Annotated in this window: 53 protein-coding genes and 1 riboswitch (1 of these 54 running past the window's edge); of the genes, 25 read left to right on the top strand and 28 right to left on the bottom strand. The window is 68.2% G+C overall.

The genetic code is table 11. The features are described 5' to 3' along the window. Window positions 1–191 precede the first annotated feature (191 nt). Window positions 192–1,628, bottom strand: a complete 1,437-nt coding sequence (glnA, locus tag ACY466_RS13810) for a type I glutamate--ammonia ligase (RefSeq protein WP_463245925.1) — start codon at window positions 1,626–1,628, stop codon at window positions 192–194. Between the two features lie 241 nt (window positions 1,629–1,869). On the opposite strand from glnA, the gene ACY466_RS13805 reads away from it, so the two are divergent. Next, window positions 1,870–2,340, top strand: coding sequence for an RDD family protein (locus ACY466_RS13805; RefSeq protein WP_463245924.1), 471 nt, complete (start codon window positions 1,870–1,872; stop codon window positions 2,338–2,340). A 33-nt stretch (window positions 2,341–2,373) separates the two neighbouring features. On the opposite strand, the gene ACY466_RS13800 is transcribed toward ACY466_RS13805, so the two are convergent. The 5 genes from ACY466_RS13800 to sucB form a co-directional block, all read right to left on the bottom strand. Then, window positions 2,374–3,141 carry a DUF4191 domain-containing protein gene (locus ACY466_RS13800; RefSeq protein ID WP_463245923.1) on the bottom strand — a complete coding sequence of 256 codons (768 nt, stop codon included), beginning with the start codon at window positions 3,139–3,141 and terminating at the stop codon, window positions 2,374–2,376. Between the two features lie 111 nt (window positions 3,142–3,252). Next, window positions 3,253–4,290 carry a lipoyl synthase gene (gene lipA / locus ACY466_RS13795; protein WP_463245922.1) on the bottom strand — a complete coding sequence of 346 codons (1,038 nt, stop codon included), beginning with the start codon at window positions 4,288–4,290 and terminating at the stop codon, window positions 3,253–3,255. 10 nt (window positions 4,291–4,300) lie between these two features. Further along, complete coding sequence (gene lipB, locus ACY466_RS13790; protein ID WP_463245921.1) at window positions 4,301–5,074, bottom strand: lipoyl(octanoyl) transferase LipB; 774 nt, start codon at window positions 5,072–5,074, stop codon at window positions 4,301–4,303. 49 nt (window positions 5,075–5,123) lie between these two features. Then, window positions 5,124–6,011: a TIGR01777 family oxidoreductase gene (locus ACY466_RS13785; RefSeq protein ID WP_463245920.1), complete on the bottom strand. Its 888-nt coding sequence runs from the start codon at window positions 6,009–6,011 to the stop codon at window positions 5,124–5,126. A 137-nt stretch (window positions 6,012–6,148) separates the two neighbouring features. Then, window positions 6,149–8,068, bottom strand: coding sequence for a 2-oxoglutarate dehydrogenase, E2 component, dihydrolipoamide succinyltransferase (gene sucB / locus ACY466_RS13780; protein WP_463245919.1), 1,920 nt, complete (start codon window positions 8,066–8,068; stop codon window positions 6,149–6,151). Between the two features lie 351 nt (window positions 8,069–8,419). Here sucB and ACY466_RS13775 point away from each other — a divergent pair, with 351 nt between their 5' ends. After that, window positions 8,420–8,758 (top strand): oxidoreductase, encoded by a 339-nt coding sequence (locus ACY466_RS13775; protein WP_463245918.1) that lies wholly within the window; start codon window positions 8,420–8,422, stop codon window positions 8,756–8,758. A gap of 30 nt (window positions 8,759–8,788) precedes the next feature. Here ACY466_RS13775 and ACY466_RS13770 read toward each other — a convergent pair whose 3' ends face one another. Further along, entirely contained in the window at window positions 8,789–10,297 is a 1,509-nt protein-coding gene (locus ACY466_RS13770; protein WP_463245917.1) for a leucyl aminopeptidase, read from the bottom strand. A 71-nt stretch (window positions 10,298–10,368) separates the two neighbouring features. Here ACY466_RS13770 and gcvT point away from each other — a divergent pair, with 71 nt between their 5' ends. Together gcvT and ACY466_RS13760 are read left to right on the top strand one after the other, a co-directional pair. Beyond that, window positions 10,369–11,484 carry a glycine cleavage system aminomethyltransferase GcvT gene (gene gcvT, locus ACY466_RS13765; RefSeq protein ID WP_463245916.1) on the top strand — a complete coding sequence of 372 codons (1,116 nt, stop codon included), beginning with the start codon at window positions 10,369–10,371 and terminating at the stop codon, window positions 11,482–11,484. Window positions 11,485–11,518: 34 nt separating this feature from the next. Then, entirely contained in the window at window positions 11,519–12,631 is a 1,113-nt protein-coding gene (locus ACY466_RS13760) for a branched-chain amino acid aminotransferase (protein WP_463245915.1), read from the top strand. A 15-nt stretch (window positions 12,632–12,646) separates the two neighbouring features. Here ACY466_RS13760 and ACY466_RS13755 read toward each other — a convergent pair whose 3' ends face one another. Genes ACY466_RS13755 through ACY466_RS13740 form a run of 4 tightly spaced genes read right to left on the bottom strand, consistent with a single transcriptional unit; the run spans window position 12,647 to window position 15,660 of the window. Beyond that, a complete protein-coding gene (locus tag ACY466_RS13755; RefSeq protein WP_463245914.1) occupies window positions 12,647–13,399 on the bottom strand; it encodes an adenosylcobinamide-GDP ribazoletransferase in 753 nt (250 codons plus the stop codon). Beyond that, complete coding sequence (cobT, locus tag ACY466_RS13750) at window positions 13,396–14,451, bottom strand: nicotinate-nucleotide--dimethylbenzimidazole phosphoribosyltransferase (protein WP_463245913.1); 1,056 nt, start codon at window positions 14,449–14,451, stop codon at window positions 13,396–13,398. Before cobT ends, ACY466_RS13755 begins: the two co-directional genes overlap by 4 nt. A 23-nt stretch (window positions 14,452–14,474) precedes the next feature. Further along, window positions 14,475–15,011, bottom strand: coding sequence for a bifunctional adenosylcobinamide kinase/adenosylcobinamide-phosphate guanylyltransferase (locus ACY466_RS13745; protein WP_463245912.1), 537 nt, complete (start codon window positions 15,009–15,011; stop codon window positions 14,475–14,477). Then, a complete protein-coding gene (locus tag ACY466_RS13740; RefSeq protein ID WP_463245911.1) occupies window positions 14,998–15,660 on the bottom strand; it encodes a DUF3043 domain-containing protein in 663 nt (220 codons plus the stop codon). Before ACY466_RS13740 ends, ACY466_RS13745 begins: the two co-directional genes overlap by 14 nt. 143 nt (window positions 15,661–15,803) lie before the next feature. On the opposite strand from ACY466_RS13740, the gene ACY466_RS13735 reads away from it, so the two are divergent. Then, window positions 15,804–16,181 (top strand): HesB/IscA family protein, encoded by a 378-nt coding sequence (locus tag ACY466_RS13735; protein WP_463245910.1) that lies wholly within the window; start codon window positions 15,804–15,806, stop codon window positions 16,179–16,181. A gap of 143 nt (window positions 16,182–16,324) precedes the next feature. Then, the gene (locus tag ACY466_RS13730; RefSeq protein ID WP_463245909.1) at window positions 16,325–17,299 is read left to right on the top strand and encodes a carbohydrate kinase family protein; all 975 of its coding nucleotides are present in this window, start codon (window positions 16,325–16,327) and stop codon (window positions 17,297–17,299) included. 99 nt (window positions 17,300–17,398) lie between these two features. Here the strand turns inward: ACY466_RS13730 and asnB are convergent, their stop codons facing one another. After that, complete coding sequence (gene asnB, locus ACY466_RS13725) at window positions 17,399–19,324, bottom strand: asparagine synthase (glutamine-hydrolyzing) (protein ID WP_463252294.1); 1,926 nt, start codon at window positions 19,322–19,324, stop codon at window positions 17,399–17,401. Between the two features lie 397 nt (window positions 19,325–19,721). On the opposite strand from asnB, the gene ctaC reads away from it, so the two are divergent. Beyond that, window positions 19,722–20,732 carry an aa3-type cytochrome oxidase subunit II gene (gene ctaC / locus ACY466_RS13720; RefSeq protein WP_463245908.1) on the top strand — a complete coding sequence of 337 codons (1,011 nt, stop codon included), beginning with the start codon at window positions 19,722–19,724 and terminating at the stop codon, window positions 20,730–20,732. 3 nt (window positions 20,733–20,735) lie between these two features. After that, on the top strand, window positions 20,736–21,152 hold the full coding sequence (locus ACY466_RS13715) for a cytochrome c oxidase subunit 4 (protein WP_463245907.1): 417 nt from the start codon (window positions 20,736–20,738) through the stop codon (window positions 21,150–21,152). A 1,065-nt stretch (window positions 21,153–22,217) separates the two neighbouring features. Here the strand turns inward: ACY466_RS13715 and qcrB are convergent. The 4 genes from qcrB to ctaE all read right to left on the bottom strand — a co-directional run bounded on the left by qcrB (window position 22,218) and on the right by ctaE (window position 26,858). Then, window positions 22,218–24,017, bottom strand: coding sequence for a cytochrome bc1 complex cytochrome b subunit (gene qcrB, locus ACY466_RS13710; RefSeq protein ID WP_463245906.1), 1,800 nt, complete (start codon window positions 24,015–24,017; stop codon window positions 22,218–22,220). Then, entirely contained in the window at window positions 24,014–25,252 is a 1,239-nt protein-coding gene (gene qcrA, locus ACY466_RS13705; RefSeq protein ID WP_463245905.1) for a cytochrome bc1 complex Rieske iron-sulfur subunit, read from the bottom strand. Before qcrA ends, qcrB begins: the two co-directional genes overlap by 4 nt. Beyond that, window positions 25,249–26,127, bottom strand: coding sequence for a cytochrome bc1 complex diheme cytochrome c subunit (gene qcrC, locus ACY466_RS13700; RefSeq protein WP_463245904.1), 879 nt, complete (start codon window positions 26,125–26,127; stop codon window positions 25,249–25,251). The genes qcrA and qcrC overlap by 4 nt, the downstream gene beginning before the upstream one ends. A 116-nt stretch (window positions 26,128–26,243) precedes the next feature. Further along, entirely contained in the window at window positions 26,244–26,858 is a 615-nt protein-coding gene (gene ctaE / locus ACY466_RS13695; RefSeq protein ID WP_463245903.1) for an aa3-type cytochrome oxidase subunit III, read from the bottom strand. Window positions 26,859–26,989: 131 nt separating this feature from the next. Here ctaE and ACY466_RS13690 point away from each other — a divergent pair, with 131 nt between their 5' ends. Both ACY466_RS13690 and trpD read left to right on the top strand, forming a co-directional pair. Next, the gene (locus ACY466_RS13690; protein WP_463245902.1) at window positions 26,990–27,472 is read left to right on the top strand and encodes a hypothetical protein; all 483 of its coding nucleotides are present in this window, start codon (window positions 26,990–26,992) and stop codon (window positions 27,470–27,472) included. 11 nt (window positions 27,473–27,483) lie between these two features. After that, window positions 27,484–28,539: an anthranilate phosphoribosyltransferase gene (gene trpD / locus ACY466_RS13685; protein ID WP_463245901.1), complete on the top strand. Its 1,056-nt coding sequence runs from the start codon at window positions 27,484–27,486 to the stop codon at window positions 28,537–28,539. Window positions 28,540–28,548: 9 nt separating this feature from the next. Here the strand turns inward: trpD and ACY466_RS13680 are convergent, their stop codons facing one another. Together ACY466_RS13680 and ACY466_RS13675 are read right to left on the bottom strand one after the other, a co-directional pair. Continuing rightward, a complete protein-coding gene (locus tag ACY466_RS13680) occupies window positions 28,549–28,824 on the bottom strand; it encodes an Lrp/AsnC family transcriptional regulator (RefSeq protein WP_463245900.1) in 276 nt (91 codons plus the stop codon). A 36-nt stretch (window positions 28,825–28,860) separates the two neighbouring features. After that, window positions 28,861–30,576, bottom strand: coding sequence for a DEDD exonuclease domain-containing protein (locus ACY466_RS13675; RefSeq protein ID WP_463245899.1), 1,716 nt, complete (start codon window positions 30,574–30,576; stop codon window positions 28,861–28,863). A gap of 210 nt (window positions 30,577–30,786) precedes the next feature. On the opposite strand from ACY466_RS13675, the gene ACY466_RS13670 reads away from it, so the two are divergent. From ACY466_RS13670 to ACY466_RS13650, 5 genes are all read left to right on the top strand, one after another. Continuing rightward, on the top strand, window positions 30,787–31,020 hold the full coding sequence (locus ACY466_RS13670; RefSeq protein ID WP_463245898.1) for a hypothetical protein: 234 nt from the start codon (window positions 30,787–30,789) through the stop codon (window positions 31,018–31,020). Window positions 31,021–31,133: 113 nt separating this feature from the next. Continuing rightward, window positions 31,134–31,304, top strand: a riboswitch (cyclic di-AMP (ydaO/yuaA leader). Between the two features lie 15 nt (window positions 31,305–31,319). Continuing rightward, the gene (locus tag ACY466_RS13665) at window positions 31,320–31,913 is read left to right on the top strand and encodes a C40 family peptidase (protein WP_463245897.1); all 594 of its coding nucleotides are present in this window, start codon (window positions 31,320–31,322) and stop codon (window positions 31,911–31,913) included. Between the two features lie 343 nt (window positions 31,914–32,256). After that, window positions 32,257–33,240 carry a C40 family peptidase gene (locus ACY466_RS13660; RefSeq protein ID WP_463252293.1) on the top strand — a complete coding sequence of 328 codons (984 nt, stop codon included), beginning with the start codon at window positions 32,257–32,259 and terminating at the stop codon, window positions 33,238–33,240. 44 nt (window positions 33,241–33,284) lie between these two features. Next, window positions 33,285–34,547, top strand: a complete 1,263-nt coding sequence (locus ACY466_RS13655; RefSeq protein ID WP_463245896.1) for a hypothetical protein — start codon at window positions 33,285–33,287, stop codon at window positions 34,545–34,547. A gap of 27 nt (window positions 34,548–34,574) precedes the next feature. Further along, window positions 34,575–35,699: a glycosyltransferase family 4 protein gene (locus tag ACY466_RS13650; RefSeq protein WP_463245895.1), complete on the top strand. Its 1,125-nt coding sequence runs from the start codon at window positions 34,575–34,577 to the stop codon at window positions 35,697–35,699. Here ACY466_RS13650 and ACY466_RS13645 read toward each other — a convergent pair. Further along, on the bottom strand, window positions 35,687–37,495 hold the full coding sequence (locus ACY466_RS13645; protein WP_463245894.1) for an AMP-dependent synthetase/ligase: 1,809 nt from the start codon (window positions 37,493–37,495) through the stop codon (window positions 35,687–35,689). The genes ACY466_RS13650 and ACY466_RS13645 overlap by 13 nt on opposite strands. A 135-nt stretch (window positions 37,496–37,630) precedes the next feature. On the opposite strand from ACY466_RS13645, the gene ACY466_RS13640 reads away from it, so the two are divergent. The 8 genes from ACY466_RS13640 to ACY466_RS13605 all read left to right on the top strand — a co-directional run bounded on the left by ACY466_RS13640 (window position 37,631) and on the right by ACY466_RS13605 (window position 44,298). Then, window positions 37,631–38,077 carry a polyketide cyclase / dehydrase and lipid transport gene (locus ACY466_RS13640; RefSeq protein WP_463245893.1) on the top strand — a complete coding sequence of 149 codons (447 nt, stop codon included), beginning with the start codon at window positions 37,631–37,633 and terminating at the stop codon, window positions 38,075–38,077. A gap of 68 nt (window positions 38,078–38,145) precedes the next feature. Continuing rightward, window positions 38,146–38,583: an SRPBCC family protein gene (locus tag ACY466_RS13635; RefSeq protein ID WP_463245892.1), complete on the top strand. Its 438-nt coding sequence runs from the start codon at window positions 38,146–38,148 to the stop codon at window positions 38,581–38,583. A gap of 20 nt (window positions 38,584–38,603) precedes the next feature. Then, the gene (locus ACY466_RS13630) at window positions 38,604–39,833 is read left to right on the top strand and encodes an ArsA family ATPase (RefSeq protein ID WP_463245891.1); all 1,230 of its coding nucleotides are present in this window, start codon (window positions 38,604–38,606) and stop codon (window positions 39,831–39,833) included. Then, entirely contained in the window at window positions 39,826–40,233 is a 408-nt protein-coding gene (locus ACY466_RS13625) for a hypothetical protein (protein ID WP_463245890.1), read from the top strand. The genes ACY466_RS13630 and ACY466_RS13625 overlap by 8 nt, the downstream gene beginning before the upstream one ends. A gap of 107 nt (window positions 40,234–40,340) precedes the next feature. After that, window positions 40,341–41,324, top strand: a complete 984-nt coding sequence (locus ACY466_RS13620; RefSeq protein ID WP_463245889.1) for an ROK family protein — start codon at window positions 40,341–40,343, stop codon at window positions 41,322–41,324. A 262-nt stretch (window positions 41,325–41,586) separates the two neighbouring features. After that, window positions 41,587–42,300 (top strand): lysophospholipid acyltransferase family protein, encoded by a 714-nt coding sequence (locus tag ACY466_RS13615; protein ID WP_463252292.1) that lies wholly within the window; start codon window positions 41,587–41,589, stop codon window positions 42,298–42,300. Window positions 42,301–42,339: 39 nt separating this feature from the next. Then, entirely contained in the window at window positions 42,340–42,834 is a 495-nt protein-coding gene (locus tag ACY466_RS13610; RefSeq protein WP_463245888.1) for a polyadenylate-specific 3'-exoribonuclease AS, read from the top strand. A gap of 78 nt (window positions 42,835–42,912) precedes the next feature. Continuing rightward, on the top strand, window positions 42,913–44,298 hold the full coding sequence (locus ACY466_RS13605; protein ID WP_463245887.1) for a class II 3-deoxy-7-phosphoheptulonate synthase: 1,386 nt from the start codon (window positions 42,913–42,915) through the stop codon (window positions 44,296–44,298). Between the two features lie 74 nt (window positions 44,299–44,372). On the opposite strand, the gene pknB is transcribed toward ACY466_RS13605, so the two are convergent. Continuing rightward, window positions 44,373–46,370: a Stk1 family PASTA domain-containing Ser/Thr kinase gene (pknB, locus tag ACY466_RS13600; protein ID WP_463245886.1), complete on the bottom strand. Its 1,998-nt coding sequence runs from the start codon at window positions 46,368–46,370 to the stop codon at window positions 44,373–44,375. Between the two features lie 156 nt (window positions 46,371–46,526). Between pknB and ACY466_RS13595 the strand changes: the two genes are divergently transcribed. After that, window positions 46,527–46,895: an Rv2175c family DNA-binding protein gene (locus tag ACY466_RS13595; RefSeq protein WP_463245885.1), complete on the top strand. Its 369-nt coding sequence runs from the start codon at window positions 46,527–46,529 to the stop codon at window positions 46,893–46,895. 9 nt (window positions 46,896–46,904) lie between these two features. On the opposite strand, the gene ACY466_RS13590 is transcribed toward ACY466_RS13595, so the two are convergent. The 4 genes from ACY466_RS13590 to ACY466_RS13575 form a co-directional block, all read right to left on the bottom strand. Further along, entirely contained in the window at window positions 46,905–47,867 is a 963-nt protein-coding gene (locus tag ACY466_RS13590) for a phytoene/squalene synthase family protein (protein WP_463245884.1), read from the bottom strand. Next, window positions 47,864–49,543, bottom strand: a complete 1,680-nt coding sequence (locus tag ACY466_RS13585) for an alpha-(1->6)-mannopyranosyltransferase A (protein ID WP_463245883.1) — start codon at window positions 49,541–49,543, stop codon at window positions 47,864–47,866. The genes ACY466_RS13590 and ACY466_RS13585 overlap by 4 nt, the downstream gene beginning before the upstream one ends. A 122-nt stretch (window positions 49,544–49,665) precedes the next feature. Then, a complete protein-coding gene (gene crtI, locus ACY466_RS13580) occupies window positions 49,666–51,237 on the bottom strand; it encodes a phytoene desaturase family protein (protein WP_463245882.1) in 1,572 nt (523 codons plus the stop codon). After that, entirely contained in the window at window positions 51,234–52,385 is a 1,152-nt protein-coding gene (locus ACY466_RS13575; protein ID WP_463245881.1) for a polyprenyl synthetase family protein, read from the bottom strand. Before ACY466_RS13575 ends, crtI begins: the two co-directional genes overlap by 4 nt. Window positions 52,386–52,608: 223 nt before the next feature. Here ACY466_RS13575 and ACY466_RS13570 point away from each other — a divergent pair, with 223 nt between their 5' ends. Then, window positions 52,609–53,640, top strand: a complete 1,032-nt coding sequence (locus ACY466_RS13570) for a methylenetetrahydrofolate reductase (protein ID WP_463245880.1) — start codon at window positions 52,609–52,611, stop codon at window positions 53,638–53,640. Here ACY466_RS13570 and ACY466_RS13565 read toward each other — a convergent pair. The 4 genes in view from ACY466_RS13565 to ACY466_RS13550 are tightly spaced (at most 31 nt apart) and all read right to left on the bottom strand, a layout consistent with a single transcriptional unit that may run on beyond the window. Further along, window positions 53,557–54,738, bottom strand: a complete 1,182-nt coding sequence (locus ACY466_RS13565) for a glycosyltransferase family 2 protein (RefSeq protein WP_463252291.1) — start codon at window positions 54,736–54,738, stop codon at window positions 53,557–53,559. The two genes, ACY466_RS13570 and ACY466_RS13565, sit on opposite strands and share 84 nt — an antisense overlap. After that, window positions 54,738–55,439, bottom strand: coding sequence for an LppM family (lipo)protein (locus tag ACY466_RS13560; RefSeq protein ID WP_463245879.1), 702 nt, complete (start codon window positions 55,437–55,439; stop codon window positions 54,738–54,740). Before ACY466_RS13560 ends, ACY466_RS13565 begins: the two co-directional genes overlap by 1 nt. Window positions 55,440–55,470: 31 nt before the next feature. Next, window positions 55,471–56,346: a carotenoid biosynthesis protein gene (locus ACY466_RS13555; protein ID WP_463245878.1), complete on the bottom strand. Its 876-nt coding sequence runs from the start codon at window positions 56,344–56,346 to the stop codon at window positions 55,471–55,473. After that, window positions 56,343–57,457: the 3' portion of a phytoene desaturase family protein gene (locus ACY466_RS13550; protein WP_463245877.1), read on the bottom strand. 487 nt of this gene lie beyond the right edge of the window; the window shows 1,115 of its 1,602 coding nt (coding positions 488–1,602); its start codon lies beyond the right edge, outside the window; its stop codon occupies window positions 56,343–56,345. The genes ACY466_RS13555 and ACY466_RS13550 overlap by 4 nt, the downstream gene beginning before the upstream one ends.

Here is a 57,457-nt window from a genome sequence, read left to right as displayed (position 1 = left end):
GATTGTTCGTTCGTTCGCGTCACACATACCTGCGTCGGGGTGTCCCGATGAGCAGTGGATCGAGTCAACCTCTCGCTCACGTGATTTCGCCGCTGAGCACGCGATACGACGCTCGACGGGGACAGACCGTCGGAACGCACCGACGCCCGGCCGAATGATTCGGCCGGGCGTCGGTGGTGAGAAGAAAAAACTCAGCAGTCGTAGTACAGCTGGAACTCGTACGGGTGCGGCCGGAGGTTGACCGGTGCGATCTCGTTCTCCCGCTTGAGCGAGATCCAGGTCTCGATCAGGTCGGTCGTGAACACGCCACCGGCGGTGAGGTACTCGTGATCGGCCTCGAGGCGGTCGATCACGGCGGGCAGCGACGTGGGTGCCTGCGGGATGTTCTTGGCCTCCTCGGGCGGGAGCTCGTAGAGGTCCTTGTCGACGGGCGCCAACGGCTCGATCTTGTTCTTGATGCCGTCCAGGCCGGCCATCATCTGCGCGGCGAACGACAGGTACGGGTTGCCGGACGCGTCGGGCGCACGGAACTCGAGGCGCTTGGCCTTCGGGTTGTTGCCCGTGGTGGGGATGCGGACAGCGGCCGAGCGGTTACGGCCCGAGTACACCAGGTTGATGGGGGCTTCGTAGCCCGGCACCAGGCGGTGGTACGAGTTGATCGTCGGGTTCGTGAACGCCAGCAGCGACGGCGCGTGGTGCAGGATGCCGCCGATGTAGTGACGGGCGAGATCGGACAGACCCGCGTAGCCCTTCTCGTCGTAGAAGAGCGGCTTGCCGTCCTTCCAGAGCGACTGGTGGACGTGCATACCGGATCCGTTGTCACCGAACAGCGGCTTCGGCATGAACGTCGCGGACTTGCCGTGCTGCCAGCAGGTGTTCTTCACGATGTACTTGAACAGCTGCAGGTCGTCGGCCGCGCGCAGCATGGTGTTGAACTTGTAGTTGATCTCCTGCTGCCCGCCGGTGCCCACCTCGTGGTGACCGCGCTCGAGCTCGAAGCCCGCGTTCTGCAGGTTGGTGGAGATGGCGTCGCGGATGTCGACGTAGTGGTCGTACGGCGCGACGGGGAAGTAGCCACCCTTGGGGCGGACCTTGTAGCCGAGGTTGGGGGAGCCGTCGACCTCGGTCTCGGCGCCGGTGTTCCAGGCGCCCGAGCTCGAGTCGAGCTCGTAGAAGGCACCGTTCATCTGCGAGTCGTAGCGCACCGAGTCGAAGATGTAGAACTCGGCCTCGGGGCCGAAGAACGCGGTGTCGGCGATACCCGTGCTGGCGAGGTACTCCTCGGCCTTGCGGGCGACGTTGCGGGGGTCGCGGCTGTAGGACTCGCGGGTGTACGGATCGTGGACGAAGAAGTCCATGTTCAGCGTCTTCGCGCGACGGAACGGGTCGATCTGCGCCGTGCCGTAGTCGGGCAGCAGCATCATGTCCGACTCGTGAATGGACTGGAATCCGCGGACGGACGAACCGTCGAACGCGAGACCGTCTTCGAGGGTGTCCTTGGTGAACGCCTTCGCAGCGATCGAGAAGTGCTGCTGGATGCCGGGGAGGTCGGTGAATCGAATGTCGACGTACTCGATGTCCGCCTCGTCGATGTACTTGATGACCTCATCGGCCGTGGTGAAATCCACGCTGATAGCTCCTTCGTGTCGATGGCTGGACCCGCGTCGTCGATGGTCGGAAGCGACGATCGATCGTCGAGTGCAGCGGCTCCGTCGGGCCGACGGTAGGGAAGCGGTGTTGCCTCACCGTCAAGTTCGTGTTTCGTCGGTGTTACGCATCCCATCTTTGCAGGTAGCGCCCGCGGCGGTCACCGAAGTCGGACATCCACCTATCCTGGAGGTCAGCACACCAGTCGTCGAAAGGACGCTCATGGCACGAATGACCGGATCATGGCTGTCGGGACCGTCCGCGGCCATGCCCGAGGGCGAGCACGAGCTGCAGGAGTACCAGGGCGAGTACCTGGGCCTGCCGAAGCACGGGCCGGGGTCGCTCGCGCCCTTCGGCCGCCGGATCGCGGCGCTGGCCGTCGACTGGTTGATGTCGATGGGTGTCGCCGCGCTGATCATGAGCCTCGGAGTGAGCGGTGGACTGTCGACTCTCACGCTGATCGTGTGGTTCGTACTGGGGGTCGCGTCGGTGAGTCTGTTCTCGTTCACGCCCGGCCAGGTGGTCCTCGGAATCCAGGTCGCCCGCGTCGACGCGCCCGGTGGTGTGGGCTTCGTCCGGGCGCTCGTGCGTCAGGTGTTCATCGCCGTGGTGGTGCCCGCCGTGGTGACGGACATCGACAGCCGCGGAATGCACGATCGCGCAACCGGAACCGCCCTCGTCGCGACCCGCTAGGGGAGGCGACGAGGGCGGTGGGAAACCGGCCGGTCAGCGGCGTTTCATGGTCCGCTGCAGGCCCTTCATCTTCGCGCCGCCCGGCATCGGGCCCTTGGGGAGCGCGGGCCCGCCCTTGGTGCCGATCGCCGACAGTCGCGATTCGATGGTGTCCATTCGCTTGGAATCGATGTTCTTCGGCAGCTTGGTGACGAACTTCTGCAACTGCGACAGGGGCACCTGTCCGGCGTCGTTGCCGATGACGATGTCGTAGATCGGGGTGTCGCCGACGAGGCGAGCGGTCTTCTTCTTCTCCTGCGCGAGGAGGGCCTTGACCCGATGCGGAGCGCCCTCGGCCACGAGGATCACGCCCGGCTTGCCGATCACGCGGTGCACCGCGTCGAGCTGGGTGGTTCCGGCGATCGCGTTGGAGACCCGCCAGGAACCGCGCAGGTTGTCCAGCGTCCACGCCGCGGCACCGGCCTGGCCCTCGGCCTTGCCGTACACCGACTTCTGCACGCGGCGTCCGAAGATGACGAACGCCAACATCACACCGATCAGCACACCGAACGGCAGCAGCAGCCACTCGATCCCGAAGATCAGACCGATCAGAAAGAACAGAACGGCCGTTCCGAGGACCGATCCCAGCATGAGCGGAACGAGGAGCTTGTCCTCCTTGCGCTGCATCTTGAACGCCTGCCACAGCTGTGACCGGCGTTCCTTCGACGCCTTCTTGCGCGCGGCCTTCGCCGCGGCCTTCTCTTCCTTGGAGGGTTTGCCGCCCTTCCCAGATCTGCTGCCGGATGTACTGCGGTTCGCCATGCTTTCCAGGATAAGCCCCCGTTCGGACGCCTCGGTCATCGACGGCGAAAACGACGGCACCGACGAAGGATTCCGTCGGTGCCGTCGTGAGGAACTGGGTCGAGATTCGGCTCAGCGCGCCGCCAGACGCTCCATCAGGGAGCTGGCTTCCTGCGACGCGGAACCGGCATCGGCGAGGTGCGCCATGTTCTCCGCGATGTCGCGCCCGTGGTGCGCCATGGCCTGGGCGTAGAGGCGACCCGCGCGGTAGGACGAACGCACCAGCGGACCGGCCATGACTCCGGCGAAGCCCATGGCCTCGGCGGCCTTGGAGTGCTCGACGAACTCCTCGGGCTTGACCCACCGCTCCACCGGGTGGTGCCGCGGCGAGGGGCGCAGGTACTGCGTGATGGTGAGGATGTCGCAGCCGGCGTCGTGCAGATCCTGCATGGCCTGCGTGACCTCCTCGAAGGTCTCACCCATACCCAGGATCAGGTTGGACTTGGTGACCAGGCCGTCGTCGCGCGCGGCGGTGATGACGTCCATGCTGCGCTGGTATCGGAACGCGGGTCGGATTCGCTTGAAGATGCGCGGCACGGTCTCGACGTTGTGCGCGAGCACCTCGGGGCGCGAGGAGAAGACCTCGGCGAGCTGCTCCGGCACGGCGTTGAAGTCGGGGATCAGGAGCTCGACGCCGGTGTTGAGGTTCAGCGCCTTGATCTGGCGCACGGTCTCGGCGTACAGCCAGGCTCCGCCGTCCTCGAGGTCGTCGCGGGCGACGCCGGTGATGGTGGAGTACCGCAGGCCCATGGCCTGGACGGATTCGGCGACGCGGCGAGGCTCGTCCCGATCCAGATCGTCCGGCTTGCCGGTGTCGATCTGGCAGAAGTCGCACCGGCGGGTGCACTGTTCACCGCCGATGAGGAAGGTGGCCTCGCGGTCCTCCCAGCATTCGTAGATGTTGGGGCAGCCGGCTTCCTCGCAGACCGTGTGCAGGCCTTCGCGTTTCACCAGGCTCTTGAGCTCGGTGTACTCGGGGCCCATCTTGGCGCGAGTCTTGATCCACGACGGCTTGCGTTCGATCGGGGTCTCCGCGTTACGGACCTCGAGGCGGAGAAGTTTGCGTCCGTTCGGGGCTTGTGCAGGCGAGTTCTCGGGTACGACGGTCACACCGTCGATGCTACGCCCCGAATTTCCTGGTCGTGAACTGCGGCGGCGACGCCGACGCGACGAGATCGGCGGCACCCGGGGCGGTCCGCACCACGTCGTGGTCGGTGAGCGGAAGGTCGCCGTTCAACGCGTCCAGCACGGTGCGAACGACGTCGTCGGAGACGTCCGCGACGGTCACCTCCCGGCCCAGCTCGGCCGAGAGCGTGGTCACCCCGGCGTCGGCGATGCCACACGGAACGATGGCGCCGAAGCCGTCCAGGGACGGATTGCAGTTGAGCGCGAAACCGTGGAGTGCCACGCCGCGCTGGACACGGACGCCGATCGCGGCCACCTTGCGCTCGGGCTGCCACACTCCGCGCACGGCGCCGGCGGCCAACCACACCCCGGATCGACCGTCGATACGTCCGCACTCGATCCCGAGGTCGGTGCACACCTCGATCAGCGCCTGCTCCAGCAGCCGGACGTAGCGGACCACGTCGATCGGCTCGGCGAGGCGCACGATGGGATACCCGACCAGCTGGCCGGGCCCGTGCCAGGTGATCTTGCCGCCGCGGTCGACATCGATGACCTCGGTGCCGTCCTGCGGACGGTCCTCGGGCGCGGTGCGGCGTCCCGCCGTGAACACCGACGGGTGTTCGAGCAGCAGGAGCTCGTCGCGCCCCTCGCCGCGCGCGCGGCGGTCTGCCGACTCGCGCTGCATCTCCCACGCGGTCCGGTAGTCGACGGTGCCGAGACGGCGAACGTCGACCGGGGTGCCGTCGGCGCGAGCGGAACGAGCGTTCATGGAGGCGAGGTTACGCCCCGCCGAGTCCTCCACCGCGTGCGTCATCCGCTCACCCGACGGTGTCCGCCAGGGCCTCGCCGATCGTGTTGTGCTCGAACGTGAATCCCGCCTTCTCGAGTGCGGCGGGAATGGCGCGGGGCCCGGTGAGTACGGCTTCCTTCGCGAATTCGCCGATCACCGCGGTGAGGGCGAAACCGGGCACCACCCAGGGCGCCGGCCGATGCATCGTCTTCGCCATCGCGCTGTTGAACTGCGCGTTGGTCACCGGTGCGGGTCCCTGCATGTTCACCGGTCCCGTGAGGGAGTCGTTCTCGATCGCGAACACGATGGCGCGCACCTGATCGGTCAGCGAGATCCAGGGAAAGTACTGGCGACCGCTTCCGAGGCGGCCACCGAGTCCGAACTGGTAGAGCGGACGGAGCTTGCCCATCATGCCGCCGTGCGGGGAGAGCACCGCGGCGGTGCGCAGCAACACCACGCGGACGCCGTTCTCGGCGGCGTGGGACGTCGCGTTCTCCCAATCCCGACACACCTCGGCCAGGAAGCCGGTACCGACGCCGGCCGTCTCGTCGACCACCACGTCCCCGGTGTCGCCGTAGTAGTTGATGCCGCTGGCGTTGATCAACGCGGGCACGCCCGCGTCCACCACGGCCCGCGCGAGAACCTCGGTGGGGGCGATCCGGCTGTCTCGGATGGCCTGCTTGTAGGCGCCGGTCCAGCGCTTGTCCCCGATACCGACGCCGCACAGGTTCACGACGGCGTCGGCGCCGCGGAGGACCTCGGGGTCGATGGTGCCGGTGGTGGGATCCCACCGGATCTCGTCGGGTCCGGACGCCTTGCGGCGCACGAGGCGCTCGACATCGTGTCCGCCGCGACGCAACGACGCGACCAGGGCGGTGCCGATGAGGCCGGACGATCCTGCGATGACGATTCGCATTTCGAGTCTCCTTCGACGGCGAACGGGGGCACCCGCAGCCACCGCGATCGGGTGGAGCGGATGCCCCCGTCCGGGGACTTCCGAGGTTACAGACGTGTCGCTCGAGGGGACGCGGCAGCGCCTCTACCGGGCCGAGGTCACAGACCCAGGTCGGCCTCGAACGCGCCCTCTTCGAGTCGCTGCTTGATGGTGGTCAGGAATCGACCCGCATCCGCACCGTCGACGAGGCGGTGGTCGTAGGTCAGCGGGAGGTAGCACATCGACCGAACGCCGATGGACTCGCTTCCCGATGCGTCCGTGACCACCACGGGGCGCTTGACGATCGCACCCGTTCCCAACATCGCCGCCTGCGGCGGAACCAGGATCGGGGTGTCGAACAATGCCCCCTGGCTGCCGATGTTGGTGATCGTGAAGGTGCCACCGGACAACTCGTCGGGCTTGAGGCCGTTGGAGCGCGCCCGGCCGGCGATGTCGGCGATCGCGCGGGCGATCCCGGCCAGCGAGAGATCGCCGGCGTTGTGGATCACGGGGGAGAGCAGACCCTGCTCGGTGTCCACGGCGATGCCGAGGTGCTCCGAGTCGTAGTACGTGATCTCCTTCTTCTCCTCGTTGATGCTGGCGTTCACGTTGGGGTGAACCTTCAGCGCCTCGACGACGGCCTTCGCGAAGAACGGCAGGAACGTCAGGTTGACGCCCTCGCGCTCCTTGAAGGTGCCCTTCGCCTTGGTGCGCAGCGCCGCGACCTTCGTCATGTCGACCTCGAAGACCTGCGTGAGCTGCGCGGACGTCTGCAGCGACTCGCGGGTCTTCTTCGCCGTGATCTGACGAATGCGGTTGATCTTCTGCGTGGAGCCGCGCAGATGCGCGAGTTCCGGACGAACCCCCGCGGTGGACGGCTTCGACGGTGCCGCCGGAGCCGACGCCGCCGGAGCCGACGCGGCCGGTACCTCGTCGGCCGCGGGGGCCTTCTTGGCCTCGGCGGCGGCGAGCACGTCCTGCTTGCGAATACGGCCACCCACGCCGGTGCCGTCGATCGAGTTCAGATCGACGTCGTTCTCCGCCGCCAACTTGCGGACGAGCGGGGTCACGTAGGGGGTGGAGCCGGAGGTCGACGACGAGGTGGTCGCCGCGGACTTCGAATCGCTGTTCTCGGACTTGGACTCCGACTTGGGCTCGGGGGAGTACACCTCGCCCGCGGGCTCGGGATCGGCCTGCTTGGCGGCCTGCGCGGACGATTCGCTTCCGGACTCCGGCTTCGGCGTGCTCTTCGCGACCGGCTTCTTCTCGGCGTCGGCCTCGGGCTTCTTCTCCGGCTCGGGCTTCTTCTCGGGCTCGGGATCCTTCTTCGGCTCGGCCTTGGGCTTGGGCGCCGACTTCGAACCGACGACGGCGAGCTGTCCACCGACCTCGACGGTGTCGTCCTCTTCGGCGGTGATCTCGAGGAGGGTGCCGGCCACGGGGGACGGGATCTCGGTGTCGACCTTGTCGGTGGAGACCTCGAGGAGGGGCTCGTCCACGGCGACCTCGTCGCCGACGGCCTTCAGCCATCGGGTGACGGTGCCCTCGGTGACGGACTCGCCGAGCTCGGGCATCGTGACCGGGGTGCCGTCGCCGGATCCCGTGTCGCCGGAATCGTCGGCGGCGGAGTCGTCGTCCGCAGGTGCGTCGGCGTCGGACTCGACTTCGCTCTCGCCCTCGACGGAGGCCTTCTCGGCCGCGTCCGACGGGCCGGCGTCGGCTTCGGTGTCGTCGGCCTCGGTGTCCTCGTCGGATTCACTGCCGGACTCGTCGCTGTCGCTGTCGCTCGACGCGTCGTCGTCGGCGTCGCCGATCACGGCGAGCTCACCGCCGATCTCGACGGTGTCGTCTTCCTGAGCCACGATCTTGGTCAGCACACCCGCTGCCGGTGACGGAATCTCGGTGTCGACCTTGTCGGTCGAGACTTCGAGCAAGGGTTCGTCGACTTCGACGGTGTCCCCTTCCTGTTTCAACCACCGTGTGACAGTTCCCTCGGTAACGCTTTCACCGAGAGCTGGCATCTGGACGGAGAAGGTCATTTCTGTTGACTCCTCGACAATTTAGGGTGTAGCGGCTGCTGCCGACTCGTGGTCGTGAACTGTGGTGCTGTGACGCTGGTGGTGCTACTGCATCGGTCGATACTCGAACCATTGTGGTGGCGGAGTGCGACCTGCGCGGCAAGTTGGCCGCACGGGTGCAACGCCCACGCCGTGAGATGGTTCACCCGGCGCACGGATCATCCTGTCACTTCTGCGGCGGGTTCGCGCTCGGCGGGGTCGGCGCGGCGTCGTCCATGATGGTGTTGTCGGCATCGAGTTCGTTCGGCCACCGTCGAACGCTCCGCCGTAGCCGCGACCACGGAGTCGGTCATCGCCGACGTGAGGAGAAACATGGGTCTGTTCGACAGGTTCACCCGAAAGCGCCGCGGCGCGAAGGCGCCCGGCGCGCGCGACGCGGACCGCCGTCATCTCGCGGACTGGACGGCCGCCCGCATCGGGGTGGAGGCGTTCGTGGAGCCGAAGACGACGGTCACGCCGATCACCGTGGTGCTGGTGGCCAACGACGGCGAGTGGACACGCCGCGCCGTGGGTGGGGAGAAGGGTGCTCGCAAGTTGGGCGAGGACCTGAAGATTCCGGTCTACGACGTGCGCAAGACCGGGTATCCGCAACGCATGCGCGATCACGATGCCCGCCAGAAGATCATCCGGCGGCGCGAGCAGGGGATCTGACCACCGGATCCCCTGCCCGCACACCGAGGGTCAGCCCTTCTCGGCGATGTCCTCGAGGACGGTGATCATGGTGCGGACGGGAACTCCCGTTCCGCCCTTGACCGTGTATCCGTGTGGGCCGCCGGTGTTGAAGGCCGGGCCGGCCACGTCGATGTGGGCCCACTGGACCCCGTCGGCGACGAACTCCTTCAGGTACAACGCGGCCGCGAGCATTCCGCCCCAGCGATGGTTGGTGACGTTCGCGAGGTCCGCGACCCGTGAATCGAGATCCGGGCGGAGTTCGGTGGGCATGGGCATCGCCCACCCGTTCTCGCCGACGGACTGCGACAACGACGCGACGCGGTCGCGGAACGCGTCGGTTCCCATGACACCGGGGGTGCGGGTACCCAGAGCCACCATCTGTGCGCCCGTGAGGGTCGCGGTGTCGATCAGGTAGTCGGGTTCGTCCTCGCAGGCCAGCACGATCGCGTCGGCGAGAACCAGTCGGCCCTCGGCGTCGGTGTTGATGACCTCGACCGTCGTTCCGCCGTACTGAGTGAGAACGTCGCCGGGCCGCTGCGCGGTGGACGACGGCATGTTCTCGGCCATCGGGACGTACGCCGTGACGTTGATCGGCAGTTTCAGCGTCGCCGCGAGAACCACGGTGGCCACCACCGCGGCCGCCCCGGCCATGTCCGAGGTCATGTTCTCCATGCCGGCCGCCGGCTTGATCGAGATGCCACCGGTGTCGAAGGTGATGCCCTTGCCGACGAGGGCGACGGAGGTGGCCTTCTTCTTGCCGCCGGTGTAGGTCATGCGGACGAGGCGCGGGGGACGCGAGGACCCCTTGCCGACGCCCATGATGCCGCCGAAGCCGCCCTTGTCGAGCGCCTTCTCGTCCAGAACCTGGACGTCGAGTCCGGCGGCCGTCCCCAGCGCCTTCGCACGGTCGGCGAACTCGGCCGGGAAGAGGTGGCTCGGCGGTGTGTTCACCAGATCGCGGGCCGTGGCCACCGCCTCGGCGACGGCGGCCGCGCGCTCCAACTCGGCCTTCGCGGCCTGGTCCTTCGGGGCCGAGACGAGAAGGTCGACCCGACCCAGCGGGGTGGCGTCGTCCTTCGGCGCGGACTTCTGCTTGAACTCGGCGAACTGATAGGCGCCGAGGAACAGACCCTCGGCGGCCGCGCCGAGCCGATCGACGGACAGGGTGGTCGCAACGCGACCGACGCCGGCGAGGCTGCGGGCCGCGACACCGGCCGCACGTCGGACGACCTCGTCGGTGCGCACGTCCGGTCCGCCGATTCCGACGGCGAGGACGCTGCGAGCGCGCAACGACGGCGGCGCGGGAATGCGGGTGAGCTGATCGACTCGTCCGGTCGCGCCGAGCGCGAGAAGACCGGCGAGGATGTCGGCAGCGGAGTCGCCGAGGACGTCGGCGCCGACGATGCGGGGACCGTCGGGCGACGTCTCGAGGCCGACGAGAACCACGTCGACCCCCTTGTCCACGGATCCGGCCAGAACCAGTTCGGGCCCGAGTGTGCGGGACTGTTGACTACTCACGGTTGTTCGCTCCTGACGAGTGGGTGACGTTGACGCTCGAGACGATCGTAGGCTGGGTACCGTCTCGTCTCATGAGCGAATCCCTCGGCGAACCAGACCTCCTCCGCGGACCACTCCACGATGCGCACGTCGCTCTCGGGGCGACCTTCGCCGAGTTCGGGGGCTGGTCGATGCCGGTGTCCTATGCGGGAACGGTGACCGAACACACCGCCACGCGCACCACGGTCGGCCTGTTCGACGTCAGCCACCTCGGTAAGGCCGTCGTGTCCGGCCCCGGCGCCGCGAAGTACGTGAACTCGGTCCTGACCAACGACCTGAAGCGGATTCGCCCCGGGCAGGCCCAGTACACACTGTGCTGCACCGAGGACGGCGGTGTCGTCGACGATCTCATCGCCTACCTGGTGAGCAAGGACGAGGTCTTCCTGGTCCCGAACGCCGCCAACACCGAGGCCGTCGTGAAGATCCTCGCGGACGGAGCACCCGAGGGGATCACCGTCGCGTCGGCGCACCGCGACCACGGGGTCCTCGCCGTGCAGGGGCCGCTCTCGGCCGACGTACTGACCCGGGTCGGACTGCCGTCGTCGCTGGACTACATGGCCTTCGAGGACGTGGCCTTCGGCGAGCACGGCGAGGTGAGGGTGTGCCGCACCGGCTACACCGGCGAGCACGGCTACGAACTTCTTCCCCGTTGGGACACCGCCGCACCGCTGTTCGACGCACTGCTGTCCGCCGTCCGCGAGGTCGGCGGCGAGCCCGCCGGACTGGGTGCACGCGACACCCTGCGGACCGAGATGGGCTACCCGTTGCACGGGCACGAACTGTCCGAGGACATCTCGCCCCTGGAAGCGCGGTGCGGTTGGGCCATCGGCTGGACCAAGGCCGAGTTCCGCGGAAAGGACGCACTCGTCGCGCAGAAGGAATCCGGTTCGCACCGCACCCTGGTGGGACTGCGGGCCCTCGGTCGCGGTGTCCTGCGACCCGAGTTGAGCGTGCTGCACGACGATCACACCGTGGGAATCACGACGTCCGGAACCTTCTCCCCGACCGAGAAGGTGGGCATCGCGCTCGCTCTGCTCGACGTGAAGTCGTGTGTCGCGGTGGGGGACGAGGTGGATGTCGACGTCCGCGGACGGGCCGTCCGGTGCAAGGTCGTCCGACCGCCCTTCGTGTCGTCGCACGTGCGGTGACCTCGAATGCACCCCGGTCATTTACGATGACCGCATGACTGGCCACCTCGAATTCCACCGGGTCGACCACCCGTCACCCGCGCCTGCCTCGGCCCGCGACGCCGTGCTCGCCGCCCCGGGTTTCGGTGCGCATTTCACCGACCACATGGTGTCCATCGATTACACGACGGACCGCGGATGGCACGACGCGACCGTGACGCCCTACGCACCGTTCCTCATGGACCCGGCCGCGATGGTGCTGCACTACGGTCAGGCGATCTTCGAGGGTCTGAAGGTCTACCGCCAGCCGGACGGCGGACTCGCGTCGTTCCGGCCGGAGGCCAACGCCGAACGCCTGCAGCGTTCCGCCGCACGCATGGCGATGCCGCAGTTGCCCGTCGAGTTGTTCCGGGCGTCGATCGAGGAACTGCTCGCGGTCGATCACGAGTGGGTTCCGGTGGCCGGCGGCGAGGACGCCCTGTATCTGCGTCCGTTCATGTTCTCCACCGAGGCCGGGCTCGGCGTGCGCCCCTCGTCGGCCTACCGCTACCTCCTGATCGCCTCGCCCGCGGGGGCGTACTTCCCGCGCGGGGTCAAGCCGGTGAGCGTGTGGCTGTCCACCGAGTACGTGCGCGCGGCACCCGGAGGCACGGGCGCGGCGAAGTTCGCGGGCAACTACGCCGCGTCGCTGCTCGCGCAGGCGCAGGCCGCGGACCAGGGATGCGACCAGGTCGTCTGGCTGGATGCGACCGAGCGTCGCTACGTCGAGGAGATGGGCGGGATGAACCTGTTCTTCGTCTTCGGATCGGGAGCGGACGCGCGGCTCGTCACCCCGTCGCTGTCGGGATCCTTGCTGCCCGGCATCACCCGCGATTCGCTGCTGACCCTGGCCATCGATGCGGGGTTCTCCGTCGAGGAGCGCAAGATCGGCACCGACGAGTGGCAGAAGAAGGCCGAATCGGGCGAGATCACGGAGGTGTTCGCGTGCGGGACGGCCGCGGTGATCACCCCGGTCGGCAGCGTGAAGTCCGCCGACGGCAACTTCACCATCGGCACCGGGGAGCCGGGGGAGCTGACGATGGCGCTGCGCGACACCCTCACCGGTATTCAACGCGGCACGTTCGCCGACACCCACGGCTGGATGAGCACCCTGCGCGCCGGTTCCTGAACCTCCGTTCGGTCCTCACCCGGCCACGAGGCACGCCACGAGGAACACCGTCACGGTGAGCTCGATGGTCGCGCCGAGCACGTCTCCGACGAGACCACCGAAGCGTCGGACGCAGTGCCGGACGAAGAGGGCGGTGCCTGCGATCAGCGCGGCAGCGACGACGACGCCCTGCCACCACCGATCGGGAATCGCGGCGGTGGCAGCGACCAGCGCGGCGACGGACCAGAGCGCGACCGTGACGCGCCCCTGTGTTCCGGCGACGAGGGCACCGAAACCGTCCGAGCCGTCCGGCGGTACCGACCCGCGGCACGCGAGAACCACGGCGGTGCGCGAGACGAGGCCCGCCACCACGACGGCGACGAGGGCCCCGCGTTCGGCGAGTTCGCCCATCGCCATCGCCTGAGCGCCCAGGCACACCACCAGGGTGGCCACCCCGAACGGTCCCGCCGAACCGGATCGCAGCACGGTCCGTGCTCGCTCGGGGTCGCCGTAGCAGCCCAACCCGTCGGCGGTGTCGGACAATCCGTCCACGTGCATGCCTCTGGTGGCGAGGGCGTGGGCGGCGACGCCGATCAGACCGGCGAGGGGGGCGGGGACACCGGCCCGCCAGGCGAGCCACACCACGATCGCGACGAGTGCGCCGAGGACGATCCCGACGAGCGGCGTGGCGGCGATGGCGCCGCGAGCGGCCCGTCGGTCCACCACCTCGGGCCCGCGGACCGGCAGGACGGTGAGCCAGGAGAAGGCGAGCGCGACACCGGTTCTCATGCGTCGTTGGTGCTCACACCGGCATCCGCGAAGGTGGCCATGTCGGCCAGAACCGCCACCGCGCCGGACAGGATCGGCAGCGCGACCACGGCCCCCGACCCCTCACCCAGTCGCATCGACATCTCGACCAGCGGCTCCATCCGCAGGTGCTTCAAGGCCAGGGTGTGGGCGGGTTCGGTGGACCGGTGACCGGCCACCCACCAGGCCGACGCGCCCACCGACAGTTCGTTGGCGACGAGAGCGGCGGCCGTCACCACCATCCCGTCGAGAATCACGGGGGTGCGCCGGACCGCGGCCTGGACGAGGAAGCCGGTCATCGCCGCCAGATCGGCGCCTCCGACCGTGCGCAGCAGCGCCACGGAGTCCTTCACCGCGGGCCGACCTCGACGCATCGCGTCGCGGATCGCGGCGGTCTTGCGGATCCAGCCGGCGTCGTCGACTCCGGTCCCGCGGCCGACGGCGGCCACCGGCTCGGTGTTCGTCAGCACGGCGACCAGCACCGTCGCCGGCGTGGTGTTGCCGATGCCCATGTCGCCCGCGACCAGCAGATCGGCTCCGCCGTCCACCTCTTCGTCGGCGACGGCCTTCCCGGCCGCGAGTGCCGCTCGCACCTCGTCGTTCGTCAGCGCGTCCTCGCGGTCGATCGACCCGCTCGAGCGCCGCACCTTGTGCGTCGACACCGTCGCGTCCGTGTCCGCGTCGACCGCGATGTCGACGACGCGCACGGTGGCTCCGGACACGGTGGCCAACGCGTTGACCGCGGCGCCGCCCGAGGCGATGTTGGCCACCATCTGCGCCGTCACCTCCGGTGGGTAGGCCGAGACCCCGTGGCCGGCGATGCCGTGGTCCCCGGCGAAGACCACGACCCGCGGGCGCGTGAACCGGTGCGGCGGGCAGACGCCCTGGCACGAGGACACCCACACACCCAGATCCTCCAGCCGACCGAGGGACCCGGCGGGCTTGGTCAGCATCGCGTGGCGTTCGCGAGCTTCCGCGGCGGTCGCGGCATCGGGCGGATCGACCGGGTCGAACAACGGAGGGTTCTGGGTCACCGGGGGCCTTTCGGTCGAGCGGGTCAGGTCAGTTTCAGGGGTACGCCGGCCACCAGGAGGTAGACGGCGTCGCACGCGGCCGCGAGCCTCGCGTTGACCGCCCCGATCTCGTCGCGGAAGAGTCTGCCCGCGCGCGATTCGGGAATCACACCGAGACCCACCTCGGGCGTCACGATGACGAGCGGAGCAGAGAACGACGCCACGGCGTCGAGCAGATCGTCCACGGCGGGCCCGACGGTTCCGCGGGGGGAGTCCCACGCGTCGAGGTCGTCGACTGCGCCCGTCAGCCACGTTCCCAGGTCGTCGACGAGGGTGGGCGTCGGGTCCACCCGGAGCGTTGCCGCCACCTCGTCGTGACGAGTGATCTCGATCGTGGACCAGTTCGCGGAGCGCTGCTCGCGATGACGTTCGATACGGGCGTGCCAGTCCGGATCCGCGGCGTCACGGCGTCCGGTCGCCACGTACCGCACCGACGGCCGGTCGATCAGCAGGGACTCGGCGAAACCGGATTTCCCGGAACGGGCACCGCCGAGGACCAGGGTCCGATCAGACCGCGTCACCGGGGCCGACACGCGGTTTCGGGGCCCGCATCTTGCGGACCTGGGACGCCCGGACGAAGGCGTACCAGCCGAGCTTGAAACCACCGTCCGCGGTGTCCGGGAAACGCTCGCGGACCCGGTTGTTGATGCGCCGACCGATCAGGTAGCCGTCGAGAACCATCAGCAGCATGATCACGAAGACGGCGAGGGTGACGACGCTCTGCACGTCCGGCGGAAGGAACAGTCCGGCCAGGAGGATCAGGGCGAGGGGCATGAACAGCCCCACGAAGTTGCGTCGGGCGTCGACGAGGTCGCGGACGTACCCGCGCACGGGACCACGGTCGCGGGGGAGGAGGAACTTCTCCTCACCGGCCATCATCCGCGCGCGCTGATCGGCGGACCGCTCCCGACGCTCGGCCGCGGCGATCTTGCGATCCTCCTTGCTGCCGCGGGTCGCCTTGCGGCGGGCGCGCGCTTCCTTCGCCGTCAGCGGCGCCGGAGCCATGGGCCCGCGCCGACGGCCCTCGGCCTCGCGGCGCTTGGGGGTGGGGCGACCCTTGCCCACGGACTGCTGCGGTGCGGACTCGGTCTCGACGGTCTCGACGCGCGTCGCGTCGTCGTCGGGGGAGTCGTTCGTGTCACCGGAGCGTCCGAGGCGGGGAAGTTTCACGGTTCCCAGGTTATTCGACGTCGGCGTCGGCGAGAACACTGCGTCCGCATCCTCCATGGTTGGGCTCGGTGGCCTGTGTGGAATAGCGGAGGTGGGAGTACCGTTGAGGTGTTCGCGGGTTCACGAGCGAAGAGGGAGTACCCATGACTGTGCAGAACGACGTCACCACCGACACGGCGACCAGTGACGTGGAGACGCACGCCGTCATCATGACCGATGCGGCGTCCTCCAAAGCCAAGGCATTGCTCGATCAGGAAGGCCGCGACGATCTCGCACTGCGCATCGCAGTGCAGCCCGGCGGATGTGCCGGACTGCGTTACCAGCTGTTCTTCGACGATCGCTCGCTCGACGGCGACCTCGTGAAGGACTTCGCCGGGGTCACCCTGGCCGTCGACCGCATGAGTGCCCCGTACGTGGAGGGCGCATCGATCGACTTCGTCGACACCATCGAGAAGCAGGGCTTCACGATCGACAACCCGAACGCCACCGGTTCGTGCGCGTGCGGAGACTCGTTCAACTGATCTCGGCTGCAGTGTTTCGATCGACCCCGGTTCGCGTCGCGGACCGGGGTTCTTCGTGTGCGGACCCGTTGCCGGGGTTGGTGGGCGTGACTCCCGGGTAAGGTCTGTCGGGTTCCCCTTCCTCAGCTGAAAGGCCCTCGGACGTGACCATTGCGGTGTCCGGCTCGATTGCAACCGACCATCTGATGCGATTCCCCGGTCGTTTCGCCGACCAGTTTCTCGCGGACCAGTTGGCCCATGTCTCGCTCAGCTTCCTGGTCGACGACCTGGTGATCCGGCGTGGAGGCGTCGGCGGCAACATCGCCTACGCGATGGGTGTCCTCGGGGTGAACCCCCTGCTCGTCGGTGCGGTCGGCCCCGACTTCGCCGAGTACCAGCAGTGGCTCGAGCGCAACGGCGTCGACTGCAGCGCGGTGGGCGTTTCCGAGAAGGCCCACACCGCGCGGTTCGTGTGCACCACCGACGAGGACATGGCGCAGATCGCGTCGTTCTACCCCGGTGCGATGACCGAGGCCGGCGACATCTCGATCCACACCGTCGCCGACGGTCGCGACCTGGACCTCGTCCTGGTCGGAGCCAACGACCCCGCCGCGATGATGCGGCACACGGCCGAGTGCCGTGAGCTGGGCATCGACTTCGCTGCGGACCCCTCCCAGCAGCTGGCCCGCCTCGACGGCACTCAGGCCGCCGAGCTGATCGACGGCGCGAAGTACCTCTTCACCAACGAGTACGAGTGGGGCCTGCTGCGGCAGAAGACCGGCCTCACCGAATCGCAGATCCGGAGCAAGGTCGGCCTGCGGGTCACCACGCTGGGCGCGAACGGCGTGGAGATCGTCGGCGCCGACGGCACCGATCTGCGCGTCGGCGTGGTGCCCGAGACCAGCAAGGTCGATCCCACGGGTGTGGGCGACGCGTTCCGCGCCGGGTTCCTCGTCGCACACGCCGCCGGTCTCGGCCTCGAGCGGTCCGCGCAGCTCGGTTCGTACATCGCCGTTCTCGTCCTCGAGACCACCGGCACCCAGGAGTGGGTGCTCGACCGGGACGACGCCGTCAAGCGCATCGGTGACGCGTACGGCGACGAGGCCGCGGCCGAGATCGCGACGATTCTGCCCGCGTAGGTTTCCTTCGACTCGATTCTGCGAACGAAACGTCGTCCTACGTGCGAGATGTCGCACGCGACGGGATGATTCGCTCGCAGAATCGAGGCCGAGGCGTTCCTAGAGTCGAACCGGGTAGGTCGGCTCCGCGATGGCGGGCACGATGCGCTTCTCGACGAAGATGCCGTGCCACACCATGAAGATGAGCAGGGTCCACAGCCGTCGGCTGTGGTCGCTCCTGCCCGCACGGTGATCGTGCAGCATCGCCGTCACCGCCGCCTTGTTCAGCAGGTGGTCGGTCTGCGAATCCTCGATCTGCTGCAACGCCCAGTCGAACAGCTCCGTACCCCGCAGCCAGTGCCGCAGCGGGACCGGGAAGCCCAGCTTCGCTCGCTCCAGGACGTGTGCGGGAACGATTCCGTCCAACGCCCGACGCAGCGCGTACTTGGTGGTGGACTTGGTGATCTTCTGATCGAGCGGTAGCCGCGATGCCACCTCGTACACCTCGGTGTCCAGGAACGGCACACGAAGCTCCAGGGAATTGGCCATCGTGATCTTGTCGGCCTTCACCAGGATGTCGCCGCGCAACCAGGTGAACAGATCCAGATGTTGCATCCGGGCCACGGGGTCCCATCCGCGCGACTGCGCGTAGATGGGCGCCGTGACGTCCTGATGGGTCCACTCGGGGCGGAAGTCGCGGAGCACGGACCGCAGTTGCGCGTCGTTGAAGCTGCGCGCGTTGCCGTAGTAGCGCTCCTCGAGCGGCATCGACCCCCGATGCAGCAGGCTCTTGCCGCGAGTGCCCTCGGGGATACGTTCGCTCAGTCGGCCGGCCGCGCGGCGCAGACTCGGGGGCAGCTTCTCGAACGGGCTCAGCGACAGCGGCTCGCGGTAGATCGTGTAGCCACCGAACAGCTCGTCCGCACCCTCCCCGGACAGCACCACCTTCACGCGCTTGCGCGCTTCCTTCGCCACGAAGTAGAGCGGCACGAGTGCGGGATCGGCCACGGGATCGTCGAGGTACCAGACGATCTCCGGAATCGACGCGGCGAACTCCTCCGGTCCGACCACCTTCACGACGTGCTCGGCGCCGATCGCGGCGGCCGACTCCGCGGCCACGTCGACCTCGGAGTACCCCTCGCGTTCGAATCCCGTCGTGAAGGTGACGAGGTTCGGGTTGTGCCGCATCGCCAGCGCCGCGATCGCGGTCGAGTCGATACCGCCCGAGAGGAACGATCCCACCGTGACGTCGGCGCGCATGTGCTTGGCCACCGAGTCCTCGAGTGCCTCGGCGATCTCGCGGTACCGAGACTCCTCGGAGCCGGGGGAGACCGGACGCACCGGGAACGTCGGGGTGAAGTAGCGCCTGATCACCGGGGAGCCGCCCGGGCGCAGCCGCGCCGAGCAACCGGATTCGAGACGACGCACCTCCGCGTGCAGGGTCTCCGGTTCCGGGACGTACTGCAGAACGGTGTAGTGCTCGAGCGCCCGCGGGTCGAGCTCGTCCGACGCGCCCACCGCGTCGAGAAGCTCGAGGATGCTCTTCTTCTCGCTGCCGAAAGCCGTGCCCGCCGCACCCGACGCGTAGAACAGCGGCTTGATGCCGAACTGATCGCGTGCGAGGAAGAGCTCGCGCTCGTGCGTGTCCCACAGAGCGAACGCGAACATGCCGCGAAGACGGCGTACCGCGTCGTCACCCCAGACGTGGAACGCGGCCACGATGGCTTCACCGTCGCCTTCCGTACGGAACTCCGCGCCGTGGTCGCGAGCCAACTCCTCTCGCAGTTCGAGGTAGTTGTAGATCTCGCCGTTGAACACCAGGGCGTAGCGATCGGGATCGTCGGCGGGTCCCCAGCGCAGGGGCTGGTGCGAATGTTCGATGTCGATGATCGACAGACGGTTGAAGCCCAGAGCGAGGTCGGCGTCGTGCCAGGTGCCCGGCTCGTCGGGCCCACGGTGGCGCATGCAGTGCGATGCGTGGCCGACGGCGTCGACGACACCCTCCGCATCCGCGGTCGACGTCAGCAGTCCCAGCAGTCCACACACAGCGTTGATTCCTCGCGTCGTCACAGCGGCGTCGGCGGCGACCCCGGGTTCGGGTGACCCTGGTTTCGGATGACCCTGGTTTCGGGTGACCGAGGTGCTCGTGAGTCACGGGCATTCTCGGGGCCGAGGTGACCCGACCGTCCGATGGGTTCGACCGGCGACGATTGCGGTCCGAGTATGCCGCAGAGCAGCGACTCCCACCGATCCGCCCGTCGCCGACACGGACGGCGCGACCCGACACGAGAAGTGTCCGCGCTTTGGTCTACGCTGCGTAGTACACGGAGATGTCCCGCGCGGTGCTGTGAAGAACCTGCAGCGCACATCGGGATTCTCCACATCTCGAATTGGCAATCAGGAAGGCGTGACCGTGGCGCAGCGTGGTGGATCCGGCCGTCGAATGACGAGAAGACTCGGGCTGGTAGCAACCCTGGCCGTAGCGGCAGTGGTGCTGACCGGTTGCGGAATCGACAATGACGTCCTGCGCTTCGGATGGCCGTCGGGAATCACCCCGCAGGCCACCCGGATGCGCGAGCTCTGGACCTGGTCCGTGATCGCCGCCCTCATCATGGGCGTGATCGTGTGGGGCCTGACCTTCTGGACCGTGGCTTTCCACCGCAAGAAGAAGGACTCTCCCGAGTTCCCCCGCCAGACCGCGTACAACGTTCCGCTGGAGCTCTTCTACACCGCGGTTCCGTTCGTCATCATCGCCGTCCTCTTCTACTTCACGATCGTCGTCCAGAACTACGTCGGCGAGAAGCAGGAAGACCCCGATGTCGTGGTCGACGTCACCGCGTTCCAGTGGAACTGGAAGTTCGGCTACCGCACGGTCGACATGAAGGACGGCAGCGCGTTCTACGACGGGACCGACGAGGAGCGGGAGAACGCCGCCGAGGCCTCCGGAACCCCCACCGGTGAGGAGCCCGGCCCGCTGTTCGGCCGCGAGGTCACCGACCTGTCGTACCTGAACTACAACGAGATCGAAACCGTCGGCTCGAGCGACGAGATCCCGGTCCTGGTGCTCCCGACCGAGCGGCGCATCGAGTTCGTGCTCAACTCGTCCGACGTCATCCACTCGTTCTGGGTTCCCGAGTTCCTGTTCAAGCGCGACGTGCTCCCCAACCCCGAGGCCAATGCATCGGACAACGTGTTCCAGATCAGCGAGATCGACCGTGAAGGCGCGTTCGTCGGTCGTTGCGCCGAGATGTGCGGCTCGTATCACTCGATGATGAACTTCGAGGTCCGTGCCGTGAGCCCGGAGGCCTTCAACTCCTACATCGAGGCACGCCAGGACGGCCAGACGAACGCCCAGGCGCTCGAGTCCATCGGCGAGGAGCCCCGCTCCACCTCCACGTCACCGTTCGAGACCGAGCGCACCGTACGGTCCGCCAGCGCCGCGGAAGGGAACTGACCCATGAAGATCGAAGCCAAGCTTTTCGAGATCCTCACGATGTTCTTCATCCTGGTCGGCATCGCCTACGGCGTGTTCACCGGTTTCTCGCGGACGGGTATCGAGTGGGTCGGTGTCACGGCCATCGCGCTGTCGGTCGGCCTGACGCTGATCATCGGCACGTACTTCCGCTTCGTGGCTCGTCGCCTCGACACCCGCCCCGAGGACTACGACGACGCCGAGATCGCGGACGGCGCCGGTGACCTCGGCTTCTTCAGTGCCGGCAGCTTCTGGCCGATCGTCCTCGCGGCCAGTGCCGCCTGGATGGCCCTCGCGCTCGCCTTCTACCAGCCGTGGATGCTGGTGCTCGGCACGCTGTTCGTCATCATCGCGGCAACGGGCCTCGTGTTCGAGTACCACGTCGGTCCCGAGAAGCACTGACCCGATCTTCTTCGACACCCCCTGACCGCTGTGGTCGGGGGGTGTTGTCGTTGTGGGGCGGGTTGAGTGAGGGGCACCCTCGGTTCGTTGCACAGAGCTGAGTGAGGGGCACCCTCGGTTCGTTGTACGGACCGAGGGTGCCCCGCACTCGTGGGCGGGGTGAGCGTTGGGCGGGCAAACACGCCAGGGGCTCCCGTTCGATGCAGGTGTCCGGAACGGGCTGCTGCCGTGCGCCGGCGGCGGGTTCCGTGTCGCCGTTCGCTCTTGCGCACCGTTCAGCGTCTTGCGCACCGTGCAGGGTGCGCGGAGCGCTGAGGGGTGCGCGAGGTGATGGTGGCCGCCGCGGGTGACGTGCGCGTCGGCGGAGTCGGCAACCAGCGCGATTACCGTTCGTGTGCCGATCCGCACCACTTTCGTGTCCGGAACACCCGCTCCAGGCTGCTGGAGGGGGTGCGCTCCGTACACAGAGGGCGCGGATCAACCGGAGCCGACACGTGCCGCCAGAGCGCCGTCACGGCGGGTTCGGTGTCGCCGTTGGATCTTGCGCACCGTGCAGGGTGCGCGGAGCGCTGGGGGGTGCGCGAGGTGATGGTGGCCGCCGCGGGTGACGCGTGCGCCGGCGGAGTCGATAGCAGCGTGATTACCGTTCGTGTTCCGATCCGCACCACTTACGTGTCCGGAACACCCGCTCCAGGCTGCTGGAGGGGGTGTGCTCCGTACACAGAGGGTGCGGATCGACTGTGCGGCTCACACCAGAACAACGACCGACGCGACGGTCGACGACGCGCTGGGGGCGCGGGCCGGACGGTGCTGACGGGAAGCCGCCGTGCGAGATCGACCGCTTCGCGATGACCACGGATCCCCGCTGTCGCGTCACGACACCGCCGCGAGCAGACCATCGATCTCGAGTGTCTCGGTAGTGCGCTCCATTCTCGTGACGGCCACCGTCGACGGTGGGGGAGGGGAGTGGTCGACAACCGTCTCGCGCGCACGGTGAGAAGTGCCCTCATACACGACAAGCGCCACCCGACGAATCGGGTGGCGCTTGTGTGGTGAAGCAGTCGATCAGTGGCCGTTGGACTCCGGAGTGTGTCCGTTGCCATTGCCGTTGCCATTGCCGTTGGCGTGACCATTGCCGTTGCCATTGCCATTGCCAATGCCGTTGCTACGACCGTTGCCGTTGCCGTTGGCGTGACCGTTGCCGTTCGCAAGGCCGTTGCCGTTCGAGCGGCCGTTTCCGCTGCCACTCGCGGCCAGAACCTTCGCCTGGTACGTCCGCAGCATCGTGAGCTGATCGTGCTCGCCCTGGTGCGACAACTGCTCGTGCAACTCGTGCTCTTCCACCGGGTCGGGAGAGAACAGGCTGCCGGAGCCGGGCTTGCCGGCCGTTCCGAGCTTGTTCATCTTCTTCGGGATGGCTGCACCCTGGTACTCGAGCGGGATCGGGTGTCCGTGCTCGTCCACCGGGCCGAGGGGCTGGTGAACCTCGACGTACGCACCGTGCGGCAGGCGCTTGATGACGCCGGTCTCGATGCCGTGCTCGAGCACCTGACGGTCGCTGCGCTGGAGACCGATGCAGAACCGGTAGGTGATCAGGTAGATCAGCGGCGGCAGGATGACCAGACCGATACGGCCTGCCCACGTCATCGCGTTCAGCGAGATGGAGAACGTGTACGCGATGAGGTCGTTGACGCAGGAGAGCGTGAGGATCACGTAGAACGTGATGGCCATCGCGCCGACCGAGGTACGAACCGGGACGTCGCGCGGACGCTGCAGCAGGTTGTGGTGCGCGTCGTCCTTGGTGAAGAACTTCTCGATCCACGGGTAGAAGATCATGATCGCGAACACGAGGCCCATGATCACGGCGACCCAGAAGACGGCCGGAACGGTGTAGTTGCCGATGTAGATCTCCCACGCGGGGAAGAGCCTGGCCATGCCGTCCGTCCACATCAGGTAGAAGTCGGGCTGAACACCCGCCGACACCTGTGAGGGGTTGTACGGTCCGAGCGCCCAGACCGGGTTGATCTGCAGTACGCCACCCATGACCGCGAGGACACCGAAGGTCATGGCGAAGAACGCACCGGACTTGACGGCGAACACCGGGAGGATGCGAACGCCGACGACGTTCTTCTCGGTGCGGCCGGGGCCGGGGAACTGCGTGTGCTTCTGGTACCAGACCAACGCGAGGTGAGCTGCGATGAGCGCCAGGATGATGGCCGGCAGCAGCAGCACGTGCGCCACGTACAACCTCGGGATGATGATCGTGCCGGGGAAGTCGCCGTCGAAGATCAACCAGTGCATCCAGGTACCGATCACCGGGATGGAGATGGTGATACCGCTGAGTGCGGCGCGAAGGCCGGTGCCCGAGAGCAGGTCGTCGGGGAGCGAGTAGCCGAAGAAGCCCTCGAACATCGCCAGGATGAGCAGCAGCGAGCCGATGACCCAGTTGGCCTCACGCGGGCGACGGAACGCACCGGTGAAGAAGATGCGCATCATGTGCACGATGATCGACGCAGCGAACAGCAAGGCCGCCCAGTGGTGGATCTGGCGCATGAAGAGTCCGCCGCGCACCTCGAACGAGATGTCCAGGGTGGTGGCGTACGCGCGTGTCATCTCCACACCACGCAGTGGTGTGTACGCGCCCTGATACTCCACTTCGGCCATCGAGGGGTCGTAGAAGAGCGTCAGGAACGTGCCGGAGATCAGAAGAATGACGAAGCTGTACAGAGCGATCTCACCGAGCAGGAAGGACCAGTGCGTCGGGAAGACCTTGTTGATTTGCCGACGCATCCCCGCTGACAGGTGATAGCGGGAGTCGACGCCCTCGGCTTGCTTCGCAGCAAGCGTGGCTACAGATGGACTCATCGTTGACCTTCCGATGATGCAGCAGACGTGCTGTCCTGCTCATGAACTCCGGCCGGTCGTTCCCAGAACGCGGGGCCGAGCGGCTCGATGAAATCGCCCGCGGCAACGAGGAAACCCTCTTCGTTGACGGTGATGGGCAGCTGTGGGAGTGCACGGGCTGCGGGTCCGAAGACCGGACGTCCGTACTCCAACGCGTCGAACTGAGACTGGTGGCACGGGCAGAGAATTCGCTGGGTCTGCTGCTCGTACAGCGAGGTGGGGCAGCCGAGGTGGGTGCAGATCTTCGAGTAGGCGAAGTAATCGCCGTAGTTGAAGCTCTCCTGCCCGCGACGCTTCACGGTGCGATCCGTGTCCTCGGTGCGAAGACGAATCAACATGACCGCGTTTCGAATGCCCTTCAGCGCGTGCCCGAGTTCCTCGTTGTTACCGCGCTCTGTTTCACGGTAGGGGAACACGGTCTCCATGGAACCTGCATCGAGATCTTCCGGACGTACCAGCACGATGTCGTGGGGACGTCCGGTGTACCGCCGAAGATACACCGTTTCTCCGGGGAAGTTCGGGGTCCAACCGGAAACCCAGAGGGAGGAGTCGTCGCCCTCGGCCCAGGGGTTCTTGACCAATCCGCCGAGCGGAAGGATCGCCATGACGCCGAGCGCTCCGCCGCCGAAGACCAGGCTGCGCTTGATCATCTTGCGACGGCCCAGCGTCGACGTGTCGAACGAGTCGCTGAGCTCGGCGACCACGGTCTTCTTGTCCAGCTCGGACGAACCGCCGTCGTGGCGGTCCTGTATGGAGATCTCCTCGGGGATGAACTTCTTGGTGAACTGCACGGCGCCGACGCCGACTCCGAGAATGGCGAGACCCATGGTCAGGCCGATCAGAGGCGTGTACAGGCTGTACATCCCGTAGGTGTCCTCGCCGAGGCCGGCGTACTGCCACGGCCAGAAGAGGTAGATGCCGATGAACGCGACTGCGGCCACGCCGGAGAGGAAGAACCACACGCTGACGTTGCGCTCGGCGCGCTTTTCCGCCTTGGTTCCGGGAACCGGCCAGCGGGGACGACGGTAGGCGACGTCGACGTGGTCGAGGTTGGTACCGAGCGCGACGAGATCGTCGCGACTCATGTTCGACAATTCCTCGTCCGAGTACTGCCGATCGATGTTCGGCGTGTCCGATCCGCCGCTCTCGGGTGTGTTCTCGTCGTCCGCGCCGTGCCTGCCGCGTTCGTCACTCATGACCTGGCTCCGATCCATACTGCTGCGCCGACTACGGCTCCGATTCCGAGAATCCACATGGCGACCATCTCGGTGCCGGGACCGAAGCCACCGAGCGCGTAGCCACCCTGCGGACGCGTCTCCGCGTTGGCCCGAACGTAGGAGATGATGTCGCCCTTCTCCTCGGGCGTGAGCTGGCGGTCGGAGAACTTGGGCATGTTCTGCGGGCCGGTCACCATGGCCTGGTAGATCTGCTGCTCGTTCGCCGGATCGAGGATCGGCGCGTACTTGCCCGAGGACAGTGCGCCACCACGACCGGTGAAGTTGTGGCAGGAGGCGCAGTTCAACCGGAACAACTCGCTGCCGCGGGCGACGTCATCACCGCGGAGGGACTCCTGAGCGACCTCACCGTCGGCGGTGCGGATGACCGTCGGGCCGCCACCGTTCGCCTGGATGTAGGCGCCGAGTGCGTCGACCTGGCTCTGGTTGTACTTGGGTGCCTTGCGCTCGGCCTGCGCTTCGTTGCGCGACATGGGCATACGTCCGGAGGAAACCTGGAAGTACACCGATGCCTCGCCGACGCCGATGAGCGACGGTCCGCGGTCCTGGACACCCTGAAGGTTGGCGCCGTGGCACGTCACGCAGGACGTGTCGTAGATCTGCTTGCCTTCGCGCACCATGGCGGCGGAGTCTTCCTGCGCCGTGGCGACCTGCGCGTCGGGTGTGAAGGTCGCCGCGAGGAAGCCCGCGCTGACCAGGCCCATGAGCAGAGCCAGAGCACCGCCTACGCGCCGATTGCGCTTGCGCTTGCGTCGAAACCTGGACGCGGTCGTGCCGTCGTCGGCCTGTGCCGAGTCCACGGCGTCTCCGGGTTCTGCCTGAGGAGAGGTACTCATCTGTATCCCTTTGTCGTGTCGGGGATGTCGCAGTGGGCCGGTTTTTCGGCTCGGTGCGACGAAGCGTGCTTTCGACCGTGAGCAGGGGTGTTGTCAATCATTCGACACCCGACCCGTCACCGGATGAAGTAGATGGTCGCGAACAAGGCGATCCAGACGATGTCGACGAAGTGCCAGTAGTACGACACCACGATTGCCGCGGTGGCCTGGGCCGGCGTGAACTTGCTGACCAGCGTCCTGGCGATGAGGAAGACGAACGCGATGAGGCCACCGATGACGTGCAGGCCGTGGAAGCCGGTGGTGATGTAGAAGACCGAGCCGTAGATGCTGCTCGAGATCGAGGTGCCCTCGTGGACCATGTGGTAGTACTCGTAGCCCTGTCCGAAGACGAAGAACGTGCCCATGGCGAGGGTGAGGATGTACCACCTGCGCAGGCCGAACACGTCGCCGCGCTCGGCGGCGAACACGCCGAGCTGGCACGTGAAGGACGAGGCGATCAGCACCGCGGTGATCGGCACGGCCAGGGCCAGGTTCAACTCGGTGGGCTCGGGCGGCCATTCGCCCGGAGCGGCCTGGGCTCGCGCGACGAAGTACATCGCGAAGAGACCGGCAAAGAACATCAGCTCGCTGGACAACCACACGATGGTGCCCACGCTGACCATGTTCGGCCGGTTCAGCGAGTGAACACGCTGGGTGATGGCGGATCCCGAAGTACCTACTGCGCTCGTCACTTCTGAAGTATGACTCTTCGTAGTACGGATGGCATAGCCGGGTCCGAAGTTGGCGCGTCGACTCGGCGCGATGCGGGTACACCCTGCCGTCGCGAACAGTCGCGATCGTGGTTCCTGGCTACTGTCGACTCATGAGTAGCGATGGATCACAGCGATGGTGGAAGCGCCTGTTCCGTGGTCGTTCGGTCCCCGATCTGGACATGACCCGGCCCGATCTGGTGGTCGTGGCATCGAGCTTCGACGACATCGAGGCGTGTTCGGCAGCGCTCGAACGGGCGGCGAGGACCGAGCCTCGATGGGCCCCGGCGGACCAGGTCGTCCTTCGTCACCACCTGATGCTGCCGGCGGCCGAGGTGCCGGACGCCGTGTCGGTGGCGGGCCAGGACGGATACGTCGAGGCGACGTCGGGACCGTTGGCCCAGACACCCGGGTCCGTTCCCGTTGCCGTCGACCATGCCCGGCTGCTGGTGCTGCAGCGCGTCCAGGTTCTCGACGCCCTGCACTGTTCTCAGGAGCGTTCGCGCATGGCGGGGCTGGCGCAGCGACGGGGAGGCTCGGTTCTGGGGTGGGATGCGCTGCAGCCGCCCTCCGGTGGAGCCGGTTCCGCCCAGTAGGCTCGCCGACCATGAACCCTGCGGATGCGAGCCCCGACTCGAGGCGCACGTGGTCGGCGGTGCTCGGGGATCTCTCGTCGCGCCGTGACCTGTCCGCCGCGGACACGGCGTGGGCGATGGACGAGATCATGTCGGACAACGCCACGTCGGCCCAGATCGCGGCATTCGGAGTGGCCCTCAAGATGAAGGGCGTCACCTCAGAGGAACTGCGGGGACTGGCGGACACGATGCTCGACCACGCGAATGCGGTTCCGATCGACGACGACGTGGTCGACATCGTCGGTACCGGGGGAGACCGGTCGCACACCGTGAACATCTCGACGATGGCTTCGGTGGTGGTCGCGGCGAGTGGGGTGCGGGTGGTCAAGCACGGCAACCGAGCCGCGTCCTCCAAGAGCGGTGGCGCCGACGTGCTCGAGGAGCTGGGTGTCCGCATCGATCAGGGACCGGATCGAGTCGCCGCGTCCGTGCGTGCGCTCGGCATCGGCTTCTGTTTCGCACCGGTCTTCCACCCGGCGCTGCGGTTCGCGGCGGCGCCGCGCAAGGAGATCGGTATCCCGACGGTGTTCAACGTGCTCGGCCCGTTGACCAATCCGGCGCGACCGCGCGCGGGTCTGGTGGGGTGCGCGTTCGAGGATCTGGTGGACGTCGTCTCCGGGGTGTTCGCGGCACGCGGTCACTCCGTGCTGGTGGTGCGCGGCGACGACGGTCTGGACGAGATCACGACGTCGTCCACCACGCAGGTGAACGTGGTACGCGGTGGTTCCGTGGTGCGTGAGGTCCTGGACCCGCGAGAGCTGGGTATCGCCCGAGTGCCTCTGGATGCGCTGCGCGGGGGCGACGCCGCCGTCAACGCGAGAATCGCGCGTCGGGTGTTCGCGGGAGAGCACGGACCGGTGCGCGATGCCGTACTGCTCAACGCGGCCGCCGCCGTCGCGGCCTTCCGCGGCGTCGACGGCACCCTGCTCGACGCGCTGGCCGACGGTCTCCGAACGGTGACGGCGGCGGTCGACGAGGGTGCGGCCGCCACCCTCCTCGACGAATGGGCGTCCTTCACGTCCTCGTGAGAGGAGCGGTCACTCGCCGAGCGAGAATCCGGCGTCGACGTCCGCGCTCGAGTAGGACTTGAAGGCGATGTGGGTGTCCGTGCGCAGAACGCCGTCGAGCCGATTGACGCGCTCGGTGATCACCAGCGCGATCTCCTCGTGTGTGCGGACCTTGACCACTGCGATCAGGTCGACGTCACCAGCGCAGGAGTACACCTCGGTGACTCCGGCGACATCCGCGACGGCCTGAGCCGTCTCGGGGATCGTATGGACGTCGGCGTGGATCATGACGATGGCGGTGATCATCTCGGTGATGCCTTCCGGGTGGGATGCAAGGTGCCGTCAGCGTAGTTGGCGCTCGTCCCTCTCCACTCGACGCACGGTCGCGCACCACGTGTGCCAGCGACCGACCCCGTGGACCGGTTCGTGCCACCCGTCGGTGGTGTCGACGATGCGAACGCCACCGGAGTCCAGCCACCGGGCCAGTAGTGCCACCTCCTCCGGTGTTGCGCCCTCGAGCGGCGTTCCGTCGGGGACCACGGTCTCGGCCCCGGCGACGAGTGCGTCGACGACGGGCATGGGGGAGACGCCGCGTCGTGCGACACCGGCGCTGGCGAGGCGGCCGTGGCGGATGACCACGAACTCCCACCCGCCTCCGTCGGCGGGCCGCGCGGCCACGAGCTGCGCGATGCGGGTCAACGACTGCAGGCGCTGCAGGGTTCTCAGCACGGTCACCGTCGCGGCCGTCCGATCGCGGAGGCGGGCTGCGTTCTCGAACAACTCTGCGCGCGAGAGTTCCTCGATACGGGCCAGCGCGGTCTCGACGACCCCGGCGGAGTGCCCGTCGACGAGTTCGACGAAAGCCGCCGGAGCCGACGCGTAGTCCAGCGCGGACAGGGGTCCGGCCGCGGCGGCCGTGCATCCACCCACCGCCTCGACGGGACACTTCTCGTGCCGGGCCGATACGGCGATGCGGTGCGTGCACGAGCGAAGACCGGTGTACTCGGCGAGAGACGCCGCCGCCTCGGCCGCCGCTCCCCGGACGGAGAACGGACCCAAGGCTCCCGGTGCGGGCGCGCGCACGATGGACAGCCGCGGAAACGCCTCGGCGGTGAGAGCGATCCACCAGCCCTTGCGGGGGTACTTCGATCGCCGGTTGTACGGGGGCGTGTGCGCGCTGATGAGTCGGAGCTCGCGCACACCGGCTTCGATCGCGTGGCTGCACTCGACGTGATCCACGCGGGTGGCGAGCGCGACCATCTCCTTCATCCGCCCGCGGGTCTCGGAACCCGTGAAGTAGTTGCGTACCCGTCGATGCAGGTTGTTCGAGGTTCCGACGTAGAGGACCTCGTCCGAGGGGCCCCGGAACAGGTAGACCCCCGGCGCGTGCGGCAATCCCGCGGCCAGTCCGCGCTTGGCGCGATGCGCCGCAGGAACCGTGGGCAGATAGTCGATCAGTTCGGCATAGCTGTGGACGCCCTGGTTGCCGACCCGTTCGATGAGTCCGTGCAGGACGTCGACCGTCGCCCGCGCGTCGTCGAGTGCACGGTGAGTGGGCCGAGTCGACGACCGGAACACCGTGGCCAGGGCCGAGAGCTTCACCGACGGTGCCTCGTCCCGGGTGAGAACGCGGCGAGCGAGTTTCACGGTGCAGAGAACCTGGAACGACGGCCACGCCAGATCCATCCGAGTGGCGGCCGCTCGGAGGAAACCGGTGTCGAATCGCGCGTTGTGCGCGACGAGCACGCATCCGCGTGCGAACTCGACGAAGGCCGGCAGCACTCGCTCGATACGCGGGGCGTCCACGAGCATCGCGGTGGTGATGCCGGTCAGCGCGACGATGGTGGGCGGGATGGAGCGCCCGGGATCCACGAGTGTCGACATCTCACCCAGCACGCGGCCGCCGCGCACCTTGACCGCACCGATCTCGGTGATCGCGTCCTCTCCCGGCCGACCCCCGGTGGTCTCGAGGTCGACCACGACGAAGGTGGTCTCGCGCAGCGACGCGTCGAGTTCGTCGAAGGCGAGTTGGTGCGCTCCCGAGTGCGGCGTGATCACCCCGAGGACGTTAGAGGCGTCCACCGACAGAATTCGGCGACGATCGCGGGTTCGCGTTCGTGTCGGAGGTCGCCGTTACGTTCGGGCGGCAAGGTCGCGAACCGAGCCGAGACCCGGTGAACCGAGCCGAAACCGAGATGAGACGAGGATCACATGATTGTCGATTGTGGCGACTGCCGGGTGCGGGGACTCGCGTGCCAGGACTGCGTGGTGTCGGTCCTCCTGGGGGTTCCGGAGCTCCCGGCGCGGGGCTCCGGGGAGCCCGGCGGGTCCCGGTACGGGGCTCGGCGATTGCGGCTCGAGCAGGACGAACACGACGCCATGGAGGTTCTGGCCGACAGTGGACTGATACCGCGATTGAGGCTCGTCAGCAGTGAGATCCCCAGCGGCCGCGAGGCGCACGACGGTGGCCGAGGTGATGCGCCGGACCACGCTGCGGGGTGATCTCACCGTGATCCAATCGCGACACGAACCGGGTGGGCTCGACATTGTGGATGCCGTTTCGTAATCTTTCCGAGACATTGCGGAGTCGTGCAGATCCACCCGAGGAATGCGTCGCAGTGTCACCGCCTAATCGGCCTCCTCTTTCCGGGGTGGTCGTACCGGGAACCCACCGTTACACCGGGGTGAATCCTTCTCCCCGCGGCCTCGCCGCGGTTCGAAGGTAGGGCTGATCTTCCCAGCCCGAACCCGTCAGCTAACTCGGTCGGCGGATGAACGGAAGAAATGGAGCACCTCTTTTCGTGGCGAAACACCGTAAACCCAGCAGTGCCACGCGGCCCGTCCGCAACGTTCTCATCGCCGGCGCCCTCACTGCAGGAGCTGTCGCCATCCCCGCCGCCCCGGCCTTCGCGGCCCCGGTGGCAATCCCCGGAATCGGGACCTTCGAGGTTCCCGACGAGATCCTGAGCCAGCTGCCCCCGATGCCGGTTGCTCCGCAGCTGCCCGCGGTTCCCCAGGTTCCGCAGCTCGCACCCGCGGCTCCGGTGCAGAGCGCCGCCCAGGCCGCCGTCGCCGCGGCCGAGAGCAAGGTCGGTGCACCGTACGTCTACGGCGCAGCGGGCCCCAACGCCTTCGACTGCTCCGGCTTGATGCAGTGGGCCTACCAGCAGGCCGGCATCTCCCTGCCGCGCACCAGCTACGACCAGGCCGCCGCCGGTACCTCGGTCTCGCTGGGCAACCTGCAGCCGGGGGACATCGTGTCCTTCTACGGCGGCTCGCACTCCGGTATGTACGTGGGCAACGGCAACGTCGTGCACGCGTCCACCGAGAGCCAGCCGGTCAAGGTCGTTCCGCTGTCATCGATGCCTGCCGACGGCGCAAGCCGCTACGTCTGATCCGAGTCGATCGTGTGAGAGGGTGTCGTCGCATCAGCGGCGGCACCCTCCTCGTCGGTCGGGGGCATGAATCGATCCGCCCCCAGAAACAAGTGGAGCGGTCGGTTATGGACGTGTTCTCACGTCGACAACCCCGTTTCGCGCCGGATAAACCGAATCCTGGACAGTGTCCGCACGCTCGTCGTAATCTTTCCGAGACCTCGATGGTCGCAGAGGTCTCGAATCGCTTCACCTGATCGGAGAACCATCCACCGTGTCGTCAGCCTGGTCGAAGTCGCACCGGACCGCCGTGTCTCATCGATGCCGCGCGCTGGTTCTCGCCGGATTGTTGGGCGCCACCGTGATGATGTCGACGCCGGTGGCGGGTGCTGATCCCGTACCCGGCGCGTCCGGTAGCGCCGCGATGACGGAACTGGCCGACCTGTCGCGCGCTTCGGAGGAGACCACCGAGGCGATGCACAACGCCCAGATCGACCTCGACGCCAAGATGGCGGCGCAACGGGAAGCCGAGGATCGCCTCGCCCGGGATCGGTCCGCCGTGGACGCTGCGAACGGTTTGATCGATTCGGTGCGGCCGACGGTCGACAAGATCGCGCAGGCGAACTACCAGGGTGCGCGGACCAATCGCCTGTTCGCGCTGATGGTCAGCGATTCGCCGCAGCAGATGCTCGACCAGATGTCGGCGCTCGACGTCATCTCCACCGACGCGGCCGCGCAGGTCGCCACCTTCCGTGAGGCGACCGATGCCGCCGCAGCGGCCGAGCAGTCGTCCCTGCAGTCCGCCGACGCGGCCCGCATCGCGACCGAGCAGGCGCGCGCTCTCAGTGACGATCTACAGAACAAGCAGAGTCGATTGCAGGCTCAGATCGACGACGTGGTGGCCGCATTCGCCGCGCTGTCCGAGGCGGAGCGAGCGGAACTCGCAGGTTCCGCGTTTCCTCCCGGCTTCGATCCCGCGTCCATTCTGGGTTCGTTGACGCCGGGTTCGCAGGCCGGTGCCCTTCAGGCAGCGTTCACCCAGATCGGCAAGCCCTATGTGTGGGGCGCGACCGGTCCCGACGGATACGACTGCTCCGGGCTCGTCGTCTGGGCGTACAACCAGGTGGGCAAGACCCTTCCGCGCTCGAGTCAGGCGCAGGCAGCCGGCGGCACGCCGGTGGCGAAGAGCGATCTGCAGCCGGGTGACGTGGTTCTGTTCTATCCCGAGGCGTCGCACGTCGGCCTCTACGCCGGCAACGGGAACATCGTGCATGCCTCGACCTTCGGCGTACCCGTCCGAGTCGAGTCGATGGAATCCTGGCCGTTCCACAGCGCGCGCCGGTACTGATCATTCGCACCGTTCGACGGTCGGCGCTCGCTCTGGCGTTGGTGGTGACGGTGGCGACCGGTTGTGCCGGAACGCCCCCGCCCACCTCGGACGCTCCGTCCGGGGCCGCGGCGAGTTCGTTCGACGACCAGCGCACGGCGGGGGTGCAGGCCCTGCTCGACGCGTGGACGGTCGCCCTTCGCGACGGCGACGAGGACGCCCTGCGATCGCTGTTCGATCGGGGTGCCGACCCGGGGTTCGTCGAACGTGAAGTCGAACGTGCCCGCAATCTACGGGGAGTTCCGCTCTCCGACTTCGGATACGAACTGATCGACGAACCCGAGACCCCGGTTCCGACCGAACTCGCGGAGTCGTTGTCCGCCACCGATGTCTGGGCCCCGCACGTGGTGCTGCGCTATGCGTACGCCGAGGCCGACATCGACTCCACCCGCCGCGACGTCACCCTCGTCGTCGCCCGCCGAGGCGACACCTGGGCGCTGGTCTCGGACGACGACCTCCCGCAGTACGGCCGCATCACCTGGCGCGGGCCGTGGGACTTCGGGCCGGTGGTCACCGAGTCCGTGCAGACCGGTGACACCACGTCGATCGTCGTCGGCCACCCGGAGCAACGGGCGCTGATCGACGGTCTCGCCGCGGATCTACCCCCCGCCGTCGAGGCGGTGACCGACTTCTTCGGTGTCGGGTGGTCTCGCCGAGCGGTGGTGACCGTGACGGGTTCGGACGCCGAGTTCACCGCGAGCGCGAACAACTCTCCGATGACGGACGTCGCCGCGTCGACCATCGCGGACCCGGTCGAGCGTGGATTCGTCACCGGTCAGCGCATCGTGTTCGGACCGACCGCGGGGGACAGGCTCACCGAGTCCACGCGTCGCTCCGTTCTGCAGCACGAACTCACGCACGTCGCCGCTCGGTCGATCACGGCCGACGGGTCCCCGCTGTGGTTGCTCGAAGGGGTCGCGGACTACTCGGGGTACCGAGGGTCGGGGCTCTCGTTCACGGACATCGCGCCGACGCTCTCCGCTGTCGTGCGGGTCGGTGGGCCGCCGACCGTGCTCCCGGAGGATTCCGACTTCGCCGCCGGGGGCAGTCGCAGTGCGATCGCCTACGAGTCGGCCTGGTCGGTGGCGCAGTTCGTGGCCGACCGGTACGACGAAGCCACCTTGTTGCGGCTCTACCGTGTCCTGGCCGTGGGACCGTCGGATCCGACGACGCTCGAGCGCGCACTCGTCGCGACGCTCGGCTCGGCGACGCCGGCGTTCCTCGCCGCATGGGGCGCGTGGGTGGTGGAGCAGGCGGGTCCCGCCTAGCGGCGCCCCGACGTCTACCGTGAGGACATGCGCCGAACGTTGCTGGTGACCAACGACTTTCCTCCCCGCCAGGGAGGCATCCAGTCCTACCTGCACACGTTCGCGCGTCTCCTGCCGCCGGAGCAGCTGGTGGTCTACGCCCCCCGGTGGCGAGGCGACTCGCACGTCCGCTTCGACGCGGAACAGCCCTTCGAGGTGGTGCGTCACCCCACGACGTTGATGCTTCCCGTGCCTACCGTCGCGCGTCGAACCGCCGAACTGGTGCGGCGCCACGACTGCGAGACGGTGTGGTTCGGAGCCGCGGCACCGTTGGCGCTGCTCGGCCCGACGGCGAGACGCGCCGGCGCCGACCGAGTGGTGGCCTCGACCCACGGGCACGAGGTGGGGTGGTCGATGCTGCCGGCGGCGCGTCAGGCACTCGGCCGTATCGGCGATGTCGCCGACGTGGTGACGTTCGTCAGCAAGTACACCCGTGGCCGCTTCGCGACCGCGTTCGGATCCGACGCGGCGCTCGAGCACCTGCCTCCCGGTGTCGACTCCACGAGATTCCGACCGGACGCGGCGGCGCGCGCGGAGTTGCGGGCGCGCTACCGATTGGGCGATCGCCCGACGATTCTGTGCCTGTCACGGCTGGTGCCGCGCAAGGGTCAGGACGTGCTCATCCGAGCGCTCGCCGGAGTCCGCTCGGACATCGACGGGGCGGTTCTGGTGATCGTCGGCGGAGGACCGTACGCGGACACGTTGAAGAAGCTCGCCGTGTCCTGCGGGGTGGCCGACCACGTGGTGTTCACGGGTTCGGTTCCGGCCGAGGAACTCTCGTCTCACCACACCATCGCCGACGTGTTCGCGATGCCGTGTCGCACCCGCGGCGCCGGCCTGGACGTCGAAGGCCTGGGAATCGTGTTCCTCGAGGCGTCGGCGACCGGGGTGCCGGTGGTGGCAGGACGATCGGGAGGGGCCCCCGAGACGGTGGTCGAGGGAATCACGGGAACGACGGTGGACGGAACGTCGGTGGACTCCGTGCGTCGTGCCCTGGTGTCGGTGCTGGTGGACCGCGATCGCGCGTCGATGATGGGCAGTGCGGGACGCGAGTACGTCGCCACCGAGTGGCGATGGGACCTACTCGCGTCCCGGCTGGATCACTTGCTGTAGATCTTCTCGATCTCCGCGGCGTACGACGCCTGCACCACGTTCCGCTTGAGCTTCATAGTCGGGGTCAGCTCTCCGCCTTCCTCGGTGAAGTCCACCGGAAGGATGCGGTACTTCTTGATGGCCTCCGCGTGCGAGACGGACTTGTTGGCCTCGGCCACCGCCGCATCGATCTCGGCGACGAGATCGGGGTCCGCGGTGAGGTCGGCGATCGAGTCGGACTCGTTCTTGCCGGTGCGCTGCTTCCATCCGTCGAAGGCGTCCTGGTCGATGGTGACGAGCGCTCCGATGAACGGCTTCTGGTCGCCGACCACCATCGCCTGACTGACCAGCGGGCTCGCTCGCAGGTGGTCCTCGAGGACCGCCGGCGCCACGTTCTTCCCCCCGGCGGTGACGATGATCTCCTTCTTGCGCCCGGTGATCGCGATGTATCCGTCGGCGTCCACCGTGCCGAGGTCGCCGGTGTGGAACCACCCGTCGGTCAGCGCCTCCGCCGTCGCGTCGTCGTTCTTCCAGTAACCGTCGAACACGACCCCGCCGCTCAGCATGATCTCGCCGTCGGCGGCGATGCGAACCCCGTTGCCCGGTAACGGCTTTCCGACAGTGCCGATGCGCTGGGCGTCCGCGGTGTTGACGGCGGCCGCTGCCGTGGTCTCCGTGAGGCCGTACCCCTCGTAGATGGTCACCCCGATGCCCCGGTAGAAGTGGGCCAACCGCGTTCCGAGCGGCGCACCACCGGAAATGGCGAGTTCGCACTGCCCACCGAGAGCGGCTCGCAACTTGCCGTAGACCAGTCGATCGAAGAGGGCGTGCTTCGCGCGCAGCACCAGGGACGGCCCCGTCTCGTCCTGCGACTCGCTGTACGCGACGGCGGTGTTCGCGGCAGCGTCGAAGATCTTTCCCTTGCCGTCGGAGTGCGCCTTCTGCCGAGCAGTGTTGTAGACCTTCTCGAACACTCGGGGCACGGACAGGATGAAGTGCGGTCGGAACTCCCCGAAGGTGGCCACGAGGTTCGGGATGTCGCTCGTGTGGCCGACGGTCGCGGCGGCGTCGAAACAGGCGATCGACACCGCCCGTGCGAGCACATGGGCCATGGGCAGGAACATCACCGTCGTCCGGCCCTCGGTCAACATCTCGCCGAAGGCGGTCGCGTGGATTCCGCGGGACTCGGCGATGAGGTTGCGGTGGCTCAGGATGCAGCCCTTGGGGCGCCCGGTGGTGCCGGAGGTGTAGACGAGGGTGGCCGGTGAATCGGCGCTCAGCGAGGCGAGACGGTCGACGACATCCGAATCCGGCACCGGCGCACCCGATTCGGTCAGCGTCTCGACCGCCCCGGCCTTCGTCGACGACGGGTCGAGCTGGAACACGGCGGTGACGCCGGGCAACTCGGACGCGAATGTGGCGACCATGTCGGAATGTGCATCCGTCTCGACGACGACGGCACGAGCCCCCGAGTTCTCCAGGATCCACCGAACCTGGTCCGCGGAGGAGGTCTCGTACACCGGCACGGTGACACCCCCGGCGGACCAGATGGCGTAGTCGACGAGCGACCACTCGTAGCGCGTGGCGGACATCAGCGCGACTCGATCGCCGGGTTCGACACCGGCGGCGATCAGCCTCTTGGCCACCGCACGGACGGAGGCCGCGAATTCCGCGGCTCGCACGTCGACCGTTCCGTCGGCCGTGGCGCGGCGGAAGACGACGACGTCGGGTCGGTGTTCCTCGTGCGCGAAGACGGCATCGGCGACCGACTCGTCGTCGCCGATGGTGAACGGAGCGGGAACGTGGAACTCGGGCACGAAGTCCTCCGAGGAAGGTTCTGCAGTACATGATCTGCAGGCTGGGGTTGGCGAGTGTTCACACTAACCCTGATCGATCGGTACCGGTCACCGGTGTGTGAGGCTGTGACGCATGACCTCCTCGCAGGCCGTGCAATGAGCACCGTTCAGGTGGCGGACCAGACGTTCGTGGCCGCGCCCGCCGCCGCCGTGGCCGCACTTCTGGGAGACCGCGAACGGTGGCGCGCGTGGTTCCCCGATCTCACGCTCGCTGTCCGAGAAGACCGGGCGGAGAAGGGGTTTCGATGGACCGTGTCCGGCGCCCTCGTCGGGACCATGGAGGTGTGGCTCGAGCCCGTGTTGGACGGGGTGGTCCTCCACTATTTTCTCCACGCCGAACCCGCCGAACCCTCCGAACCCTCCGAAGACGGCCCGAGTCCGGCTGTGCTCACGCACCGGCGACGCGTCGCGGGACGGGACATGGCGTTCTGGATCAAGGCGAGATTCGACCGAGCCCGATCGGCCGGAGAACCGGTGCCGGCGGCGCCGGAGTCACCCGGTCCGACCCCGCCCGCACCCGGAACCGACCCCACTGTCCGATAGCAGAAGCGGGACCGTCGATCATGGTCCCGACACCGGATGTACAGCGCACGGAAGGGATGGGTCGTTCCATGGCAGACAAGACCACGAAGTCCATCGTCATCGCGGGAACTCCCGACGAGGTGATGGAGGTCATCGCGGACTTTCCGGCGTACCCCGAGTGGGTGACCGCGGCCAAGGTCGTCGAGGTGCTGGAGCCGGGGGAGTCGGGACGCGCCCGAAGGGTCAGGTTCGTGCTGGACGCCGGCATGGTCAAGGACACCTACGAACTGGTCTACGACTGGGCTCCGGACGGAAGATCGGTCTCCTGGGAGCTCGCCACCGGTGAGATGCAGAAGAGCCAGGTCGGTTCCTACGTTCTGGCCGAACGGTCGGACGGCACCACCGAGGTGACCTACGAGCTCACGGTCGACCTCGCGATTCCCATGATCGGCCTGTTCAAGCGCAAGGCGGAGAAGGTCATCACCAACACCGCCCTGGAGGAGCTGAAGAAGAAGGTCGAGGGCTGACGACAGCGGACATGCGGGCGGTGGCGCGGGTTCGATACGTCGTCGGCGCGGGCGGGGTCGGTACCACGACCGTCGCCGCGGCGACGGCCGTCGGGTTGCGCGAACGGGGTCGTCGCGTCCTGCTGATCTCCGTCGACGCTCCGATCGCGCCGAGACTGATCGACGGGACCGATCTCGACACCGAGCGCATCGATTCCCTCGCCCTCGTCGAGGCTCGCTACCGGATGGTGACCACGGTGCTCACGTCGCTCGGTCGCCACGATCACGGCTCGGGGCCCAGCCTGCCGGACCCGGAGGAACTGATCACGGTCCCGGCCGCTCAGGAGCTGGCGGCCGTCCTCGAGATCTACCGCCACGCTCGCTCCGGTCGGTGGGACGACGTCGTCGTCGACTGCGCGGGATCGGCGACGTGGCGCGCGATCCTCACCGTTCCGAGTGCGATCCACGGTTCCGTCGAACGCATCTGGCCCCGCCACCGACGCGTCGTCGCCGCGACGGGATCCGATGCGCGCCTGGCGGTGCTGGTGGAGGTGTTGGATCGGATCGACGACGCCGCCGTCGACGCCGAGCGGGCCCTGACGGACCCGAGCATCACCGAGGCCGTCGTCGTGACCCGGGCCCAATCGCTGGTGTCGGAGGCGACGGCCGCCATTCTCGCCGCCACGGTCTTCCACGGCGTTCGAGTCGAGCGCGTCGTCGCGAACGACCTCGCTCCCGCACTGGGGTCGGTGCCGGTGTCCGCGCTCGGAACACATCCGGCGGTGTTCTGGATGGACCGACGCCGGGCGGAGCAACAGGCCGCGTTGACGGCCTTCGCGGATCGGGTGGCCCCCTTGCGCATCGACGGCGTCTCGGCGCAACCGACGGAGCCGGTAGGCTCGGACGCCCTGGGGATCATCGCCGGTGAGTTGGACGGATCCGGCCTCGTCGCCGGTTCGCAGCCGATGATCGCGTCGACCCCCTCGGTGGCACTCGAGTCGGGCAGCGGCCTCGAGTCCGTGTACGTGATGAAGATTCCGTTACCTCTCGTCGATCCGACAACGGTCGACGTGGGACGCGTGGAGGACGACGTGGTGGTGAGTGCGCAGGGCGGCCGACGCCGCCTGCGTCTGGCGTCGGTCCTGAGGCGGTGCACGGTCACCGCGGCCGAGCTGTCCGACGGGGTTCTCTCGGTCCGATTCGCCCCCGATCCCGATCTGTGGCCGGCGCACCTGCATGCGCCGGTGCCGCCGCGGGGTTCGGATGGCTGACCCCGGCCGCGACCTCACGGCGGAACTTCGAGTCCTGGCCGAGCTGCTGATCGACAAGGTCGAGCCCATCCTGCGACGCGTCGACCTCGAGGACGCACCGGAGTGGGACGGCTGTTCCTGGTGCCCGTTCTGTGCCGTCGCCGCGGTGCTGCGTGGGGAGCGCCACGACCTGGTGACCCTGGTCTCCAGCGAGCTGGACGGGGTTCTCGAGGCGCTGCGCGACGCTCTGCAGACGCACGGTCGCGCGCATCCCGAACCGCCGACGGCCGAGAGGTCGGAGGCGACGGAGCCCTCGGCCGGGACGGCGGTCCCACCGCCGTCGGAACCGCCCACCGGTCGCGCCCCGACGTATCAGCCCATTAGGGTCACCGTGGCGCGCGAGGACCGCACCGAGTCCTAGCCTCGAACATCGCACGACCCGCTGCGGTGGACGCCCGATGCGGCAGCACAATCAGCGCTGCGGCCGAAACCGGGGGCCGTGGCCAGAATCAGTGAGGAACCGACCACATGAGTTCGCAGTCTCGATCCCGCAGGGCTCTCACCATCGGCATCGATGTCGGGGGAACGAGCATTCGGGCCTCGGTGGTCGACGCGGACGGGCAGGTTCTGGACTCGACTCAGGCACCGACCCCGCAGTCGTCGCTGGCCCTCGAGAACGGGATCGACCGCGCCGTACGGGAGTTGACGAGCCGACACGAGATCGCTGCGGTGGGTCTGGCGGTGGCGGGGTTCATCAACTCCGACCGCACGGTGGTGCGTTTCGCGCCGCATCTGCCGTGGGTGAACCGACCGGTGGCGCGCGAGATGACCGAGCGCCTCGGCATCCCCGTGATCCTCGAGCACGACGCGAACGCGGCGGCGTGGGCCGAGCACCGATTCGGAGCCGCGGCCGGTGGCGGGAACGTGGTCATGATCGCCATCGGAACCGGCATCGGAGCAGCGCTGCTGATCGACGGCAAGCTCTACCGCGGCAGCTACGGGATCGCGCCGGAGCTCGGTCATCTGCAGGTGGTGCCCGACGGTCGACCGTGCGCGTGCGGCAAGCGTGGGTGCTGGGAACGGTATTGCAGCGGAACAGCATTGGTGGACACCGCAATCGAGTTGCTGGCCGCGAATCCACGCGGATCGACCATCCTCGCCCGCGAGACGTTCCTCGACCCCGGATCGCTGACCGGTCGTCGGATCGCGGGCGCCGCACAGGACGGAGATCTGGTGGCGCTGCAGACCATGTCCGAGTTCGCTCGTTGGCTGGGCATCGGGCTGGCCCTGGTGTCGGACGTCTACGACCCGGACCGCATGGTGATCGCCGGCGGCGTCGCGACGTCGTCGGCGCTGTTCCTCGATGTCGCACGCGAGCACTACGCGGCCCAGATCACCGGAGCCGGCCACCGGCCGCTCGCCCGCATTCGCGGAACCCAGCTGGGGGAGGCCGCCGGGATGATCGGGGCGGCCGAACTGGCACGCGTCGAGGTCGGGGCAGCACGGGCGTGATCGGTCCGCGGACACCGTGGACGTGACGCGTCGGTGACGCCGAGGTGTCGGCAATGTGAGATGTGTCCGGCTGTGCCGTCGTAATGTGGCTGGTGTCATAAACCCCCGGTACAGTCGCCGTAGCGAAGTTCTCGCGGACACCGTGCAGGTCGACGATCGGCACGATGCAGGATCACGTGGTTCTGGACCACGTGGCGCCGAATCACGTGGCGCTGCAACACTGGGCGCCGCAACACGACGGGAAGGTTCGGGCATGTCGGGCATCTGGTACTGGAGCTTCAAGTACGTCTTCATCGGCCCGTTGCTGCAGGCGATCGGGCGTCCGGACGTCGAGGGGCTCGAACACATCCCGGCCGACGGTCCCGCCATCCTCGCGAGCAACCACCAGGCCGTGATGGACTCGTTCGTTCTGCCGCTGGTCGTGCCGCGGCGCATCACGTTCCTGGCCAAGAGCGAATACTTCACCGACACCGGCGTCAAGGGCGCGTTCAAGCGCTGGTTCTTCGACGCCGCCGGCCAGGTTCCCATCGATCGCACCGGAGCATCGGCAGCGCAGGACGCGTTGAACGCGGGCAAGCGGGTGCTCGACGACGGCAGGCTGCTCGGTATCTACCCGGAGGGCACGCGGTCGCCCGACGACAAGTTGTACAAGGGCAAGACCGGCACGGCGCGATTGGCGCTCGAGACCGGTGTCCCCGTCATCCCGGTGGCGATGATCAACACGGCGAAGATGAACCCGATCGGCTCGAAGTTGCCGCGCCCCACCAAGGTCGGCGTCAAGATCGGCAAGCCCCTGGACTTCTCGCGCTACGAGGGCATGGCGGGAAACCGTTTCGTCGAGCGTGCGGTCACCGACGAGGTCATGTACGAGTTGATGAAGCTCGGCGGCCAGGAGTACGTCGACGTGTACGCCGCGAGCCTCAAGAAGAAGGTCGTCGACGAGCCCGCTCGTATCCCGGACACCCGCGCGGGCTGACCTGCCGGAGCCCGGGGCCGGTACGGCTAGAGTCGGCGCGTGCGCTACTTCTACGACTGCGAGTTCATCGAGGACGGCCGCACGATCGAGTTGATCTCCATCGGCGTCGTCGCCGAGGACGGTCGCGAGTTCTACGCCGTGTCCACGGAATTCGATCCGCAGCGCGCCGGCGCCTGGGTTCGCCACAACGTGCTGCCGAAGCTGCCGCCCTTCTCGTCTCCGCTGTGGCGTTCGCGATCTCGGATCCGGGACGAGCTGTTCGACTTCGTCTCCGTCACCGACGACATCGAGATGTGGGCATGGGTGGCTGCGTACGACCACGTCGCTCTCTGTCAGCTGTGGGGGCCGATGACCGCCCTGCCTCGCTCCATGCCGCGATTCTCTCGCGAGCTCAAGCAACTCTGGGAGGACAGCGGATCACCGGCGCTTCCGCCCATCCCCGACGACGCGCACGACGCCCTGGCCGACGCGAAGCACAATCTCGCCAAGTACCGCGCCATCCGGGCCGCCGCGGCCGACGGATTCCATCCCTGATCGAGGGAACTCGGCGGTCGACGGCCACTGCGGTACCCGTGGTTTCTCGGGTCCTGGTCGACTGACTACGCTGTACGCGTGAACTGGACTGTCGACGTTCCGATCGAACGCTTACCCGAGCTGCCCCCGCTTCCCGACGCCATGCGTCGGCAGCTGGATTCTGCGCTGGCCAAACCCGCTGCTCAGCAGCCCAGCTGGCCGGCCGATCAAGCCGAAGCCATGCGCAAGGTCCTCGAGAGCGTGCCGCCCATCACGGTCGCCAGCGAGGTCGAGCGGTTGTCCGACGAGCTGGCCGCCGTGGCTCGCGGCGAGGCCTTCCTGTTGCAGGGCGGCGACTGTGCGGAGACCTTCGTCGACAACACCGAACCGCACATCAAGGGCAACATCCGCACCCTGCTGCAGATGGCGGTGGTGCTCACGTACGGCGCGTCGACCCCCGTGGTCAAGGTGGCCCGCATCGCCGGCCAATACGCCAAGCCGCGTTCGGCCGACGTCGACGCCCTGGGTCTGAAGTCCTACCGCGGCGACATGGTGAACTCGCTCGTCGCCGAGGACGCGGTCCGCGCGCACGACCCGTCGCGGCTGGTTCGCGCGTACGCCAATGCGAGTGCGGCCATGAACCTCGTGCGGGCCCTCACGGGCGCCGGAATGGCCGACCTGCACCGGGTCCACGACTGGAATCGTGAGTTCGTCCAGAACTCGCCGGCCGGCGCGCGCTACGAGCAGCTCGCGTCCGAGATCGACAACGGTCTCAAGTTCATGGACGCGTGTGGAGTCACCGATCCGCGACTGCATCAGGCCACCATCTTCGCCAGCCACGAAGCGCTCGTGCTCGACTACGAGCGCGCGATGTTGCGCTTGGACAACGACTCCGAACACCCCAAGTTGTACGACCTGTCGGCGCACTTCCTGTGGATCGGTGACCGGACCCGCCAGCTCGACGGCGCCCACATCGCGTTCGCCGAGATGGTGTCGAATCCGATCGGTCTCAAGATCGGGCCCAGCACCACTCCGGAGATGGCCGTCGAGTACGTCGAGCGTCTCGATCCGACGAACAAGCCCGGCCGTCTGACCCTGATCTCCCGGATGGGCAACGGCAAGGTTCGCGACCTGTTGCCGCCGATCATCGAGAAGGTGCAGGCCACGGGTCACCAGGTGATCTGGCAGTGCGACCCGATGCACGGCAACACGCACGAGGCGTCCACCGGCTACAAGACGCGCCACTTCGACCGCATCGTCGACGAGGTGCAGGGCTTCTTCGAGGTGCACCACGGTCTCGGTACGCACCCCGGTGGCATCCACGTCGAGCTCACCGGTGAGAACGTCACCGAGTGCCTCGGCGGCGCGCAGGACATCTCGGATCTCGACCTGTCGGGTCGCTACGAGACCGCGTGCGATCCGCGCCTGAACACCCAGCAGTCGCTCGAACTGGCGTTCCTGGTCGCGGAGATGCTGCGCGGCTGATCTACCGACGTCGACGAACGCGGTCCGAGCACGCTCGGGCCGCGTTCTGCTGTTCCGGGTGTCGGGGGCGAGCGTCAGGGGAGGGATACGAGGGTGACCGTGCCGCCCGGCTCCACGCGAGCGTTCGGACCCGGGTTCTGGGTGATCACCAGGGAACTGTCCGTGTCGACGACCTGACGGATGACGACCTCGAGGCCGAGACGTTCGAGTTCCTCGCGAGCGGACCCCACCGTGCGTCCCAGCAGGGACGGGACGCCGACGGCAGTGGAGATCTGCAGATCGACAGCGGATCCGCCGGTCACGGACGTACCGCCCTCGGGGGAGGTGGAGACGACGTCGCCGCCGTCGACACCGCTGTCGAAGACCTCCTCGACCGAACCGACGGAGATTCCGAGTCGGTCCAGTTCGGCACGCGCCTGCTCCTCGCTGCGGCCACGCAGGTTCGGAACGTCCACCGGCGGTGCTCCGCGACTGGTGACGACGCGCACCTCGCTGCCGACGGGCAGTACCGATCCGGGGGCGGGCTCGAGCCGGGCGACGTCGCCGACGGGCGCGGAGGTGCTGAACGCCCGGCCGCCGTCGACCGGGACGAAGGTGCGAGCGCGGAGTTCGTCGTCGACGGCGGTGGCGTCGGTCCCGGCGTCGAGCGACGGCACGGTCGGTTGCCCGCGCGAGACGACGAGAGCGACGGTCTCGCCGCGGGCGATTCGCGTTCCGGGGGCCGGTTCGGTGCCCAGCAGGCGATCCACCGGTGCGTCGTCGCTGTAGCGCTCCTCGACGGACGCGGTGAGGTCTGCCGCTTCTATGGCAGCGGTCGCGGACGCCCGGTCGAGGCCGTCGATCGCGGGCACGGCGGTGAACCGGCCGGATCCGGCCCACCATCCGACGGTTCCGAGAAGAACGGCCGCGAGTACGACGATGGCGATCCACACCATCGCGGTCCGGCGCGATCGGCGTCGGTCGGCGTCGTAGTCGGGGTAGTCGAAGGCGGATCGGTCCTTCGGCTCCGGGGCCGTCGCGCCGGGTGGGTCGGTACGCGGGGTCGCGGTGGTCACCATCTTGGTGTGCTTGGTCTCGCCGTGACCGTCGTCGTTCGGGGCGGGGATCGCCACGATGGCCGTCTCGGGAGTCCGGGGTGACTGCGGGACGTACGGCCGCGGACTGTGGGCGGTGTCGGCGCTGAGGTGCTCGGCGGACCTCGACGGAGCGGGCACGCGATACTCGGGAAGCTGCAGAGTGCGCGTGACGGACCGCAGCGCGTCACCGAACGCGGAGGCGTCGTCGAAGCGGTTCTCGGGGGTCCGACGCGTCGCGTCCCGCACCAGGGTGTCGAAGTGCGGGGGCACCCCGGCGATCAACGAGCCGGGGGCGGGGACGTCGTTCTCGATGCGCTGGTAGGCGATCGACAGCGACGTGTCCGCCAGGAACGGCGTGCGGCCGGTGAGCACCTCGAACAGGAGGACGCCGGCGGAGTACACATCGCTGCGGGAGTCCGCGGACCCGACGGTGACCTGCTCGGGGGAGAGGTACGCCGCGGTGCCGAGGATGACGCTGTTGGACGTGGTGGTCGCCGCTGCGACGGCGCGGACCAACCCGAAGTCGGCGATCTTCACTTCGCCGCGATCGGAGATCAGCACGTTCTCGGGCTTGACGTCGCGGTGGACCAGACCGGCTCGGTGGGCGACGGCGAGTGCGTCGAGCACGGGCTGCATCACCGCCGCCGCCGCGTGCGGGGGCATGGGTCCGCGCTCGCGCAACAATTCGCGCAGCGTTCCACCCTCGACCAGTTCCATCACCAGGAACGCGTGATCGCGGTCGCGGCCGTGGTCGTAGACCGCGACGAGCCCCGGATGCGACAACCGCGCGACCGCCCTCGCCTCGAACTCGAAGCGTCGAACGAACTCGGGGTCCGAGGCGAACTGCGGATCCATGATCTTGATCGCGACCGGGCGGTCGAGGCGCAGATCGAGACCGCGGTACACGGTCGACATTCCGCCGCGTGCGATCGGAGCGTCCACGCGGTAGCGCCGCTCGAGAAGCTCGCCGAGCAGCGACGGTCCGGACGTGATCACCTGCGCCTACTTTCGTCTCGTGTGGGCACGCGGAAGCCGCAACGAACCCGAGTGCTCCTAGCGATGGTAGCGAGGGTCTCGATGTGTTTCGGGCCACGCGCCGCGCAGTCGCGGCCGGATTGATCTTCGATCGTCTCCCTGACTACCGTTGTCGCGGTGAGTGCACTCCCGTATTGCGACGATGTCATCCCCGCCGACGAGACCGTCGTCCCGCTGCCCGACGCGGCCGACGCGATGGGGGTCGACGTCGCACGCGTGCAGCAGTCGATTCGCGAACACAAGCTGATCGCTCTCCGCCGAGACCGTGTGGTGTCCATTCCGGCGAAGTTCCTCGGCGAGGACGGGCAACCGCTCAAGCATCTGCCGGCGGCCATCTCCGTCCTCCTGGACGGGGGCTACAACCACCCCGCGATCCTGCGCTGGCTCTTCACCCCGGACGACAGCCTGCCGGGTATGCCGATCGACGTCCTGCGGGGCGATCACGCCCGCGAGATCATCCGGCGCGCGCAGGCCATGGCGTTCTGACGCCCGGTCTCAGGCCGGAGTGAGCCGACGCGTCACTCCGCGTAGTGCCGCCGTGGTCGCGACCCGCGCCCGGCGGGGGCCGCCCACCCGAGCACGCGCCGACAGAGCGCGGTAGCCGTCGTTCTCGACCGCCTCGAGAATGTCCCGGTAGAGAGCGAAGGCCACCGAAATTCCCTCGCGCGCACGGGGTTCGAGAAGTGCGATGCCGGGCTCGGCGGTGCGATACATCGCACGCGCCGATGCGATGACGTCGGCGAGCGCGCGCACCACGCGGGGGTCCGTGCGACCGGTCAGACGGCACCACCACAACAGGTCCTCGTCGACGCCGTAGGCGGCCAGGACGTCGCCGGGCAGGTAGATCCGGTCCCGAGCCAGGTCCTCGCCGGCGTCGCGGACGAAGTTCGTCACCTGGAACGCCTCGCCCAGCGCGGCGGCGGTGGGCCGGGCCTCCTCGACGGGGCCCACGGTGCCGAGGATCGGCAACATCTGCAGGCCGATCACGGCTGCCGATCCGTACATGTACGTACGGAGCTCGTCCATGTCCGCGTAGCGATCCTTGTACAGCGGGGAATGCGGCACGTCCATCCGCATCGAGGTCATGAAGGCCGAGAAGTACTCGGCGGGAATGTCGTACGTGCGCGCGGTGTCGAACAGCGCCGCGAGAATCAGGTCGTAACGGTGCTCCCAGGTCGCCGAGTCCGGCACCCGACCGCTCTCGAGGCCGGCGATCAGTTCGGCCTCGATGTGGTCGACGAGAGCGATGTCGGTGCGCACCGCATCGTCGTCGCCGCGCTCGGCGATCATGTCGACGTCGATGATGTCGTCGACCATCCGCGCGAAGGCGTAGAGCGCGTGCACCGCGGGACGGCGATCGCTCGGCAGCAGGCGGGTGGCCAGGAAATAGGTCTTGCCGTGTTCGGCGGCGACCTCTCGGCAGAGCGAGTAGGCGTCGTCGAGTGCAGGGTCCGTCACGAGTGGGTCGACTCCTCGTCGGATCGGGTGTGGGCGGGGGAGGCGGGCCGGATCGGCGCGCTGGACACGGTGCCGCGCTGCTCCGGGTCCGTCGCGGTGTCCTCGTGCTCCGGGCGGGTGACGGTTCGCAGCCGCAGAGGATCGACCGTTCGTAACGACAGGGCCGCGACGACGGCGGCGAACGTCGCCGCCGCGACGTGCGGGAACGTGTAGAGCCCGATCGAGCCCTCCGGTTGGAACACGAGCATGAGCCACGTCGAGAGTCCGACGAGGATCATCAGGGTGCGCACGCTCATGGTCAATCCGGCGGCCACCGCGAGCGGCCAGGAGTAGTACCAGGGGAGTGCGGCGGGCGACAGGATCACGATGGCGACGAGCGAGACCAGGATGCCGATCAGCGCGTGGCGCTCGGTGCGCCGCGAGGTCCACCAGGCCACGGCGAGAGTCACGACCAACGCGATTCCGCACAGCAGTCGGGTGATCTCGAGGACCGGGCCCAGTTCGGCTCCGGTGAACCATCCGGTTCCGACGGTCACGAAGTGGGCCAGGATCGTCGGAAGAGACAGCCAGTTGATGATCTTCGCCGAACCCGACAGCGCGGTGAGCCAGCCGATGCCGACCCCGGCGACGAGCGACGAGATCACGAACACGGCGAGGAAGACGAGGAATCCGATTCCGGCCGTCTTGGCGAACAACAGCAAGGTCGGGGCGCGCCGCGTCGGTTCGCCCCGATCGGCTCGTTCGCTGTTCCTCGACGCCTCCCGTTCGCGCTCGTGGATTATCCACATCCACACCAGGAACGGCAGCGCTATTCCGGCGGTGGCCTTGATGGCGACGCCGACGGCCACGAGACCCATGCCGACGACGTGTCGACGGTCCAGCACGGCGGCGATACCCGCGGTCATCAGACCGACCATGAGCATCTCGTTGTGCACGCCGCCGATGAGGTGGACGAGAACGAGCGGATTCAACACCGCGAGCCACAGTGCGACGGCCGGATCGGCACCGAAGTGCCGAGCGATGCGCGGCACGGCCCACATCGTCAGCGCCAGTCCGGGAAGCATGGTCAGGCGCAGCAACATCGTGCCCGCGATCACGTTGTCCCCGGTCACCGAGGTGATGCCCTCGGCCAGAAGGAGGAAGAGCGGACCGTAGGGGGCCGTGGTGGCGGTCCACACGTTCGACACGTTGTCGAGCAGGACACCGGGATTCGCGACCGGACCGACGGCGTAGGGATCGAATCCGTCCCTCAGCAGCGCGCCCTGGGCGAGGTAGGAGTAGGCGTCCCGGCTGAACATGGGGACCGCGAGCAGCAGGGGAGCGATCCACACCGGTACCACCCAGCGCAGTTGGCGCACCGTGGTGCGGTGGCCCAGAGTCGCTCGGCCCAGGCGCACCCAGGCCACGATCATGAGGAGAACGCCCACCCACACCAGCACCGTGGACAGAATCAGACCGTGCCCGAAGCGCAGCCACGACAGGTGCATCGTCTCGAGGAGGGGGTCCTGCCGCCGGACGGCTCCGGACCCGAAACCACCGAAGGTGATCAGAATCGAACCGGCCAGACCGACCAGGGTGGCGTGCCCGGCTCGACCGGAGAGGAACCCACGAACCGCGCGAACACCGACCGCGTCACCGGACGCGCGCGCATCCCGAGCAGGGGGAGCCGTCGACATGTTCCTCCCTGAAGACGCAGCTGACGCGACCGTGACTGTCCGGTCGGTTGCTCAGTTTAGGGGCAGTCCGCCGAAATTCGCGCACGGCCCGCTCGCTGACCGTCGTTCGTGCTGGTGACGGTTCAGTGCACCCCCGCGCGAGGCGCGTTCTTCACGGACGGATCGATGCGCTCCGCGGCGAGACGACCGGAGATCAGCACCGTGGGGACCCCGACTCCGGGCGTCGTGCCGGATCCGGCCAGCACGATGTTGTCGGCACCGGGCACCACGTTGCGACGGCGGAACGGGCCGGTCTGGCGGAAGATGTGCGCCGCCGAGAAGGGGGTCCCGGCGATCATTCCCTGATCGAGCCATGTCTGCGGGGTGTCGGTGTGATCGATCTCGAGGTGCTCGGCGATCCCCGTGTACCCGCGCGACTCCATGACCTGGAGCAGCTCGCGGATGTAGGGGCCGGTGATCGACGCCCAATCCAGCGGCGCGACCTCGAGGTTGGGGCACGGTGCGAGGATCGAGATCGGTTCCTGGCGGACACCGTCGTGCGTGACAATCAGATCGGGGTCCGACTGTGCGGTCCTGGTGATGAGCAGGGACGGGTCCGACATCAGCCGGCCACGGCCCTTCTTCGCGGTGAGCTCGCGGAACGTCTCGTCCCAGTTCTCGCCGAAGTCGATGACGTGGTGCGACTGCGAGGTCCACCCCGCCGTGACGTCGATCGGAACCCGACCGTGGATGACCACCGCGGACGGCGAGGCCCGCACCTTGCGTCGGACGGTGATACCGGCCGTGCCCAGCAGGCGGTCCGTCACCAGCAGGTCCGGGGTGAGGATCAGCGCGTCGCACGGGTGCCGCACGCCGTCTTCGGTCACCACGGCGCGGGCGCGGGAGCCGCCCATCTCGATGTCCCGGACCGCGGTTCCGGTGAGCAACGTGCCGCCCGCGGTGACGAACGCGTCGGCCATCGCCTCGGCGATGGTGCGCATGCCGCCGACCGGGAACGTCACCCCCAGCGATGTATCCATGTGGGCGATGGCTGCGTACACACCGAGGGCCTGCTGCGGCGGGACACCCGCGTAGAGCGCCTGGAAGGTGAAGATTCGCCGCAGTCGATGATCGGTGACCAGTGAATCGATGCGCTTGCCGAGCTTGCCGAAGCCGCCGAGCCGCAGCAACGCGAGCGTGCTCTTGCGGGAGGTCGTCTCGGTGACCAGATCGAGGGGGGAGTCGATGTTGCTGTCGATGTAGCGATCGAACTCCGCGTCGAACATCGAGGCGAGCCACGCCCGCAGGCGCCGGTATCGCCCGGCTTCCTCGGGTCCGCACTTCGCCTCGACCTCGGCGACCATGGCGTCGGGGTCGGAGTGCACGTCGATGGAGGTGCCGTCCGCGAAACGTGTGTGGTACGCCGGGTGCAGGGGAATCAGTCGCAGCGGCGGGGTGGTCGACTCCATCGTGGCGCCGACCGCGGCGAGGCTGCGTTCGATGAGGCTCGGCATCGTCAGCACACTCGCGCCGGTGTCGATGCGGTAGCCCGGAGCCTGGACGGAACCGACGCGCCCGCCGACGGAGTCGGCCTTCTCGAGCAGGGTGACCCGGCGGCCGGTGCCCCGCAGATGGAGCGCGGCGGCAAGACCCGACAATCCGGCTCCCACGACGACGACGTGGTCGGTGGGACCGCTGACGGTGGCTGAACTCATGTGTTTCTCCTGGTTGCCGCGTACGCCATGGCGGTGAGTCGCCGGGCGGCGTCGTCGGTGATGGTGGACGCCGCGAGGGCGGCGAGCGCGCTGTCGGTGAGCTCGGTGATGCGGCGCTCCACGTCGTCGACGGCGCCCAGGTCGACGATGAGCCCGCGGAGTTCGTCCACCTGCTGCTCGGTGAGGTCGGTTCCGATGCCGGCGCGGATCGCGGCGGCGGCGGCCGGATCGCGCTCGTCGGCCGCGTCGAGCGCGACGGCCAACAGCACGGTGCGTTTGCCCTCGCGGAGATCGTCGCCGGACGGTTTACCCGTGACGGACGGATCACCGAAGACGCCGAGAAGGTCGTCGCGCAACTGGAAGGCGATACCGATGTCGGCGCCGAAGGTGCTGTACATCTGCAACAGCTCGTCCGGGGCGTCGGCGAGAGCAGCACCGATGAGCAGAGGCCGCTCCACGGTGTACGCGGCGGTCTTGTAGCGGTCGATGCGCATGGCGGACTCCACGGAATCGTCCGCGGTGGCCTCGACCGCGATGTCCAACATCTGCCCGCCGAGGACCTCGGTGCGCATGGCCGACCACACGGGGGCGACGCGCGCCTGCGCGGCGGCGTCGACGGCCGCGGCACGCACCATGTCGTCCGCCCAGCACAGCGCCAGGTCACCCAGCAGTATGGCGATGGACTCGCCGTACTTGTCGGAATCGCCGCGCCACCCGTTGCGACGGTGCTGCTCTGCGAACGAGACGTGCACCGTCGGGAAACCGCGCCGCGTGGAGGAGGAGTCGATGATGTCGTCGTGCACCAGCGCGCACGCCTGCACCAGTTCGAGCGCCGAGCACACGTCCAGGACCGCGTCGGCGTCCGGCCCGTGCGGATCGCCGCCGGCCCCCAACCATCCGGTCCACGCGAAGGCGGGCCGAATGCGCTTGCCCCCGCGGACCACGAACGAGACGAGTTCGTCGACCGCGGCCGCGTAGACGGGTCCGACGGCATCGACCGTGGGGCGCGTGGTGTCGACGAAGTCGGTCAACGTGCGCTCCACGGCCGACACGAAGGTGCCGCCGGGCCAGGCGGACACATCGGATTCCGAGACGACCGACCGCGGTCGGTCGGAGTGGTCGACGGGAGCGTGCGTGACGGCAGACACGATGTCCTCCGAGAATTCGTGTGGGCGGGTGTACCGGTCGGGTCGTGCGGTGAGCGCCGATGCCCGACTGTTCGTGTGGTGTTCGCGAGCACGGCGTTCGTTCAGCCGATGTCCGAATCCACTTAACCACGTATTCGGAGCCCCCCGTTCGTGTGGCGAACAGCCGCCGGGCGAACCCGGCGAACCCGGCGGTCGGGCCGGGTCCGAACGGCCGGAATCTATGATGGCGACTGTGACTGACGTTCGAGAAGCAGGCCAGGGTCGACGGGGGCCGACCGGTCGAGCCCGGTCCGTCGTGCAGCGACTGACCGAGGAGACGACGGGCCGAATCCCGTTCTCCGTCGAATTCTCCCCGCCGCGAGACGAGGCCGCCGAGGCGCGGTTGTGGAAAGCCGTGCGCTCGTTCGAGCAACTCGGTCCGGCATTCGTGTCGATGACCTACGGCGCGGGCGGATCGACGCGCGACCGCACCGTCCGGGTGACCGGCGAGATCGCCGACGCGACCACGCTGCTTCCGGTCGCCCATCTCACGGCGGTCTCGCACAGCATCGCCGAACTGCGGTCGATGGTCGGTGCCTACGCCGATCGCGGCATTTCCAACATCCTCGTCCTGCGGGGCGATCCGCCCGGAGATCCTCTGGGGCCGTGGGAGAAGCACCCCGACGGCGTGGAGTACGCGGAGGAACTGGTGCGACTCGTCCGCGACCTCGGTGACTTCCACGTGGGGGTGGCGTCGTTTCCCCAGGGGCATCACCGTGCCCCGGATCTTCATCACGACACCGCCCACCTCGTGGCCAAGTTGCGAGCCGGCGCGGACTACTCGATCACACAGATGTTCTTCGACGTCGACGACTATCTGCGGTTGCGAGACCGGGTGTGCGCGTACGACGAGGAACAGGGACGCAAGCCGATCATCCCCGAGATCATGCCGATCACCACGATGCGATCGATCGACCGCGCCATGGCCCTGTCGGGTTCCGCCCTGCCCGACGCGGTGCAGCGCCGCCTCGACGCGGTGGCCGGCGACTCCGACGAGGCCCGCGCGGCCGTGCGGGAGGTCGGGATCGAGCTCGCGACCGAGATGGGTGAGAGATTGATCGCAGAAGGCGCACCCGGCCTGCACTTCATCACCCTGAACTTCGCGAAGGCGACGAGCGAGGTGCTGGCGAACCTAGGCCTCGGCCGCCGGCCCGGAGCGCAGGGTGCGCGACTTCCAGACCAGGGTGCCCTGGCGACGGCCACGGTCGCTCGATAACAGGATCAGTGCGCCCGCCGCCATCGAGATCGGGTGCAGAGCGGCGGTGACGACGTCGCGGGAGATCGCGTCGCCCGCGCCCTCGGCGCGTCGGGACGCGTAGCGGGAGATCGCGCCGCCGAGGTAACCGGCCAGGCCCCACCAGCGCAGTGGACCGCGGGCGACGACGGCGACCGGCGGCACGGTCCAGATCGCGACGGTGGCGGCGGTCACCGCGAAAGTGCCGGCGGCGCCGCCGAACTGAGACCACAGCCACTTCGCGTGCCCGGCGCGGACCTGCGCGGCGTCGGTGTACATCCGGCACGTCGCGACCGCGCCGCCGTAGGCGACGACGGTGCGGAAGCCGGCGCGGCGGACTGCTCGCGCGAGGGTCAGATCGTCCGCGACGGCCGTGCGAGTCGATGCGTGTCCGCCCACTGCTCGGTACGCGGCCGAATCGATCACCAGGAACTGTCCGTTCGCGACGGCCATGGAGGGGCGGGTGCTGCGGTTGGCTCCCCGGACGTACAGGCTGACCGACCACGACCACGACAGCAGGGGTTGCACCAGGCGCTCGAACGCGCCGACGGCGATCTGTCCCGGCCACGGCGAGAGCAGAGCGGCTCCGTGCGTCCTCAGGTCCGCGAGCGCCGCGTCGAGTGCGAGCGGGTGCAGTCGCACGTCCGCGTCGAGAAATACGATCGCCGTCGACTCGGCGCGCGCGAGGGCCATCTCGCCGAGGGCCATGCACGCCAACGACTTGCCCGATCCGGTTCGACCGTCCGCGACCTTGCGGCGGATCTCGAAACCGGGACGACCACCGACGACGGCGCGGGCCACGTCGGCGGTTCCGTCGGAGGAGTCGTCGTCGAGGACCAGGACGTGCATGGAAGCCCGCGTTCGTTGTGCGAGCAGGTCCCGGAGCAGGTGGGGGAGCCGTTCGGCTTCGTCGCGAGCCGGGATGCACACGGTGATCCGCTCGGACGGATCCACCGACGATGCCGATTCCGGGCGCACGCTCGGCGCGGTGCGGGCATTGAGCACGGCGAGCGCTGCCGCGGCGACGGACAGACCGGCCCCGATGCGCACGACGGTCGTGGGGGCCGCCCACCCGTGCATCACGTGCGTTCGGCCGGCTCCGACGGACGGCGCCGCACCGGCGGGTTGCGCGAGACGTAGGCCATACCGGCGACGATCGCGGCGAGACCGACCGAAACGCCCGCGACGATTCCGGCCCACCCGGCGAAACTGCGCGTGTTCGGATCGGAGTACCGGACCTCCGCTCTCAGGGTGGTCGACTCGCCGGCGGGCAGGTTCCAGGACACGACGTTGTCGCCTTCACGGCTGCCGTTGGTCGTCGAGACCCGCGCCGGGAACGCGATGGTGAACTGGACGTCGCTGCCCTCGACGGGCACGTTGGACAGGTCGACCTGACCGGCGAGGGTCACGAGATCACCGGCTCGTTCCAGCGACAGCTGGAAGAGGCCGACCGACTGATCGGACAGGGCGGCGAGCTGCTGGACGTCTCCGAAGGTGAGATCGTCGAAAAATGCTTCGCTGCCGACGAAACCGTCGGCGTCGTACGGCTGCACCCGAATCTTGCTCCCCAGGCTCTGGGGGACCGTCAGGCCGGGGCCGGTGTCGCCCTCGGCGGTGGGCACCGTCGCCGCGACGATCTGTCCGGACACCCTGTCGTCGGACGAGACCCCCATGGACACCTGGGCCCGAAGGCAACCCGCCAACAGTGGCGCGATCACGACGGCGAGGACGAGGGCGGACAACACACGGCGCGAGGGCCTGACGAGAGTGGGGCGTGGCACAGCGTCATCGTGCCAGGCACCGACACCCGTGTCAGTGAACGGGTCGGCGAGTGCCCGTGCTCGTGTCGCGGTTCCCGTCGGTCGCCCCGCGCTCCGGTCGGCGCGCCAGCACCAGGAACGGAACTCCGACCACACCCATCGCGATCAAGCCGTAGAGGGCGGACCAGCCCAGGTCGGGAAGGAACACGGCATGGGCCAGCGAGGACCCGAGCCACGTCCAGAGGAACAGGGCGTAGGGGACGCCGTCGGTGGGTTGCGCATCGGAGCGTGACCAGGTCCGCACCCGGTCGAGCAGTTCCATGGCCCCGGCCATCAGGGAGGCCACCAGGACCCATCCCACATAGTTGGTCCACGGGATGCCGTCGAGACCGGGAAGCGGGCCGAATGCGCTGCACCATTCCCACTGGCCGTCGGCGACCATCTGAGGATCGAGGTAGAAGTCCCACCCCACCACGCCCGCGACGGTGAGCACGGGTCGGACGGGGAAGCCGGTGGAGACGCGTCGGGCGACGGCCGACGCCGCTCGCCACACGGGGTAGAGCCCCGCCGTCCACGCGAGCGGGACGACCACGGGCACCGTCGCGACCGCCGGGCCGATCCGGTCGAGTGCGTAGGCGTAGCACCCGAAGGGCATACCGGTCCGGGTCCCGATGATCTCGGCGGTGAGACCGATGCCGGCGGTCACCGCGATCATGGTCGCGGCCCACACGGTGCCGCGAGCAACTCGTGCGTGCGCGACGCACGCTGCTGCCAGCAGGGCCACCACGAGAAAGGTGACGGTGTCCCGCACACCGCCTGACACCAGGGGGTACGTGATCTGTGCCGCGATCGCCGCCAGTGCGAGCCCGGCTGCGAGCGGGGTGGATCGGATCGAGCGGGCGGCGTACGCGCCGATCGCGGTGTTCATCGGCCCAGACGGGTCGCGAGACGACGCAGGGGGCTGCCCGCCCGCTCGGCGATCGCCAATCGAGCCGCACTGCGGCCACTCGAACCGGAGACGCCGCCTCCCGGATGCATCGAGGCGCCGGTGAGGAAGAACGACGGCGCACCCGGCACCTTTTGATCGGCGAGAGCGGGCATGGGCCGCCACATCATCATCTGGTGCAGCGACATCTCGACGTGCATGACGTTGCCACCGATCAGGCCCAATTCCTGCTCGAGGTCCCACGGTGACTGAACGTGCCGTCGAAGGACCTTGTCGGCGAAGCCGGGCGCGTACCGGTCGACCTCGGCGACGATGCGGTCACCCTCCAGTTCGGCGACCTCCGGTGACGCTCCGCCGCGCCAGGTGCGTCCGTCGGCGAGACGGTAGGGGTGCCATTGCGACCAGAGCGAGACCTGGTGCTCTCCGGCCGGTGCGATCGAGGGATCGACAGTGCTGAAGCTCATGGCCAAGACCACGGGAGCCGGTGGAAGGTCGCCTGCGGAGGCGGCGCCGTGGGCGCGCCGAAGTTGTGCGCGGTCGTGGACGAGCAACTGCAGTCCGCGGGTGGAGGATTCGGCCGATTCGGCGCCCGCGTACTCCGGTAGTCCCGAGGTCGACGCTCGAACGACCATGCCGATACCGGGACCGACCTCGATCTGGCGGCGCCACGATGCCGTGGTGGCCTGATCGAAACCACCGTTGTCGAGCAGGTCGAGCGTGGTCAGGATGTGGCAGCCGGCGATCACCGTGCGGGCACGGATCTCCTCGCCGCTCTCGGTGCGCACGACCCACGCCTCGCCCCGACGAGCGATGGACGCGACGGCGTCGCCGAGGGTGACGGTGCTCCCGTCCGCCTCGATCTTCGTCTGCAGGGCCACGCTGAGGGCGCCGCTGCCGCCGACCGCGCGCCCCGGGGGCGTGGTGTGCATGAGTGCGTTGAACGCGACCATCGGGGCCGTACCGGGTTCGGACATCGGAGGGCCGGACTGAGCTCCGAACCACGCCAGGGCGGCCTTGAGTCGCTCGCTGTCGAACCAGCGGTCGAGAAGGGAATCGCCCGACGCGAGGAACTCGCGCGACAAGGACGCGGCGC

Source organism: Rhodococcus sp. K11/5, from assembly GCF_055193735.1.
Note: the sequence above shows the minus strand (reverse complement) of the source record. Positions and strands in the feature narration are given on the sequence as shown.

What these genes read in the sequence shown, in the direction of transcription:
- ACY466_RS13775 (WP_463245918.1), top strand. Translation starts at nt 8,420, where the DNA reads ATGGGTCTGTTCGACAGGTTCACCCGAAAGCGCCGCGGCGCGAAGGCG.
- ACY466_RS13585 (WP_463245883.1), bottom strand. Translation starts at nt 49,543, where the DNA reads ATGTCGACGGCTCCCCCTGCTCGGGATGCGCGCGCGTCCGGTGACGCG.
- qcrC (WP_463245904.1), bottom strand. Translation starts at nt 26,127, where the DNA reads ATGAGTACCTCTCCTCAGGCAGAACCCGGAGACGCCGTGGACTCGGCA.
- ACY466_RS13680 (WP_463245900.1), bottom strand. Translation starts at nt 28,824, where the DNA reads ATGATCACCGCCATCGTCATGATCCACGCCGACGTCCATACGATCCCC.
- qcrA (WP_463245905.1), bottom strand. Translation starts at nt 25,252, where the DNA reads ATGAGTGACGAACGCGGCAGGCACGGCGCGGACGACGAGAACACACCC.
- lipB (WP_463245921.1), bottom strand. Translation starts at nt 5,074, where the DNA reads ATGAACGCTCGTTCCGCTCGCGCCGACGGCACCCCGGTCGACGTTCGC.
- gcvT (WP_463245916.1), top strand. Translation starts at nt 10,369, where the DNA reads ATGAGCGAATCCCTCGGCGAACCAGACCTCCTCCGCGGACCACTCCAC.
- trpD (WP_463245901.1), top strand. Translation starts at nt 27,484, where the DNA reads ATGAACCCTGCGGATGCGAGCCCCGACTCGAGGCGCACGTGGTCGGCG.
- ACY466_RS13735 (WP_463245910.1), top strand. Translation starts at nt 15,804, where the DNA reads ATGACTGTGCAGAACGACGTCACCACCGACACGGCGACCAGTGACGTG.
- ACY466_RS13650 (WP_463245895.1), top strand. Translation starts at nt 34,575, where the DNA reads ATGCGCCGAACGTTGCTGGTGACCAACGACTTTCCTCCCCGCCAGGGA.
- ctaC (WP_463245908.1), top strand. Translation starts at nt 19,722, where the DNA reads ATGACGAGAAGACTCGGGCTGGTAGCAACCCTGGCCGTAGCGGCAGTG.
- sucB (WP_463245919.1), bottom strand. Translation starts at nt 8,068, where the DNA reads ATGACCTTCTCCGTCCAGATGCCAGCTCTCGGTGAAAGCGTTACCGAG.
- crtI (WP_463245882.1), bottom strand. Translation starts at nt 51,237, where the DNA reads ATGAGTTCAGCCACCGTCAGCGGTCCCACCGACCACGTCGTCGTCGTG.
- ACY466_RS13635 (WP_463245892.1), top strand. Translation starts at nt 38,146, where the DNA reads ATGGCAGACAAGACCACGAAGTCCATCGTCATCGCGGGAACTCCCGAC.
- ACY466_RS13620 (WP_463245889.1), top strand. Translation starts at nt 40,341, where the DNA reads ATGAGTTCGCAGTCTCGATCCCGCAGGGCTCTCACCATCGGCATCGAT.
- ACY466_RS13760 (WP_463245915.1), top strand. Translation starts at nt 11,519, where the DNA reads ATGACTGGCCACCTCGAATTCCACCGGGTCGACCACCCGTCACCCGCG.
- ACY466_RS13570 (WP_463245880.1), top strand. Translation starts at nt 52,609, where the DNA reads ATGGCGACTGTGACTGACGTTCGAGAAGCAGGCCAGGGTCGACGGGGG.
- ACY466_RS13660 (WP_463252293.1), top strand. Translation starts at nt 32,257, where the DNA reads ATGATGTCGACGCCGGTGGCGGGTGCTGATCCCGTACCCGGCGCGTCC.
- ACY466_RS13625 (WP_463245890.1), top strand. Translation starts at nt 39,826, where the DNA reads ATGGCTGACCCCGGCCGCGACCTCACGGCGGAACTTCGAGTCCTGGCC.
- ACY466_RS13785 (WP_463245920.1), bottom strand. Translation starts at nt 6,011, where the DNA reads ATGCGAATCGTCATCGCAGGATCGTCCGGCCTCATCGGCACCGCCCTG.
- ACY466_RS13755 (WP_463245914.1), bottom strand. Translation starts at nt 13,399, where the DNA reads ATGAGAACCGGTGTCGCGCTCGCCTTCTCCTGGCTCACCGTCCTGCCG.
- ACY466_RS13800 (WP_463245923.1), bottom strand. Translation starts at nt 3,141, where the DNA reads ATGGCGAACCGCAGTACATCCGGCAGCAGATCTGGGAAGGGCGGCAAA.
- ACY466_RS13640 (WP_463245893.1), top strand. Translation starts at nt 37,631, where the DNA reads ATGAGCACCGTTCAGGTGGCGGACCAGACGTTCGTGGCCGCGCCCGCC.
- ACY466_RS13805 (WP_463245924.1), top strand. Translation starts at nt 1,870, where the DNA reads ATGGCACGAATGACCGGATCATGGCTGTCGGGACCGTCCGCGGCCATG.
- ACY466_RS13690 (WP_463245902.1), top strand. Translation starts at nt 26,990, where the DNA reads ATGAGTAGCGATGGATCACAGCGATGGTGGAAGCGCCTGTTCCGTGGT.
- ACY466_RS13715 (WP_463245907.1), top strand. Translation starts at nt 20,736, where the DNA reads ATGAAGATCGAAGCCAAGCTTTTCGAGATCCTCACGATGTTCTTCATC.
- ACY466_RS13555 (WP_463245878.1), bottom strand. Translation starts at nt 56,346, where the DNA reads ATGAACACCGCGATCGGCGCGTACGCCGCCCGCTCGATCCGATCCACC.
- qcrB (WP_463245906.1), bottom strand. Translation starts at nt 24,017, where the DNA reads ATGAGTCCATCTGTAGCCACGCTTGCTGCGAAGCAAGCCGAGGGCGTC.
- ACY466_RS13565 (WP_463252291.1), bottom strand. Translation starts at nt 54,738, where the DNA reads ATGCACGGGTGGGCGGCCCCCACGACCGTCGTGCGCATCGGGGCCGGT.